Genomic DNA, 57,671 nt, shown 5'->3' on the forward strand with positions numbered 1-57,671 from the left:
TTACGGGTTGGCCAGGCGGAAAGCCCAATGCCGATGACACCAGTAGGCCAGAAAGGGCCGAACCTGCCAAAAAGCGTGTTATTATATTCAGTCCACACCCCGATGATGATGTTATTTCGATGGGCGGAACCTTCGATCGTTTGATCGAACAGGGTCACGATGTACATGTTGCCTATCAAACCTCTGGAAATATTGCCGTTTCTGACAAGGAAGCATTGAAATTTGCCGAAATAGCAAATACCATAACCCCTTCCAAAGAATCGGAAAGTATTATTGAAGCCATCTTAAACAAGGATGAGAATACTTTTGACGCCTTAGAGGTACGAACCTTGAAAGGAGCGATAAGAAGATCTGAATCCTATGCTGCCACGCGTTACTTAGGTCTTGATGATTCGCATGTGCATTTCTTGAATTTGCCATTTTATGAAACGGGAACCATCAAGAAAAACAACCTATCCAATGCGGATATTGATATTGTTGTGGACTTGATCAATGAGATTAAGCCCCATCAAATCTTTGCTGCAGGTGACTTGGCAGATCCCCATGGCACGCACAAAGTTTGTTTGGATGCGATTTTCGAAGCCCTGAAAAGACTAAAAGAGGAATCCTTTATGAAAGATTGCTGGTTGTGGTTATACAGAGGAGCTTGGCATGAGTGGGACATCAACGAGATTGAAATGGCAGTACCGATGAGTCCTGACCAAGTATTGAAAAAACGATATGCCATTTTCTGTCACCAATCCCAAAAAGATGGGGTTATGTTCCAAGGCGACGACTCCAGGGAGTTCTGGATGCGGGCAGAAGAAAGAAATAAGCATACAGCTGCCAAATACAAAGCCCTTGGTTTAGCGGATTATGCAGCCATCGAAGCTTTTGTTCGATATAAAATGGATTAAAATCATGTAATTAATAGCTCATAAAGGCCTATTTTAGTATAAATAGGCCTTTTTTTCAATCAAAATGATCAAAAAAATAAGCTTTCTCCTTTTTGTATTACTTGTCTCTTCATGTAGTATAATACAACCCATACCCCAACCAAAAACTGAATTCAGGGGTGCATGGGTAGCAACAGTGGTTAATATCGACTGGCCAAAAAATGGTGCGGATTCCATCGAAAAAAAGAAAAAAGACTTTCTGGAAATATTGGAATTCTATGATGCCATGAATTTCAATGCCATTATTGTTCAAGTGCGTGCCGCCGGGGATGCATTTTACGCTTCCGAATATGCCCCATGGTCCCGGTTTTTAACCTCAAAGGAAGGCACTCCCCCACCGAATGATTTCGACTATTTGGCCTGGATGATCAATGAATCGCACGAGCGGGGAATCGAATTCCACGCATGGTTGAATCCCTATAGGGCAACATTTGATTTGAAAACCGAAATACTGAGTCCAACCCATGATTTTAACCTGCATCCTGAATGGATGGTCAAATACGGCAAAAAATACTATTACAATCCTGGGCTTCCTGAGGTTCAAAAGAGAATGGTGGATGTTATGACCGAATTGGTTTCCAATTATGATATTGATGCCGTTCATTTTGACGATTACTTTTATCCATACAAAATCAAGGATGAAACATTGAAAGATTCAACCACCTATACCGCATATGCACTACCCCATCAATCCTTGGACGATTGGCGTCGGAGCAATATAGATTCGTTGGTCATGAAAGTACATAAATCAATAAAACAAACTAAACCTTGGGTACAATTCGGTATTAGTCCGTTTGGGGTATGGAAAAACAATTCCACAGACCCTCGTGGATCCGACACCAAGGCTGGACAAACGACTTATGAGGACCTTTATGCCGACCCACTCACCTGGATGGAGCAAGGTTGGATAGATTATTTAGTTCCCCAAGTATATTGGAGCATGGACCTCCCTGTAGCCTCACATTCCAAAATTGTCGATTGGTGGTCGAAAAATTCCAAAAACACCAATCTATATATTGGTAATGGGGCTTACAAAGTGCGAAATAATAGTGACAAGGCATGGGATAACATTAAAGAACTCCCCAATCAATTAAAACTGGCCCGGAAAACTTCCGCAGTTCAAGGCAATGTTTTCTTTAGTGCCAAAAGCCTAATGAACGATAATCATGATGTCGTAAACCTCCTCAAGAAAAAATTCTATCAATCCCCGGCCCTATCCCCTATTTCTCCCTTGGCCCCGAAAATGGAGGACAGCCCTATTCAATTCGAATCCATGGGAATTAAGAATGAAAGCTATGAACTGAATTTTGTAAATTCGGAGGATTATCGATATGCTATCGTATACCGCACAGGGAAAAAGAAAAAGGACTTCTATCCCATAAAAAAATTACTGATAAAAACCACCATTGAGCAAGGGAAAAGTGTCATCATCCCTAAAGAGAACCTCAAGGGCAAAAAAAGAATAGCTGTCACATTTATAGACAAATATGGACATGAAAGTATCCCAATGCTACTACATTTAAATTAAATACAATTAAGATAGATGATACAAAAAGACAAGTGGGCATGGGCATGGGTACCCATTCTCTATTTTACCCAAGGACTCCCCTATGTGCTGGTCGTGACCGTATCAGTAATCATGTATAAAAAATTAGGGGTCAGTAATGAGGATATCGGACTTTACACCAGTTTACTATACTTGCCATGGGTACTAAAACCCCTATGGAGCCCATTTGTTGACTTAAAAAGTACCAAGCGAAAATGGTTTTTGGTAATGCAGTTATTGATTTCCATAGCATTATTGGGCGTGGGATTGAGCTTACCTACCCAAATGTTCTTTATGACCACACTCGCCTGTTTCTGGATGGCCGCCTTTGCATCGGCCACCAACGATATTGCCTCCGATGGGTATTACATGATCGGGTTGACCGAAAAGAAACAATCATTCTTTGTAGGCATACGGAGTACCTTTTACCGCTTGGCCATGGTCACCGGGGAGGGACTCATTGTTATCTTGGCTGGTTTTTTAGAACAGAAGTATGGGGACAATACCAAAGCCTGGAGCATGACCATGATCGCCACGGCCTTTTTGATGTTGGCATTGACCCTATCCAACTTTTTCGTGACACCAAAATTTGAATCCTCTTTGGCAATTGCCAAGGACAAGCCCAAGGGTTTCTGGGAAGTATTCTCTTCTTTCTTCAATAAGCCGAATATTGGTATTGCCCTGACGTTTATTTTAACTTACCGACTAGGTGAATCACAACTGGTAAAAATGGTAGCCCCATTTTTATTGGATTCCCCAGATAAGGGTGGTTTAGGCTACTCGACAGAACAATTGGGAACCATTTTTGGAACCGTTGGGGTGATTTTTTTATCCTTAGGTGGTATTTTGGGTGGCATTTTAATATCCCGTGATGGTTTGAAAAAATGGATGTTGCCCATGGTTCTCTCCCTCAATATCCCGAATATACTCTATGCCCTACTTGCGTATACAAAAACCACGAATGTCGTGGCCGTAACAACAACCGTAATATTTGAAAAATTTGGATATGGTTTTGGGTTTGCTGCCTTTTTAATGTATTTGATCTATATCGCCGAAGGAAAATCAAAGACATCGCATTACGCCATTGCCACAGGTTTTATGGCCTTAGGAATGATGTTGCCCGGCATGATCAGTGGTTACATACAACAATGGTTGGGATACGGTGGCTTTTTCATCTGGGTCGTCCTAGCCTCACTCCCAGCCTTATTTTTACTGAAATTCATTACCTATCCTGCCGATTTTGGCAAAAAAACAAAAGATACCGATGCCTAAAATACTGTCATACCAAGAAGCATCCCTTCAGTTGACCCTTACTGAAAAAATAGGTCAATTATTTATGCCTGCCGCATTTATCAATGATTCGGAAGAAGAAATCCAGGCTCTGGAACAACTCATCTGTGAAAATCATGTAGGTGGACTTTGTTTTTTTCATAGTCGATCGAGTGCAGCAACGAATTTTGAAGGTAAAAAAAAGGTCATCTATAATAAGGAAAGTTTCAGAACGCTTCAAAATTTGATTGAACGCTATCAAAAAAAGGCAAAACATAGGCTTCTTATTGCCATTGATGCCGAATGGGGACTTGCCATGCGTATCGAAAACACACCCCAATACCCATACGCAATAACAATGGGAGCCATTCAGGACAATACGGATTTAGTGTTCCAAGTAGGGAAAAACATCGCACATGATTGCAAACAAGCAGGTATACATTATAACTTGGCTCCTGTCGTTGATATCAACAACAACTCCAAAAACCCTGTTATCGGGTATCGTTCCTTTGGTGAGGACAAGATAAATGTCACCACGAATTCGTTGGCATATCTTAAAGGGATGCAAAGTGAAGGTGTGATTGGGAGCATCAAACATTTCCCGGGTCATGGGGATACGGCCACTGATTCACACTTAGGATTACCCGTTATTGAAAAATCCAAAGAAGAATTATTGAACAATGAACTTCACCCATTTCGAAAACTCATTGAAGAAGGTGTTGATTCGGTAATGGTCGGACATCTATGTGTTCCTGCCTTATCCAAAGGAAAACAAATACCATCAAGTATTTCCAAAGACATGATCAAAGGTGTTTTAAGGCATGAACTTGGTTTTAAGGGTGTCGTTATTTCCGATGCGCTGAATATGCATGCCGTATCAAAAAACTATCCTGTACAGGGGGAATTGGAGTGGTTGGCCTTCGATGCCGGAAATGACATCCTATGTTTTGCCGAACAAATCGCCGCAGGGATCAAGATGATTTCGGAAAAGGCCACCCAAGCGCAAATCGAGGAAGCGTTTAAACGGGTTTGGTCTTTAAAGGAAAAAGCAATACGGGCCGAAGTTGGTTCCCATTCTGATCTTAGTGAGCCTGACCAGCTGAATACCGAAATAGCCAAAGCAAGCATTACCATGATCCAAGGGAATAAGGATGACATTGCCTCTTTCATGAAGAACGGTTTTATAGGCATCACAAATCATCCGGAAACAGAAAGATCGTTTTTGGGGATATTAGGTGACCATCATGATTTTCGTACATATTCATTAAAGGCTGTCATGGGTTCTTCCCTTGAGGATATCGAAAAGGAAGGGAACATTCTGCTATCGCTCGAACCTCCCCAAGTGAAACCCACCAATAATTTTGGATTCACAGAAGATGAAATCCATAAGATCAATGAACTGATAAACACCAAGAATGTAGTACTATACCTTTTTGGAAACCCCTATGCTCTACAACTTTTTGACTATCACAAAGCACATTCAACTGTTGTGGCCTATCAAAATCTCAAAGTGTTCCAAGAGGTGGCAGCGTCCCATTTTATGGGTAGTATTGCTGCAAAAGGCAAACTACCAGTGGAATTACAATAATACTTTTTATGCTATTCAGGGTTTAACACCAAATAAAAACCCCACACTATCCATTGAATAATGTGGGGCTTATTATTGTAATACTCCTTACTACAATTCCTTAATCTTGATATTTCGGAACCAAACATCATCACCGTGATCTTGCAATCCGATATATCCTTTAGCTGGGACTTCTGCCCAATCAGGATTTAGACCTGGGAATTTACTACCAGCGACCAATTCCTTCCATTCTGGGGTCCATAAATGATACTCAACTACATTTTCACCATTTTGGTTATGGATAACAGTACCTTTAAAGACCGTAAGTTCGATTTTGTTCCACTCACCGGCAGGTTTTGCATTCTGTGGTTTTGCTGGAATTAAATCATATAACGATCCAGCCATACGATTGCCATCCTTACCTAATTTGGCATCAGGATGTCTCTCGTTGTCCAATACCTGCATTTCAGGAGCGGTTTTCCAGATATAATCCAATTTTTCTTCTCCTAAGTAAAAGATTCCTGAATTACCTCCTTCAGAAATTTTCCATTCCAAACTAAGGGTGAAATTCTGGAATTTCTTATCAAAGATAATATCACCACCGTCTTTAGATCCAGCCTCACCCCTTCCAGAGCCGACCATATGTATGGTACCATCAACGATTTCCCAACCTTCAGGAAAATGGTCTTTTTTATATCCTCTCCAACCTTCAGATGTTTTTCCGTCGAAAAGCATAACCCAACCATCGGCTTTCTCTGCCTCGGAAAGTCCGTTCATAGGAGCTTCTTCCTTAGTTTCCTGTACTACTTCAGCTTCAGTGGATGATTCTTCTTTTTGTTCTGATTTTTTTTCCTTGCAACTATTAAGCATGGGAAGCATAATCAATCCGAAAACAAAAACTAAACTTATTTTTCTCATTGGTAACTATTTATTGGTTTTTAAAACAGAACCAGCCCCTTAGGGGATGGTTCTGCATATTTGATTATTGTTAATTACTATTCAACACTTAAGCTGGCATATCTGGCAAAGACCAACCTTCCCTATAGGTGTGTTTCACCAACTCTTCAGCATAAGCCATGGCATTCATTGGGTCGGTCCAATCCTTGTTAAAGGTTGGGTGACCATCATGAATCTTAAATCCATCCCTAATAACGGTTTTGATTTCCTCATTCGGGCCAATATTGGTGAATTTCATATTCTCACCATCCCATTCAAGTGTTTTGTTCAATGCCTGTAGGCGAACTGCCAATACACCCATTACGACCATTTCATTGAAAGGACCTGCCTCCGCAAAATCGGAAGTACAAGGTTTTCTGTTCTCAGCACTTTCCTTACATGCACGTACCCAATCCATTTCGTGGGCTCCTTTATTCCAAGCAAGACCCATTTCGTCCTCAACCCTACGTTCAGTTTTTGGTACTGATATTTTTTTACCGGACAACAATTCTGGTTCTACACCATAGCAACCTACGTGAAGAATGTCTTTTGTACCATAGAAGAAAGTCCCCCCTCCACTTTTATTGGGTTCTTTTCCTGCAGGCCAATTGTCTGGCAACATAGGTTTAATACCTCCATCATACCAACTTACATCAACTTCTCCCAATTTCATTCTTCCTTGTCTACCACCTCTAGATGGGAAAGTAAGCTTAACGGCTTGTGAAACAGGTGCGGAATCATTTAACAACAATGAAGAACTCGCTTGTACCTTGGAAGGATAACCTAATTTCAACCCTTCAAATACAGGATGAAGAATATGGCAGGCCATATCACCTAAGGCACCAGTACCATAATCCCACCATCCTCTCCAGTTCCATGGATGGTAAACCTCATTGAATGGACGCATTTTTGCTGGTCCTGTAAATAGGTCCCAGTTCAAAGTGTCGGGTACCCAATCCCCTTTTTCAGGAGTGTTCAATCCTTGTGGCCAAATAGGTCTGTCTGTAAATGACTCAACCTTGGTCACATCACCTATGGCGCCACTCCATAGGATTTCGCAAGTTTCCGCAACACCGGCACCAGAGGCACCTTGGTTCCCCATTTGGGTCGCAACTTTATATTTATCGGCTAATTTTGTCAATAATCTGGACTCATAAACGGAATGGGTCAATGGTTTTTGTAGGTACACATGTTTACCCATGGTAATTGCATTGGCTGCAATAACGGCATGTGCATGATCCGCAGTAGCGATAACCACACCATCAATCTCATCACCCATTTCATCGAACATCTTACGCCAATCCCAATACTTTTTGGCATTTGGATAACGATCGAAGGCCCCTTTGGCATACTTCCAATCCACATCACAAAGGCCAACAATATTTTGGCTTTCCAAATTCTTTAAATTAGCCAGTCCCATACCACCAACACCTATACCGGCAATATTTAATTTATCACTTGGAGCCACATGGCCAAGCCCACTTACGGCATACGATGGTACAATCGTAAAAGCAGCGGAGGCGGCCAAGGTTTTCCCAACGAAATCACGGCGGGTTAAAGTGTTCTCTTTCTTAATCTTACTCATATTGCATAACTTTAAAATTGGTTAAAAAAATAGTGAATCGGTTATAACCATGGTTCTACCGTATACCAAAGAATCATAAAACCCATCAAGAATTAGAATACTTCGATTTTCTGGTATAAACACGGAATAGCCTTTGGAAATTAATTGATTCTAAAATTAATCATTTTTGTTAAAATTTAATAGCAAAAAATGCTAGAATATTCAAATAAATACCATCGAATACCCAATATCACAAAAACAGGGAATTCCATGATTAAAAAAATCCAGGTTTAATTCCTTTTAAAACTGAAACTGACTATCTTTCAATGCTCCTTTTTTAAGCATAAAACAATGGAAAAAAATGAAAACATTTAAAGTCATCGGACTCATGTCTGGCACCTCTTTGGATGGTTTAGACCTCACATATTGCCATTTTACAAGAACTTTGGATCGCTGGGCATATCGAATTACAAAAACCCAAAGTATATCCTATTCAAAAAGCATGAAGGATAAATTGAAGAATTCAATATACCTTTCCGCCGATGAGCTCTTAATGTTCAACAACACCTACGGCCAATGGCTCGGTGAACAGGTAAAGTCGTTCATTAAAACCAATGCCTTAGAAGTGGATTTCATAGCAAGTCATGGACATACAACACATCACCAACCAGAAAATGGCCTCACCTACCAAATTGGATCAGGACAACATTTGGCCAATGCCTGTAAGCATAAGGTTGTTTGTGATTTTCGCACCAATGATGTTGCCTTGGGCGGACAGGGGGCCCCTCTCGTACCTATCGGGGATCGTTTGTTGTTCGGGGAATATGATTTTTGTTTGAATCTAGGAGGTATAAGTAATATCTCCTTCGAAAAAGACGGCCAACGTATAGCGTACGATATTGGATTGGCAAACATGATCTTGAATTATATTACCCAAAAAATCGATTTGAATTACGACAAAGGAGGTCAATTGGCAAAAAGCGGAACGGTTAATCAAAAAATGCTCGACGCTTTAAATGCCTTGGATTATTACAAATTACCTTTTCCAAAATCAACAGGCTTTGAATGGTTCGAGGACAAGGTTGTACCCATAGTCGATGCCACCGATGAAAGCATTGAAAATCTTTTGCACACCTCGATCCACCACCTATGCGAACAAATTGCCCTTCAGGTAAAAAGTAATACCACAAAACATAAATCAAATTTATTGGTAACAGGGGGTGGCGCCTTGAACGATTTTCTCATCGCTACGCTCAAAACCAAATTAGGGGAAGCGGTTGATGTTATCGTACCCTCCCAAGAATTGATTGAAAACAAGGAAGCCTTGGTGTTTGCCCTTATGGGTATTTTAAGGATAGAGCGGGAAATCAATGTGCTATGTTCGGTGACCGGAGCCAAAAGGGATTCTTCAAGTGGTGTGGTTTATTTACCCAATTGATACCGTATTGATTACCATAACCCCCTACGGTCCGAATTAAAAAGAAGATCTCCCAAATTCGGTTTTCGTTTTTTTGATAGATGGGAAACAACCTTTAAGAAAATCAAGGCTGTTAGCAAGGCATCCCCTGAAGCGGTATGTCGGTCATGTTTCTTCAAGTTGAAAACCGCACATAAACGGTCCAAGGAATAATGGTCATGTTTCTTTTCGCAGAGCGATGTTTTCTTAAAAAGAACACCGGTGTCCAACACCTTGTTTTTAAGTTTGGGTAACCCCATTCGGGCCAATCCCGCATTGATCATCGCAATATCAAACGCGGCATGATGGGCAACCAAAACCGCATTTTCCACATAATCCAAAAAACCCTTTATAGCCGCTGTCTCGGACAATTTATGAATACTCCCCTCTTTTAGGATGCCGTGGATACCTACGGTCCCTATATTGAAAACATCTTGTTTTACATACGTTTCCAGGGAATCGCCAACGTCTATCCTTAGATCAGCAATCGATATGGCCCCTATGGATAATATGCGATCCTCCACAATATCCAAACCTGTTGTCTCGGTATCGAATACGACAAAACGGACAGCGTTCAATTCCTGTGGCTGTTCATTTTTGAAATGACTCGTGTAATCCTTCCAAAATTCCGGTTTATGGCGATTAAAAATATCCTTGAACATTTACATTATTTGGGCTAGTTTAAAACGCACTTTAATCAATTCCTGAATATCCTTTATAGAACCAAAACAACCTTTCAATTTTAAACGGTTAGCCTTGCTGAGTGACTTTAGATCGATAAACCTACCCGAATCGTTGTGTTTTAAGCCCTCCACCGTTCTAAAGCGCAATAGGATCTTAAAGGCATCTATACAAGCATTGTACAAATCCTTGTTCTGAGGCTCTAACCCTGCAAGTACCTCGAACCTTTTAATGGTATTGTTATGCTCCTTGATACCATTTGAAAGCACCAAGAGTCTTGCTGCATCCACCAAGGGCATCATGGCCCTGGACTTAATATCGAAAAGATCCTTATGCTCTCCACTCGATTCGACCAGGAACTGCCTGAAAAAACTTAGTGGTGGTGGGTTCTTTATCGCATTCAAGGCCAGGAAATTCAAGAAAATCCCATAATTATCAATAGATTGGAATATACTACCCGACATTTGGTCAACCAAATTAGCATCGCCATACACCCTATCGTAGTCAAAGAAAATGGTTGAGAGCATTATCTTATCCTCATCGGGTTTGGTAATCCAATCATTGAACTGGTTTTTCCACTCGGTAAGTGACAAACACCATTTCGGATTGCTTGCCATCATTTGGGCCGGACAGAATTCAAATCCCACCACATTCAATTTTTCCGTTACCAACTGCGCGAATGCGAGAAAGTATGTTTTTGTTTTTTCTTGATGTTCAGGAGACACATCACCATAAACCAGTGCATTATCCTGATCGGTCAGTAGCAGTTGCTCACCCCTACCCTGGCTACCTAAAGAAAGCCATGAAAACACAGTGGGGGGCTGTTGGCCCATTTCATCAATACTCAACTCGATCACCTTTTGGCAAATAGCCTCATTGATGGCCGAAATGATCTTCGAAACCAAACTAACAGGTATATGTTGGTCCAGGTAACGTTGCATCAATCCCTGGGATTTTTGACGAACCTCATGCAATTTAGAGGCGGTTTCCGCTCTTTTGACCTCCTTGATCAAGTATGAGGGATTATTGCTTTGTGCTACAACAATATCATGTTCGGACATTACTCCGACCAAGACTGAATCATTTGTACCGTCCTTGGTTATACAGAGGTGTGTGATTTTATTTCGAAGCATTGTTATTTGTGCCTCGGCAATCGAAATGTTTTCAGGTATGGTAATAACAGGCGAACTCATAATCTGCGTGACCATATCGGAAATACTGGATTTCCCCGTGGCTATTTTTGTCCGTAAATCCTTGTCGGTGATTATCCCCCTAGGTTTGTCATTGTTTGTGATGATGATCGAACCGACTTTTTTTTCGGTCATTGTGGTTGCGGCAGTCTTTATATTGGTATCCTCGGGACAGGTAACCGGATTTTTTTTAAACCCCACATTCTGTAAGTAGGCCAAATGTCCTGTTTGTTGATTGAATTCACCTTCCAAGGAATATGGCCGTCCGATCTCCCTATCCAAATAAGGGTTCAGGGTATTCGATGCAAAACTGGCCATTATGAATTTATTCGCATCAATATTGCTCGTAATATAGGCTTCCAACAAATCCGAGGATATCGCATATACGATACTCTCCTCAATGGCCTTGGCACTTAATTGGTAAGCACTTTGTCGTATAAGTGCCCGAAGACCAAAAATATCCCCCTCATCACATTCATCCACAAGAACATCGCCTTCCCTGAAAATACCGACAGCACCATCTTTTACCACATAAAAAGCATCGTGTAAATCATCCTCTTTCTGAAAAACATAGTCCCCCAAGTCGTAATATCCAATTTTGACCTGTTCACAAATGGTCATTAATTGTCCTTCATCCAGCGCATTGAAAGGTGGAAAATCCTTTAGGAAATCATAAATACGTTCTGCTATCGTATTTTTCATAAGTTAAAGATAATCAATGAAATCGACTCGTAGCCCAAGACCTAGAATACAGGAAGGAACTAAGGAACAAACAATGATGTTCCGCTATAAAACACCCTATATATCATTCAATATTACATGAAATTATCAAACCATTTGGACCCATAATCATTATTTATTGCTAATTTGATATATTTATGCTAATTTTATATATATGAAAATTGATTGCTGCCCAAACTGTGGATCCGAACAATTCGTCAAGAGCGGAATCATCAACCAAAGACAACGTTACAAGTGCAAATCGTGCAACTATTTCTTCTCGGTCAATAAGATTGGTAAGAGTATTGACCAATACTATGTGAATAAAGCGTTGCAATTATATCTTGAGGGTTTGTCTTATCGTGAAATTGAACGCATCCTTGGCATTTCACATGTAAGCATCATGAACTGGGTAAAAAAATACAACATCAAAAGACCGTATAATCCCAACTACCACCCCACCTATAAGATCCTAAATGCAGGTGAATTGTCCAACTATTTCCAAAATACCGACAACCTATCTGGCGCAGGGGTGGTGGTTACCGAACTAGGGGATAAGTTTATGCTTATTAAATGGGAACGATTCCGTGATTAACTATATATAATTACCATTTATATATATCATTTTTTCATCGTGACTTTCTTTTAAGGAGTTTAGCAATGCACACAAAACCAATTTGTTACTAACTAAACCCTAAAAATCATGAAGAAACATGCTTTACTTCTGTTAGGCTTATTTTGTTCCTTTCAGATGTTGCATTCACAAGGGTCACCTGATTATAATGGTGGCCTTAAGGTGAAATTAGATGAAGAAGGCAATAAATACCTTCGTATTATTTCCTGGGCCCAAGTCCAAGGAACGTACAACAGTGATGTACCCGACAACACCAGTAGCACAAGTTTCAACTTAAGAAGAGCCCGTGTTCTGATGTTTACCCAAATCAACAAAAAGTTCTTGATCCTTACCCATTTTGGACTTAATAGTCTCAATAGTGGAACACTATCCCCCACAGGAAAGGGAGATGGATCCCAATTGTTCTTTCACGACGTATGGGCACAATACAATGTGGGTGATGACCATGTTGTCGGTGGTGGCCTGCACTACTTTAACGGCATCTCAAGATTGAACAATCAAAGTACCCTTAATTTCATGACACTGGACAACAATCGACAGTCGTGGTCTACTTTAGGATTAACCGACCAATTTGCGAGGCACATAGGTATATTTGCCAAAGGTAAGTTCGGTAAGTTACAATACAGGGTTGCCATCAATGACGCGATTACCAATGGCTTGGACACACGTACCCCCGAGCCTAATGGTGCAGCGGTGTACGCTGGTAAACGACTACTTGGCTCCAAAGATTCCGGTAAGGCCTATGCAGGTTATTTTGATTTTAATTTCTTGGATCAGGAGTCTAATTTCCTACCTTTTAAAGTAGGTTCTTATCTCGGTACCAAAAAGGTATTCAATATTGGTGCGGGGTTCTTTTTACATCCCGGGGGATCCGTAATCGCGGACGCCACTGGCAACCTAGAGAAAGAAGATGTAAGTATCTTCGGTATTGACGCTTTTTATGATACCCCATTGGGTGATGATGGAAGTGCCCTAACCGCATATGCCACGTATCAAAGTAACGATTACGGCACCGATTACCTGTATAGTGCCTATGGTACGGGAAGTATGATCTACTCCCATTTGGGTTATGTTTTTGCAGGGGATAAAACAAAGACCAGGTATCAACCCTATGTTTCCTTTGCTTCCAACAGTTATGATGTAGTTGATGACAATAGGAATATCTTCGGTTTGGGTGTAAATGCCTATCTCAATGGGCATAACTCCAAATTAACATTGGAGTACAAAAACCAAAAATTTGGGGATTCCGATTTGGGAACAGTGACACTACAAGCAATGATTTATTTATAAAAACCAACAATTATGAGTGAAAAACAAAAAAAGGCCACCGCGTATTGGAAGGAAAACCTGAAGTACCTGATCATTCTTCTTTCTATTTGGTTCCTGGTATCGTATGGCGCAGGAATACTATTCAGGGAAACTTTAAACGAGTTTCGGTTAGGCGGATTCAAACTAGGTTTTTGGTTTGCCCAACAAGGTTCTATTTATGTATTCGTGATCTTGATCTTCGTTTATGTACGATTAATGAACAAACTAGATAAAAAATACGGTTACGATGAGTAATCTAATAACTAACCAAAAAAATTAAAAATTATGAGTGTTCAATTATGGACTTGGATTTTAGTTGGGATTACGTTCTCCATTTATTTTGGAATTGCCATCTGGGCAAGAGCTGGTTCCACTAAGGAATTTTATGTAGCCGGTGGCGGGGTTTCCCCATTGGCCAACGGTATGGCAACAGCCGCCGATTGGATGAGTGCAGCATCATTCATCTCTATGGCCGGAATCATTTCTTTTGCAGGATATGATGGCTCGGTCTATCTCATGGGCTGGACCGGTGGATATGTGCTTCTTGCACTACTCCTAGCCCCATATCTTCGAAAATTCGGGAAATTTACAGTCCCTGATTTTATCGGGGATAGGTATTACTCCAACACGGCGAGGACAGTTGCCGTAATATGCGCATTGATCGTTTCATTCACATACGTGGCTGGACAAATGAGAGGCGTTGGGATCGTATTTTCACAATTCTTACAAGTCGATATTAATATTGGCGTCATTATCGGGATGGCCGTTGTTCTTGTATTTGCCTTTTTAGGCGGTATGAAAGGGATAACCTATACCCAAGTAGCCCAATATTGTGTATTGATTTTCGCCTTTATGGTGCCTGCTTTTTTCATCTCTATGCAAATGACCGGAAACCCTATTCCACAAATGGGAATGGGTGGAAAGGTTGAAGGCGGGACATTCCTATTGGATAAATTGGATGCATTGCATACCCAACTAGGCTTTAACGAATATACCAGCGGAACGAAATCAACTTGGGACGTTTTTGCTATTACACTTGCCTTAATGGCAGGTACTGCAGGATTACCCCATGTTATTGTGAGGTTCTTTACCGTACCCAAGGTCAAGGATGCCCGTAAATCGGCAGGTCTGGCTTTATTGTTCATTGCCATTCTCTATACCACGGCACCTGCTATCGCTGTTTTTGCCAGAACCAACCTCATCGAGACGGTTGACAATAAGTCGTATACCGAAATACCACAATGGTTCAAGAACTGGGAAGACACAGGCTTAATTGCTTGGGCAGACAAGAACAATGATGGGAAAATCCAATATGTCGCCGGTAACGCATTGGAAGGAAAAAAACCAGTATTCACCGATGCTCGTGGTGCCAATGGCGAACGATTGATCTCCAATGCAAATACTTCGTCCAATGAACTTTATGTCGATAGGGACATCATGGTATTGGCCAACCCTGAAATCGCCAATTTACCAAACTGGGTAATCGCATTGGTTGCAGCGGGTGGATTGGCTGCGGCTTTGTCAACAGCAGCAGGATTATTATTGGTGATTTCCACATCGATCTCCCATGATTTGATCAAGAAACAAATCAAACCGGATATTTCCGAAAAAGCGGAGTTAATGGCGGCCCGAATCGCTATTTTGGTTGCTATCATTATCGCAGGTATTTTTGGAATATATCCGCCGGGATTTGTGGCTGCGGTGGTTGCATTGGCCTTCGGCCTTGCTGCCGCATCATTCTTCCCTGCCATTATTTTGGGGATTTTTGACAAAAGAATGAATAGTAAGGGGGCCATCGCCGGTATGATCGTGGGAATCACATTAATGTTATTCTATATGATACGTTATAAAACGGGACTGATCGGTGTCATGGATGCCCGACCCGCCAGTGAATGGTGGTTTGGCACTTCACCTGAAGGTTTCGGAACGGTTGCCATGATCATTAATGTAATCGTCTCTGTAGTGGTTTCAAGAATGACCGCCCCTCCACCAGAGAATGTACAGGAAATGGTTGAAAGCATTAGAATACCAAGTAATGCAGGAGAAGCCAGTTCCCATTAAAATAGTTAGTTGATTATTGAAAAAAGCAGTGCTTCCTCTTGGAGTACTGCTTTTTTCATATATTTATAATTATAGCCCAAAACCATGAAAAAACGGCACGAACAGAAATTGATAATCCTATCGATAGGCATGCTACTGCTCTTCAATATTCCACTTTTATGGGTTTTTAATATTAATGGCGCCCTATTTGGCATCCCCTATTTCTATTTCTATTTATTTTCCGTCTGGCTCATATCCATAATAATTTCATATATCATCCTTAATAGATTCTATGAGTAATTATTTATTGGTCATTATTATTTTCTGCTATTTGGCGGTGCTATTTTACATTGCGTTCATTGCCGAAAAAAACGCCAAGAGCAAATGGGTGAACAACCCGTATATTTATACACTTTCCTTGGCTGTTTATTGCTCCGCCTGGACATATTATGGCAGTATTGGCACGGCTGCCAATTCCGGGGTCGACTTCCTTCCCATTTACCTTGGTCCTGCCATAGCCGTTCCGTTATGGATCATTTTGCTACGTAAGATCATACGGATCTCGAAACAGCATAAGATATCGTCGATTGCCGATTTCATTTCGCTTCGATATGGTAACAATCGTTTTTTAGGGGCCTTGATCACGGTTTTGTGCATTACGGCCACTGTACCCTATATTTCATTACAACTTAAGGCGGTTGCCGACACCTTTGCCATAATGACGAATGAACCCCATCCCATAGGTCTGGGTATGTTTGACGATTCTACCTTTTACATCGCTCTGATTTTGGCCATTTTCGCGACCTTCTTTGGTACCCAGGCTACTGATGCCTCTGAAAAGCACAAGGGCATTGTTACCACGGTAGCCTTTGAATCCCTATTGAAATTGACTTTCTTTTTGATCATTGGCGTATATGTGACCTATTACCTCTTTGATGGCACGGAGGATATTTACAACAAAATATCGGCAGAAGCCAATTTCGATTCCTTGAATAAATTACCCACCCTGGAAAGTGGGTTCAATTGGTTCTTTATGTTAATGCTCTCGTTCACGGCAATTTTTCTTTTACCCCGCCAATTCCAAATTTCAGTATTGGAAAATAGCAGGGAAAAACATCTTAAGAAAGCCATTTGGATGTTTCCACTTTATCTATTGCTTTTTAACATCTTTGTTATTTTCATTGCTTGGGCCGGCAAATTGACATTTGGGGAAAACGCCAATGCGGAATACTATACCCTATTACTCCCATTGAACAGTGGCCATACCTTTTTGGCCCTTTTGGTCTTTCTGGGAGGGTTTTCGGCTGTCATATCAATGGTAGTCGTTTCTACATTGGCCCTGTCGAAAATGATCAGTAACAATTTGATCATTCCATATGGCTTCCTTGACAAGTTCATAAAAGCGAAACCCGAGGAGAATGCCCTTTATATCAAGAACATTCGGCGAATATCCATATTTACCGTGATCATTCTTGCGTATTTCTTTTACAATAATTTCTCTATAGAACTCTCCTTATATTCCATTGGATTGATATCCTTTGTGATTGTGGCCCAATTGGCCCCTTCATTCTTTATCGGCCTTTTTTGGAACCGCGGCTCCTCCCTAGGCTCCATCCTAGGTATTATACTGGGTTTTGCGATTTCAACCTACACCTTGATACTCCCATTTACCATAGAGGCATTTACCGGGGGCAGTGAATTTACCGACTTAGGGCTTTTCGGGATTGCAGCGTTGAAGCCTTATGCGTTATTCGGTATTGACTTTCTAAGTCCACCCGCCCATGCATTTTTTTGGAGTTTGTCTGCCAACATATTATGTTATTTGACCATTTCCGTGGCATTTAAAGGGCATTATAGGGAGCGGAATTATGCTGAGATGTTCGTCGATAGCAAAAACTATTCCTCACTACAGGACAATGCCCTTGTATGGAAAGGGGAAGCTTATGTCGCTGATATCAAGAATGTCCTGACCAAATTTTTAGGGGAAGCTAGGACCCAGCGTGCTCTGCTACTATTCTTTAAAAAATACCACATCCCAAGTGACACCCAAATGGCAGATGCCCGATTGATCAATTTTTCAGAAAAACTATTGACAGGAAGTATCGGAGGCGCCTCGGCGAAAATCCTAATTGCAGGGGTTGTCAAGGAACAAGAGATCAGCTTGACCGAAGTATTGAAGATTTTGGAAGAATCAAAGGAAACCATAAGCAGCAACAAGGCATTACAGGAAAAATCAATCGAGCTCACCGATTTAACGGGTAAACTAAAAGAGGCCAATGAGGAATTGATCGTTAAGGACAAACAAAAGGATGAATTTTTGGATACCGTCGCCCATGAATTAAAAACCCCCATCACCGGTATCCGGGCCGCGTCAGAACTTTTGATGGATGAAAACGACGACATGCCCCCTGAAATCCGACAGACCTTCCTTAAGAATATCGTCAGTGATTCTGACCGTTTATCACGACTGATCAACAACATCCTTGATTTTGAAAAGCTTTCTACCGGCAGACAACAGTTGAACTTAAAAAAGCACAATATCCAAAAGACCTTAAAGAAAGCCATTGGTAACATTCAACATATCGCTGCCAAAAAAGAAATCAAAATAGTGAACCTCAATAGCTTTAATTTTGAATTACCCTATGATGAGGACAGGATACTCCAGGTATTGACGAATTTACTTTCAAATTCCCTAAAATTCTGTGAGCCCGAAAAGGGTGTTATTACCCTGGATTATAAATTAGGGAACAATTGTATCGAGGTTTATGTGAAGGATAACGGGAAAGGCATTCCCGATGAGGATATTAATTATATTTTTGATAAATTCTACCAATCAAAAAACCAAAATACGATTAAGCCCCAAGGAAGCGGACTAGGGCTAGCGATAAGCAAACAAATAATCGAAAAACACAACGGTAGGATTTGGCTGGAAAAAGGTGTCAAAGTTGGTTCAACCTTTGGATTTAAGCTACCTTTTAATTAAATTGTACACGCTATTGAAAATGAAAAAGATATTGATCGTCGATGACGAGCCAAATATTGTGATGACATTGGAATACGCTTTCAAGAAAAAAGACTTTGAAGTGTATATAGCCAGGGATGGTGGTGAAGCCATGCATATTCTGGAAACAAGCATTCCCGATGTGGTTCTGTTGGACATAATGATGCCGAACGTGGATGGTTACCAAACGTTGGAGCATATCAAAAAAAACGACGCCCTCAAGAACACAAAAGTGGTGTTCCTGACAGCAAAAAATAAAATTTCAGATATTGAAAAAGGTCTAAAACTTGGAGCTGACAAATATTTAACCAAGCCGTTTTCAATTAAAAAAATAGTTTCAGAGATACTTGGACTACTTAATTAACCATTGGTTTTGTGTGCAAACAACACCTATGTCTAATTAATGTAAGTTAAAATGAAATTACGTCTCAACCCTTTGGCATCGGATATCTTTATCTGTGTATATGCCATCGTATCCCTTTACCTGCGTTTTAAATATGAAAGTGAAACAACAATCAGTCCAATGAACTCCATTGTCATGGGCATTTGTTTTGTGGTTATACTGTGGGTATTGATCAAATTAAAGGTACTTAACCCAAATTGGTTTGGACTGTTCAACCCAAAAAAAACCAAGTCATGAATTATCAGGAATTCTACAAACAGAGCATTGGGAATCCAGAGTTATTCTGGAAAAACCAAGCCGAGAACCTTCATTGGTATCAGGCTCCCGAACACATACTTTCAAAGGATGACGATGGGTATCCGCAATGGTTCGCCGATGGCAAGTTGAATTTGAGTTATCTCTGCATAGACAAACATATCGAAGATGGATATGGACGCCAGAATGCCGTAATCTATGATTCACCGGTCACAAATACCAAAGAGATAATCACCTATAATCGTCTTCACAAGGAAGTTTCAAGACTCGCCGGAGCCTTAAAGGATTTAGGACTCGAAAAGGGGGATACCGCCATAATCTATATGCCCATGATACCCCAAGCCCTTTATGCCATGTTGGCTTGCGCAAGAATCGGTGTTATACATTCTGTGGTATTTGGTGGATTTGCCCCCCATGAATTGGCCATTAGAATAGATGATTGCACACCAAAGGTCATCATTACCGCCTCCAGTGGTATCGAAATCGACCGGATCATACCCTACAAACCTTATGTTGACGAAGCCATAGAGATGGCCGCGCACAAACCAGATAAGGTCATTCTTTTCCAAAGACATTTAGGGGCCGATACCCCAGGGAAACCCTATGATATCGACTATCTGGAGGCCGTTAAGAATGCCTCCCCAGCAGAACCCTTGGCGGTTGAGGCCACCCATCCCTCATATATTCTATACACCTCGGGCACCACAGGCAAACCCAAAGGAATCATTAGGGACACAGGAGGGTATGCGACTGCGCTCAAATTCTCAATGAAATATGTGTATGGGGTAGATCCCGGGGATGTGTTTTGGGCGGCCAGTGACGTGGGCTGGGTCGTAGGACATAGTTATATCGTTTATGGACCATTGATCAATAGGAACACCACCATTCTTTTTGAAGGTAAACCCATCAGGACCCCGGATGCCTCGACCTTTTGGAGGGTTATCAGTGAACATAGGGTAAAAGTAATGTTTACGGCACCCACCGCAATCAGGGCCATCAAGAAGGAAGATCCCAATGGGGAAATGATGGAAGGTTATGACCTTTCAAGCCTTAAGTTCCAATTTTTAGCTGGGGAACGCTGTGATGCATCCACCTTAAAATGGACGGAGGAAAAATTGAAGGTACCCGTCATCGACCATTGGTGGCAAACAGAATCCGGATGGCCCATGTTGGCAAATATGGCCGGGGTGGAATTGGCCAAGGTAAAACCAGGCTCCGCCACCTTTCCTGTCTGTGGATATAATATTCAAATATTGAATAATGACGGAGAAGTTCTAGGAGCAGGCTCAGAAGGTTTCGTGACAGTGAAATTGCCTTTACCACCAGGGAACCTGAAGAATATTTGGAAAAATCCGGAAAGATTCAAAGCAGGATATTTAGCACGTTTTCCCGGTTATTATTTTTCAGGTGATGGCGGTTATAGGGATGCGGATGGATATGTTTATATCACCGGAAGGGTCGATGATGTCATCAATGTGGCAGGACATCGGTTATCCACTGCTGAAATGGAAGAAATCGTCGCTTCCCATCCGGCTGTGGCCGAATGTGCCGTAATCGGGATCAATGATGACCTCAAAGGCCAGATTCCCTTAGCCTTGGCCGTGACCAAATCCGGAAATGAAATCGCTGAATCGGTCATCCAAAGTGAGGTCATCAAGGAAGTTAGAAATCAAATTGGACCGGTTGCCTCATTAAAACAAGTGATTTTGGTAAATCGATTGCCCAAAACACGTTCTGGAAAAATTCTACGTAAATTGTTACGTAGTATAGCGGACAATGACGACTATAAAATACCATCAACAATTGATGACCCAAAAATAATAGATGAAATAGAGAACGTTTACAAAACGCATAAAGTAGGATCAAACTAAAAACAAAGACTAATGAGTAATTATCACATTAAACACCTAGAGGAATATTATCAAGTTTATAGAAAATCCGTTCGTAACCCCGAGAGCTTTTGGGAAGAAATCGCAGAGGAACATTTCATCTGGCGTAAGAAATGGGACACCGTATTGGAATGGGATTTTTCCAAACCAGAGGTTAAATGGTTTCAAGGTGCACAATTGAATATTACCGATAACTGTATCGATCGGCATTTGGCTACCCGTAGAAACAAGACCGCCATCCTTTTTGAACCCAACAACCCTAAGGAAGAGGCACAGCATATCACCTACGGACAGTTACATGAAAGGGTTTGCAAATTGGCCAATGTACTCAAAGACAATGGTATAAAAAAAGGAGATCGTGTTTGTATTTACTTGCCCATGATCCCTGAACTCACCTATGCCGTTCTTGCCTGTGCCCGTATTGGGGCAATCCATTCCGTTGTCTTTGCAGGTTTCTCCTCAAATGCAATTGCTTCCAGGATCAATGATTCCGATTGTAAAATGGTGATAACATCGGACGGTTCTTATCGTGGAAACAAATCAATCGATCTTAAGGGAATCGTGGATAAAGCCTTGGAAGAATGCCCTGGTGTACAAACCGTATTAGTGGCCAAAAGAATCCAAAGTGACATTGAGATGGTTGAAGGCAGGGATAAATGGCTGGCCCCTTTGATGGATGGGGCCTATGGCGATTGCGAGGCAGAGACCATGAATGCCGAGGATCCGTTGTTCATTCTTTATACTTCAGGATCCACAGGAAAACCAAAGGGAATGGTTCATACCTGTGGGGGTTATATGGTTTATACCGCCTACACGTTTAAAAATATATTCCAATATCGCGAAGAAGATGTTTTCTGGTGTACGGCCGATATTGGTTGGATTACGGGACACTCGTATATCGTATACGGACCCTTGGCCAATGGTGCAACTTCAATAATGTTCGAAGGTGTTCCCTCCTACCCTGATTTTAGTCGTTTTTGGGAAGTGATCGAAAAACACAAGGTGAATCAGTTTTATACGGCACCTACCGCTATCCGGGCTTTGGCAAAGGAAAATTTGGATTATCTAGAAAAACATGACCTATCATCCTTAAAAGTCCTCGGTTCGGTGGGTGAACCCATTAATGAGGAAGCTTGGCACTGGTATAACAATAATGTTGGTAAGAAAAAGAGTCCGATTGTAGATACTTGGTGGCAAACTGAGACGGGAGGCATAATGATTTCCCCTATCCCCTATGTTACCCCAACCACACCAACTTTTGCCACCTTACCCTTTATCGGGGTACAACCCGCATTAATGGATGAGGAAGGCAATGAGATCAAAGGCAACCAGGTAGAAGGACGGCTGTGTATTAAATTCCCATGGCCATCAATCGCGAGGACCATTTGGGGCAACCATGAGCGTTATCGGGACACCTACTTTTCGGCATACAAAAACATGTACTTTACAGGTGATGGCGCCAATAGGGATGCCGTAGGGTATTACAGGATTACAGGCCGTGTCGATGATGTGATTATCGTATCTGGACATAACTTGGGAACTGCCCCTATTGAAGATGCCATCAACGAGCACCAGGCTGTGGCAGAATCGGCAATCGTTGGATTCCCACATGACGTTAAAGGAAATGCCCTATATGGATATGTTATCCTAAAGGAAACCGGTGAAAGTCGTGATAGGGATAACGTTCGCAAGGAAATCAATCAACAGATTACCGAACTTATTGGCCCTATAGCCAAATTGGATAAAATTCAATTTGTGTCCGGACTACCAAAAACAAGAAGCGGTAAGATCATGAGAAGGATTTTACGTAAAATCGCCAGTAAGGACACCTCCAACCTTGGGGATACCAGTACCTTATTGAATCCAGAAGTCGTTAAGGAAATCATGGATAACGTTCTATAGTACCCTTAACCGAAGATCGTAAAAACATGAAACCGTTCTTAAGGTATCCCTTAGGAACGGTTTCTTTTATTGTAAACCAACGCTAAACCAAAAGTTTTGCGCGCTTGGAGATCTTTCTTCGCATTAGCAGAAAAATGACGAGGGATACCAATCCGCAAATAGCCAAGCCCACAAACATCGGCAATACGCTTTTCTGTATAAAACTACCTACATAGGCGGCAATGGGAATCGAAAACAATGTGGAAACAAAACCAGTGATGGCTGCACCGATACCGGCAATATGCCCTATGGGTTCCATGGCAATGGATCTAAAATTACCCCACATAAAGCCCAAGCAAAAAAACTGGGCAGAAAGAAAGCTGACCAGTACCACTATATCCGGATTGTCCGCATTCCAAAACAATAGTACATACAATAGTGCAATACTACTGAACAACGAAAGGGCTGTCAATGACAATTTACGCATACCAAATTTCAACACCAAAGTACCATTCAAAAAGGTAGACAACCCTATGGAGACTGACAAACCTGCAAAAATAAAGGGAAAAGTATCCTTAAGTCCATAAATATCCTCGAATATATGCTGTGACGCACTGAGGTAAACCAGGAAAGAGCCCGTAATCAATCCAGAAATCATAGTGAATGCCATGGTCTCCTTATACTTGAGCAATTCCTTTAGACCATCAACAAAAATATGGCTCGAAAATGGAATTTTATATTCAGGATGAAGGGTTTCCGGTTGTCGTTTCCAAAACCATATACACACAACCAAAGCAAGGATCAATTGTAAATAGAAAATGGCTTTCCAGCCAAAAGCATCCATTACACCTTTTCCGATAGCTGGTGCCACAACGGGCACCATAATAAAAAAGGCTGTGACAAATGACATAACCTTGGCCATATAATCCCCCTTATAAGTGTCCCTGATAATCGCTACGCATATGGTTCTAGCCGCCGATAATCCTATGCCTTGGAATATCCTTCCCACAATCATCCATTCCAAGGAAGGGGCAAACAGGCATACAACACTGGCCAAGGCAAAAACCGAGAATCCCGAATAGACCATTGGCTTTCTGCCAAACGTATCCGATAAAGGTCCAAAAAACAATTGACCGATACCCAACCCTAAAAAAATCATGGTGATCAATAATTGATGATCGGTAGCATCGAAACTATTTATGGACACACCAATCTCGGAAAGTGCTGGTAACAAAGCATCAATGGCCAATGCCGCAATGGACATCAATGCCGCCATAAGGGCAACAAATTCAAAATTGGGTTTTACTTTCTCATTTTGCATCTGGCAAAGGTAGCCATATCCCCATTAATTGATTATTAATAAAAAATCAAATTCGCAAACGAAAAAACCCTCGATTGGGATATGAACCCGTAATGCATATGTCCAAACCGGTTATAAAGGTATGTTACCGTGTTTCCTATCGGGGCGGATTACCTCTTTTCCCTCTAACATGCTAAAGGTCTTGATCAATTTTCGCCTCGTGTTTTCAGGACGTATCACCTCATCGATAAAACCCCTTCTTGCCGCCCTGTAGGGGTGGGCAAACTTCTCGGCATATTCGGCTTCCTTTTCCGCCAACTTGGCCGTAGGATCATCGGCTTCCGTAATTTCCCTTTTAAAAATAATCTCACTGGCCCCTTTGGCTCCCATTACCGCAATTTCGGCGGAGGGCCAAGCGTAATTGAAATCGGCGCCTATATGTTTCGAATTCATTACGTCATAGGCCCCACCATAGGCTTTTCTTGTAATGACCGTAACCCGGGGTACGGTAGCTTCACTAAGCGCATATAATAATTTTGCCCCATGTACGATGATTCCATTCCATTCTTGATCGGTTCCCGGTAAGAAACCAGGTACATCGACCAAAACCAAAAGCGGAATATTGAACGCATCGCAAAAACGCGTGAAACGCGCTGCCTTAATAGAGCTTTTTACCCCTAAAACCCCGGCGAGAAACATGGGTTGGTTGGCGATTATGCCAATACTCCTACCCCCTAACCTTGCAAAACCCACAATGATGTTCTCTGCAAAATCCTTGTGGATCTCAAAGAAGGTATCCTCGTCAATAATCCCTTTTATGACCTCATGCATATCATAAGGTTTATTGGGGTTTTCAGGAATAATATCCTTTAGGACATCGCGAACCTCTTCCTTAAACTCAAATGGTAACTTTTGGCTGGTTTCCTTATTGTTCTGGGGAAGATAACCCAACAATTTTTTTAGGTCCTCCATACATTCAATATCGTTGGCCGAAGTACAATGGGCCACACCCGATTTTGAGGCATGGGTATTGGCCCCACCCAATTCTTCGGAAGTCACCTCTTCATTGGTCACCGTTTTTACCACATTCGGACCTGTAACGAACATATAACTTGTTTCTTCGACCATTAAAGTGAAATCGGTCATTGCGGGTGAATAAACGGCACCGCCGGCACATGGCCCCATGATCGCCGATAATTGGGGGATTACCCCGGAGGCCTGTACGTTTCTGTAAAAAATATCGGCATAACCGCCCAAGGAACGGACCCCTTCCTGAATTCGGGCTCCCCCGGAATCATTCAAACCGATTATGGGTGCCCCAACCTTTACTGCCAAATCCATCACCTTACATATCTTCTCTGCATGTGTCTCAGACAAGGCACCTCCAAAAATCGTAAAATCCTGGGCATATACATAAACCAATCGCCCATTAATGGTGCCATATCCTGTGACTACCCCATCCCCATAGTACATTTTCTTCTCCATGTTGAAATCGGTGGAGCGGTGTGTGACCAAAACCCCCATTTCCTCAAACGAACCTTCATCCAATAGATAATCGATTCTTTCCCTTGCGGTTAACTTCTTTTTGGCATGCTGTTTATCGATACGTCTTTTGCCTCCACCCTTATGGGCTAAAGCTACCCTTTCTTCTAATTTTTTCAATCTTGGATCCATAATTTATTGTCTTGGGGTTCTTAGGATTTTTTGGTCTTCCCTATATTTTTTCAAGGCGATGATCGCAGCTATTTTGGCCTCCTCATGGGTTTTTGCTTTGAGGACTTCGGGAGAATAATGATCCTTAACAAAATGGGTGTCAAATTTTCCTGTACGGAAAGCTTCATGCTCAAAAACGAATTTCCCAAAAGGCAAAGTCGTCTGGACCCCCCTAATGACATAATCGCTAATGGCTTTCAACATGATTTGAATCGCTTCATCCCGGGTTTCCCCATAAGCCACCAACTTAGAAAGCATGGGGTCGTAATAGATGGGCACATCCATCCCCTGTTCAAAACCATTATCAACACGAACCCCCTTGCCCGAAGGCAATTGATAGGTTTCCAATGTACCAATACTCGGTAAGAAATCATTCAAGGGATCTTCGGCATACACTCGAAGCTCAAGGGCATGTCCTTTTATTTTTAAATCTTCCTGCTTCATGGCCAACGCCTCTCCCCGGGCCACCCGTATCTGTAATTCCACCAAATCAACTCCGGAAATAAGCTCACTTACCGGGTGTTCTACCTGTAACCGAGTGTTCATTTCCAAGAAGTAGTAATTAAGGTCCGCATCCATCAGGAATTCAACGGTACCCGCCCCCAAATAATCACAGGCCTTGGCCACCTTGGTTGCCGCTACACCCATTTCTTCGCGAAGTTCAGGGGTTAAAATAGTCGAGGGAGCTTCCTCAATTACCTTTTGGTGTCTTCGTTGTACGCTACATTCCCGTTCAAAGAAGTGGAGAATATTACCGTGACTATCGGCCATTACCTGTATCTCTATATGCCTTGGGGAGGTCACATATTTTTCAATAAAAACAGAACCATCACCAAATGCTGAAGTGGCCTCACTAATAGCCCGTTTCATTTGCGCCTCAAGGTCTTTTTCCTTTTCCACCACCCGCATGCCCTTACCTCCTCCACCTGCAGAGGCCTTTATCAGCACAGGGAATCCGATTTCCTTAGCGATCTCCTTGGCCTTTTTAATATCGGTTATCGCTTCATCAATACCAGGGACCATCGGTATATTATACTTTTTAACAGCATCTTTCGCTGCCAATTTGCTTCCCATGATTCGGATAGCATTGGTTTTAGGACCAATGAATATCATTTTGTTCTTTTCGACTTCCTCTGCGAATTCGGCATTTTCACTCAAAAAACCGTAACCGGGATGTATGGCATCCACATGTAGCTTCTTAGCCACTTCGATGATCTTTGAAATTACAAGATAGGATTGGTTGGAAGGTGCTTCCCCGATGCAAGCCGCCTCATCGGCAAACTTCACATGGGGTGCGTTTCTATCTACCTTTGAATAAACCGCAACCGTTTTAATGCCCATTCGCTGAGCGGTTTTCATTACCCGTATGGCAATTTCCCCCCTATTGGCTATTAATATTTTTTTCATCTATTCCTTTTTCTATTTATTACCAGAAATAATTTGCCCTAGTGCTTACTGACAAAATTGTAGCATCATTGCACAACCTGTTTATTCAAACTCTATCAACAATTGTTTTTTCACAACGGCTTCCCCCTTATTTACAGAAATCGACTTTATGGTTCCCGTCCTAGGGGATGCAATGACATTTTCCATCTTCATGGCTTCCAATATCAATAAAGGCTCTTCCTCCTTTACCGTTTGCCCGATGGCCACATTAATCTCAAGAATAAGTCCGGGCATAGGGGCATATATTACGTCTATGTTCTTTGTAGAACCCAAGGAAAATCCCATTTCCTTGATCAAAAGATCCAAATCGTCGGAAATGACAGTCTCATAGGTACTGGTATTGACCTTTACGGTATATTTCTTTTTGTTAAAATCAGAAGCAAGGATCTCTGCTAAAAACGGTTTGTTCTCCTGTAAGATATGATAGGCTGTTTTTGAGGTTGGCAATGCATCCAAACTTGCAATATCCTGATCGGTAATATTGAAGGACAGGTCATGGTTTACATTTACCTTGAATTTTTTGTTCATGTATGGCATTGTTTAGAATTATCAGTATTGTTTTATCACTAAAGCTATCGATCCTAAAAACGTAATCGAGGGTTTCCGCTACCGATCCATATAGATAATTTCCTTTTCAGGGTACTGCCATTTATCCTAGGCTTGACTAAATCTATTTGGACTTCCAAAAATCATACATATTCCACAAGAACGAACCTAACAAGTATAAATATAAAAAAAGAAACAAAACATGAATTCTATCATTTTTTGATACTTAACGGCCTTATTTTTTTATGGAATACCAAAATGATCCCTAAAATTTTAAATTATCACAAATACAGTACCATCGAATCTGATAAATATGATTCTTAATTATGGTGCTTTTGGCTTTATGTTTACCTTTGCCCTTTCGATTTCACTAAGTTAAATCCTATTAAAAAATCCATCTTTTTTCATTAAAAAGAGCGGATTATTTATTTAAAATAAGTAGCTAATTTGATTTCATTCCACACTCCATGACAAACTACAAACCAAAGGGAAGATTAACGGCAAAAGAATATATTGATGGTATCTTAAAAGGGGACAGGGTTATCCTGTCGCGGGGAATTACCATCGTGGAAAGCAATCTTGAAAGTGATAAAATATTAGCCAAAGAGATCATCCAAGGCATTCTACCCCACTCGGGAAATTCGATACGGATCGGTATAACCGGTGTTCCTGGTGTTGGTAAGAGTACATTTATTGAAGCCTTTGGAATGTACCTTATCGGTAAAGGACATCGGGTAGGCATCTTATCGATTGACCCCAGTAGCCAACGATCAAAGGGCAGTATTCTTGGTGACAAAACACGGATGGAGGAATTGGCCAATAAGGAAGAGGCATTCATTCGTCCCTCAGCCACAGGGGATACCTTAGGCGGGGTGGCCAATAAAACAGGGGAATCCATGTTGTTGTGTGAAGCCGCCGGATACGATGTGATCTTGATTGAAACCGTAGGCGTTGGCCAATCTGAGACAGCAGTACATGGAATGACCGATTTCTTTTTACTTTTAATGTTATCCGGAGCAGGTGATGAACTGCAAGGAATTAAAAAAGGGATTATGGAAATGGCCGATATGGTGGTAATCAATAAAGCCGACGGTGACAACATTAAAAAAAGTGAAATTGCTAAGCGACAATACCAAAATGCCTTACATATATTCCCCATGGCCGATTCAGGTTGGAGTCCAGTCGTATCCACAGCATCTGCCGTAAAACATATTGGTATTGATAATGTATGGGAAGAAATTACAAAGTTTAAAAAACTAGTTGATGAAAATGGTTATTTTATTAAAAACCGAAACCACCAACAAATAAAATGGATGTACAACAATATCAATGAGGAATTGAAACAATTGTTCTATGGTTCCAAAAACATAGCCAATCAATTGGAAATTTTGGAGAAAGACATCATTTCTGCAAAAATTTCTCCGGTAAAGGCCGCACAAATCATTATTGAAGAGTTCAAAAAATCGTTATAATTACATTTCCAGGGTCGTGGGGCATTTGGAATTAAATAAGTTTTACTTTGAAGAAATCACTTCTTTTCCTTTTTTTAATCGTGGGTATACACATTCAATCTTATGGGCAATATACCCCAAAAGACCAAGCTGGGAAATTAATCCATTATCTAGACAACTGGTACAATGAGGATACCGGATTATGGGAAACCACTTCTTGGTGGAACGCGGCCAACATCCTAACTGCCCAAATAAACAACGCTAAGCTAACCCATGACCCCGACTTTAAAAAAAAGATCGCGGAAATTTTTGACAGGACCAAAGAATTCGAAGTTCCCGCCACGGAAAAAAAACCAGCCTGGATCTGTAAGAATTATATCAATGACTTCTATGACGATGAAGGTTGGTGGGCACTCGCCTGGTTGGATGCTTGGGAATATACGGGTGAACAACGGTATTTGGACATGGCCAATATCATTTTCGAGGACATCACAACCGGATGGAATGAAAACGGTGGCCTCTACTGGAAAAAAGGATTGGAGTTTAAAGGCTCTATTAGTAATGGACTCGCAATGACATTGGCCACTCGCTTACATTTGGCCGGTACCAAAACCGTCCATGGAAAGTCGGCCTTGTTATGGGCCACCTCCATTTGGGAATGGATGGTAGATTCCCGATTGATAAATTCAAATGGGAACATACAGGATGGGGTTCGTTTTAAAAACGGACAGGAATCCATTACGGAAAACGTATGGACCTATAATCAAGGTGTAGTGTTGACCGGCCTAGTCAATCTATATAAAATAACGGGGGAAAGCCACTATTTAAAAAGTGCCCATGACCTTGCTAAAGCAACGCTAAGGAACATGACGAATTCGAATATGGTCTTGGTGGAAAAGAGATGTGAACCCGATTCGTGTAGTTCGGATGCCAAACAATTCAAGGGTGTTTTTATGCGTCATCTCATGTACCTCAATGAAAATAGTCCCAAGAATACGTACAAAAAATTCATGTTAAAGAACACCTCGGCTATCTGGGATAAAAGTATGGCTGGGGGTACCAAGGCACCCGGAGTGGTGTGGAACATGCCTTCCGAAGCAAATGCGGCAACGGTTTCTTCCGCCCTTGACGCCTTTAATGCCACGCTATCACTAAAACAATCACCATAGGGGGCTTTTAGAAAGTCATTGACCTCTTATCATAATGTTATTAGTGAAGGGTTAAGAATCGTTTTACTGATTTAGTTTTTCAAGAAAAATAACAAATGTCAGTTTTGACAACCTATTTATAATTTACTTTTGTCACCCATTTTGAAATAAATCTCCATGTATTTTTTAGACACCACCTACCTCGTATTATTTATAATCATTTGTATTGGATTTATAATCGGTAACATAAAGATAAAGGGGATCTCGTTGGATATTTCCGCTATTATTTTTGTCGCCCTTCTTTTTGGCCATCTTGGGGTCTCCCTACCCAATATCCTACAGAAAATAGGACTGATTCTTTTTATTTATACCATAGGATTACAGGCGGGACCTGGATTTTTCGATTCATTTAGAAAAGATGGTAAAAATCTAATGATCATGGCCACAATCGTAATTATAACAGCTGCCTTATTGGCGCTAATTGCCATTATGTTTTTGGATATTGACAAATCAATTGCGATTGGTTTAATGGCCGGGGCGTTGACAAGTACACCAGGTTTGGCAACGGTGATCGATATTACACATTCGCCACTGGCATCAATCGGTTATGGTATTGCCTATCCATTTGGGGTCATCGGGGTTATTCTATTCGTGAAATTATTCCCTAAAATTTTAAGAATTAACCTTTCTAAGGAAGAAAAGGATTATGAAGCCAAAGCGCTTAGTCATTACGAACCGATAACAAGAGCCAACTTTTTGGTAGAACACGAAGGGGCAATCAACAAAACCATTGGGGAACTCAGGGTACGCTCAATGACCAAGGGTGTCATCTCAAGGGTTATGCATAAAGGAAAGGCTTTTACCCCTAAAAAAGACACCGTATTACATAAAGGTGATTTTGTACGGGTTGTGGGTACTGAAGAATCCCTAAGGCGGGCCGAATTACTAATAGGCCCTAAATCCGATGTTGAAATCGCATTTGGGGAACAATATGTGTCCCAATCGTATTTGATGACCCGAACTGAATTGGTGAATAAATCATTAGGGGAATTAAACCTAAGGGAAAATTTCAATGCAACCATAACACGAATCCGAAGAAGTGGTATTGACCTATCCCCAAACTCTACCCTAAAACTCCAGATTGGGGACAAATTGGTAATCTCTAGTGAAAAGGACAATGTTTCCCAAATATCGAAATTGATCGGTAATAACAAAAGTGAGCTTTCCGACACCAACTTTTTCCCTTTGGCATTGGGTATTGTTATCGGAATTTTGGTCGGAGGCGTATCCATCAATTTTGGTGACACCTTCAGTTTTAATCTGGGTCTTACCGGAGGGGTATTGATCGTTGCCATGGTTTTGGGCCGTATTGGTAAAACCGGTAATATATTATGGATGATGAGTGGAAATGCCAATCAGTTATTAAGGCAATTCGGCTTAATGCTTTTCTTGGCCGTAGTAGGTACGGAAGCGGGTGCCACCTTGGTGGAAACCTATTCGCAATATGGTATCAAACTGTTCTTGGTGGGCGGTGTAATGACTTTCCTACCCATGCTGATCGCCGCCATTATTGCCCGGTTGTTTTTTAAAATCAATGCCTTGACCTTATTGGGAACCTTAACTGGATCAATGACCAGTACACCTGGTTTGGCCGCAGTGGATACCATGACCACAACCGATGCCCCATCAATTGCATACGCTACGGTTTACCCCATAGCTATGGTTCTATTGATTATTTGTACACAGCTTTTGGGCTTGTTGTTTTAAGTAATGGGGATTGATTCCAAACACTGGGAATGGAAGTTCTATGATTAACAAAAAATGGGCATAAGGCGTAAGAACCCGTTCTAACGGATGGACCCCAATTTCGATGTAAAAAAGTCCACAGGAACAATATCACGACAACCAAGCATTAATATATCTATGGATTTTCAGCAGATACTTACCCCACAGGTATTATCGTCGTTTTTAGTTGCTATAAATATCTGGAAAGGTTACAAGCCCTTTGATTTACCTGCTAATTTATCGATTTTATCCTTTAAAAGGTTGTTATGGTATTCCGCCTTGACGGCCTGCATACAAGGGGCACAAAGACAATCGGAAAACTGTTCCCTCATATAAGTACGTTCTTCCTCATTGAGGGTTACCGTAGTACATTGGCATAATAATATAGAGCCTACTTTGCATTCGAAGACCGTATTACATCGTGGGCAATTCTTTTCCTCGTGTTTATTCATCTTTGTTTATCGGTAATAAATCACAGAACCAAAATCCGTTAGTTGTTTCCCCATTCTTATATTCCCTATACACTTTTTCCCCTATGGTAAATTGAACGGGCCGTTCAAAATAAGGAGCATCAAAACAAAAGGTATGGAATTCCCCATTTTCACCACAGGGATCCACCCCTTCAGGCAAATCGTTTATAAAATCCTCATCAATTATCCTTCCCGCAAAGGAAGCATCGAGTAAATCGGCATTGACACAAACCACAATAGTCTTAAAACCCTTATCCAAGAATTCGCGGATCAATTGGCCAGTGTCCTTTTTCCATAGTGGGAAAACGGTTTTTACCCCCACCTTATCCAACTGCTCTTCCCGATACGTCCTTAGGTCATCCAAAAAAATATCACCAAAGGCAGCATATTCAAAGCCATCGGTCTTCAATTGCCTTACCGTTCTTCCCATCAGCTCCTCATAATCATTGTTTGAAGGGGTTTCGGGTAATGCTACGACGCCATTGGCAATACCAATGACCTGTAGTTGTTGTTCCAATAAATCCCTTCTTAGCCCATGCATGCTTACACGATTGTAATGTCCGTTCACCGTAGTAAGTATGTATCCCACTTCATAATTGGGGTCCTCAAGTAAATAGTACAACGCCAAGGCAGCATCCTTACCACTACTCCAATTTAAATACGTTTTTTGTTTCAACATTAGTAATTGGACTTAAATTATTTAGTCATAAATATTGGGCCACAAGCGTTACCTTGAATTACAAAGCCACTACCCAATATAAAATTGAATAGTGGCGTGTAAAATATATGTCAGCTTCAATGTTTGTTATGGGCCAAAGAACGCCTAAACAAACCCTTGTTTTAAGAACAAATTTCTATTGTTCTAGATATTTCTCCATAATGGTAATGGCTGATTCAGAAATAACGGTACCAGGACCAAAAATGGCAGCTACCTTTCTTTCCAATAAATAGTTATAATCCTGTTCGGGAATCACACCACCAGCAAATACCATGATATCTGGTCGGCCCAGTTTTTCCAACTCACCGATCAACTGTGGAATCAATGTTTTATGACCTGCTGCCAAACTGGAAGCCCCTACAAAGTGAACATCATTCTCTACAGCCTGTTTCGCAACCTCCTCTGGAGTTTGAAACAAAGAGCCCATATCTACATCAAAACCTAAATCGGCAAAACTAGAGGCAACCACTTTGGCTCCCCTATCATGACCATCCTGACCCATTTTAGCGATCATCACCCTTGGGCGGCGACCTTCTATTTCGGCAAACTTATCGGCCAATTTTTGCGCTTTTGCAAAAGTACTATCGTTATCCACTTCTTTACTATATACACCACTGATTAATCTAGTATCCGCTTTATGACGACCAAAATGAGCCTCTAAAGCATCTGAAATCTCACCTAAAGTAGCAAAATTCTCGGCAGCTTCCACGGCCAATTCCAGTAAATTACCTTTACCTGTCTCAGCACATTTCGATAATGCAGCAAGATTTTTATCCACAACGGTTTGATCTCTATTGGCACGAAGCTTTTTAAGACGTTCAATCTGTGAATCGCGAACAACGGAATTGTCAACCTCAAGAATCTCGATATTCGATTTCTCTTTGGTCCTGAATTTATTGACACCAACCAAGATATCCTGACCGGAATCCAATCGGGCCTGCTTACGGGCCGAGGCTTCCTCGATACGCATTTTAGGCACCCCGGTTTCTATGGCTTTGGCCATTCCACCAAGTTCTTCAACCTCTTCTATCAATTTCCAAGCTTTTTTGGCAATCTCCTGGGTTAGGTACTCAACATAGTAAGAACCGGCCCAAGGATCGACTGCTTTGGTCATCTGCGTTTCATCCTGGATATAAATCTGGGTATTACGTGCAATACGTGCAGAGAAATCGGTAGGCAAAGCAATTGCTTCATCCAACGCATTGGTATGCAAGGATTGTGTTCCTCCCAAGCCAGCAGCCATAGCTTCGATACAAGTACGGGCTACGTTGTTGAAAGGATCTTGCTCACTTAAACTCCATCCCGAAGTCTGACTATGCGTACGCAATGCCATTGACTTTGGATTTGTGGGGTTGAATGATTTTATGATTTTTGCCCAAAGCATACGTGCGGCACGCATTTTGGCGATTTCCATAAAATGATTCATCCCTACGGCCCAGAAGAAAGATAAACGAGGAGCAAACTCATCGATTTTCAAACCGGATTTCAATCCAGTCCTAATGTACTCCATACCATCCGCCAAAGTGTAAGCCAACTCAATATCGGCAGTTGCACCTGCTTCCTGCATGTGGTAACCACTAATTGAAATGGAATTGAATTTAGGCATATTCTTAGTGGTGTAATCAAAGATATCACCAATGATCTTCATTGAAGGTAATGGTGGGTAAATATATGTATTACGCACCATAAACTCTTTTAAGATATCATTTTGGATCGTTCCTGAAAGTTTATCCAAAGAAACCCCTTGTTTTCTCGCCGCGGCAATATAAAAAGCCATGATAGGCAATACCGCACCGTTCATTGTCATGGATACCGACATCTTATCCAAAGGAATCTGATCGAACAGGATCTCCATATCCAAAATGGAATCTATGGCAACCCCGGCCTTACCAACATCACCGGTTACACGAGGGTGATCGGAATCGTACCCACGGTGTGTGGCCAAATCAAATGCCACCGAAAGTCCCTTTTGACCTGCGGCCAAGTTTCTTCTGTAGAATGCGTTGGATTCCTCAGCAGTGGAGAAACCAGCATACTGACGGATTGTCCAAGGACGCATGGCATACATGGCACTATAGGGCCCCCTTAAAAAGGGTGGTACACCCGCTGCATATTTTAAATGTTCCGCATCCTTAATATCTTCGGCCGTAAATTGTTTTTTTACCGGTATTCCTTCAGGAGTATTCCACACTTCATGATTCTCTGAAGTTGCTGCCGTTTGTTTAACAGCAGAATTTAATTTTATATCTGAAAAATCTGGTTTCATACTTCTTAAGATTTTAATGTTTTTTGAACTTTTTCCTGAATACTAGAAAGTGTCTTCAGAACATCAGTTCTCATATTTACAATTCCGTCTAAACCTGCTTCAGTCAATTCATCCAAATTTTTAGGGGCACCGGCCAATAATAACACCTTGCTGGTAGTAATAGCCCTAAATGCTTTTATAAAGTCAAGTGCCGTTTCATCATAATCCTGGTCAGAACTACAAATAACAACCACGTGGGAATCGGATTTAGCACTTTTTTCAGCAGCAACCGCAGCACTTTCAAAGCTTTCCTCTTGATGAACGTCAAAACCACTAACACCGATAAAATCGTAAGCAAAAGCAGCTCTAGCCTTACGCATGGTCAAATTCCCATAACTTGCCAACTGAACTATGGGTCGTACATTGGTTTCCGCAACCAATTCCTCTGTCTTCCTACGCATGGCTTCTATTTCCAATGAAGCCCGTCTTGGAGTCAACACTTTTGGATTGTCTGCGGAACCTTTTGATAGCAAATCGGCGGAAACCGTCTCCATTAGGTTAGGATATTTATTCACCCCGACCATTGGAAGTCTACGCTGACTGATCAATTTTAATTTTTGCAAACGGATTTCAGCGATTTGTTGTTGAATTGTTTCATTTTCAAACGCCTTATAAAAACCTCCTGCAGCTTCAATGGACTTAAATAATTCCAAAGCTTTTTCTGCAATTTTTGAAGTAACTTCCTCAACGTAGTAAGACCCATCAACCGGATTCGTTACTTTACCAAAATAAGATTCTTCCCTTAAAATTGTGGTAATGTTACCCGCTATTCTACTTGAAAAATCGGAAGGCTCTTTGAATTCCTTATCATAGGGATCAATTAAAACGCCATCCACATTTCCCAATATGGCGGACATGGCTTCGGTAGTGGCTCGCAACATATTCGTATTGGCATCGGTAATGGACTTACTCCAGATGGATGTTTTTGCCATAACCGTTTTAGAAACTTCAGCAACACCATATTTGGCGGCCACTTCAGCCAATAAACTGTTAAAGGCCCTAAACTTACCGATTTCAACAAAATACTCTAAACCAATCGCCAGTTTAAAGTTAAAGTTGTTGAATATGGCTTTTGCATCAATACCTTTCTCGGTCAACTTTTCTATAAGGAAAACCAAGGAATTCAAGGTATAAGCAATCTCTTGCACTTGGTTTGCACCGGAATCCAAATATTCAGTCCCAGAAATCGTAATGGCCTTGAAGTTAGGATAATCAGCGGTCATTTTCACCAATTCAGCGGCAACCTCAACTTGGTTCCCATCAAAAGAACCTGTGGTTACATAATTGGAGATTATTCCTGTGTCGATATATCCTTTTAGGTCTTTGCCTTTTGCAACCTTTATTACGTCAGCAGTAAAGGCAACGGCGTTATCAGCCAATTCAAAAGAAACCGAAATTTCATTTAAGTCGATTCCGTTTAACAAGGTAGCCGCCGAAACATTTTCCTTTATTTGGAAAATGATTCCGTTCATTCCTTCTTCAACCGCTTTTAAGGCTAGCTTATTACCGCTCTCGGCAGTTGCAACCACAATACTACGGTAATTGACCAATGACTGCGAATTCTCCCCCGTATTTTTAAGCTGCGTAATCTTGTTTTCAAAGTTATAACAAGGTTGGATGTTGATTCCTGAAAGATTCTTCCAAACAAGTTTTTTGTCAAAATCAGCTCCTTTTAAATCTGCAGTCACTCTTTCCATCCACTGCTCCGTAGTAACCGGAGGGAATTCAGAAAAAAGTGATTTATTCTTATCGTTCATAATATGTGCTATTATAGTAGTAAAATACTTATTTGCTAATTCTAGATTTAATTAAACCGAAAGGCTACTGCCGAATCTTTCAAAAATAGCTTTGTCCAACCCTTCCCTATCATCAGGGTGGGCAATATCCCTTAAAGCTTTTGCCCTTTGTTTTAAATTTTTACCAAATAATTCAGCAATACCAAATTCAGTGGCCACGTATCTGGCATGTGCCCTAGTGGTAACCACACCTGCACCCTGTTTTAACATAGGTACGATTTTGGAAACACCTTTTCCGGTTCTTGAAGTTATGGCAATGATCGGTTTACCACCTTCGGACAATGCCGATCCCCGCATAAAGTCCATCTGTCCCCCTACTCCTGAGAACATTCTTGTACCTATGGAATCCGCACATACTTGACCGGTAATATCTATCTCAATGGCCGAATTAATGGCGGTTGATTTTGGATTTTGTCGAATAACCGCCGTATCGTTGACATAGGCAATATCCTTCATTTCTATTTCTGGGTTGTCATCCATAAAGTCATACAAACGACGAGTACCCATTGCAAATCCGGAAACGATTTTATAAGGGTTCGTTTTTTTCTGTGACCCGTTAACAATTCCTTTCTCAACCAAATCGACGATACCTTCAGAGAACATTTCCGTATGCACCCCTAAGTTCTTGTGATTGTGCAAGAACGTTAAGACAGCATTTGGAATTCCACCAATACCCATTTGTAAGGTAGCGCCATCCTCTATAATTCCCGCTATGTTTTTACCAATTGCTTTTTCAGTTTCAGTGGGATCCACAAAACTCATTTCGTAGATTTCCTCCACAACATCGACACAAGCCGCAAAATTATTTACATGGATCAAGGCATCCCCAAAGGTTCTTGGCATCCGCGGATTGATCTGTGCAATTACTTTCTTACCTTGTTCTATGGCCGAAATCACAATATCAACGGAAACCCCTAAGGAACAAAAACCGTGCTTGTCCGGTGGTGAAACATTGACCAAAACAACATCGAGATCCATATATCCCTGGCGAAACAAACTTGGAATATCACTAAGAAAAATAGGAATATAATCCGCTGTGTCCCCTATTCTTTTACGAATATTACCGCCTATGAAAAAAGCATTGGTGTGGAAACTGTCCCTTAATGCAGGATCGGTATATCCACATTCCCCTTCGGTATGCAAGTGAACGATCTCAACATTTTTCAATTCGGGAGCTCTGGCGACCATGGCTTTTATCAAGGCCTGCGGTGTTGCAGACCCACCTTGTATCAATACCCTATTTCCTGATTCTATTAATTTAACAGCCTTATCAGCTGACATCAAATTTGGAATTTTCATTTCTTTAAATTTTTAAATCTCTAGTTATTTGGTTCTTCGATCTGAGTCCTTCCAATTACGCTAAGAAACTCAGCAAAATACCCGCTGCGATTGCCGACCCTATAACTCCCGAAACATTGGGCGCCATAGCGTGCATCAATAGATAATTATGCGGATCGGATTTAAGCGCCTCGGCATGTACAACCCTAGCACTATCCGGAACCGCCGAAACCCCTGAGGCTCCGATTAACGGATTGATCTTATTATCCCCTTTAAGGAATAGATTCATGAATTTAGCAAAAAGCAATCCTCCCATTGTCGCTATTACAAAAGAAACGGCACCTAATGTGAAAATCAACATGGAATCCTTGGTAATAAAAATATCGGCCTGTGTGGAAGCCCCTACGGTAACACCCAACAATATAGTAACTATATCAATAAGCTTGGTTCGTGCCGTATCCGCTAGTCGTTCTGTCCTACCTGATTCCTTCAATAAATTACCAAAGAACAACATTCCCAATAGTGGCAATGCACTAGGAGAAATAAAGGTAGTCAACAATAAGGCCACAACAGGGAAAATCATTTTTTCCTTTTGGGTAACCGCCCTTGGTGGTTTCATCCTGATTTTTCTATCCTCTTTGTTAACCAACAACCTCATAATAGGTGGTTGGATAACAGGAACCAAGGCCATGTACGAATACGCAGCAATTGCGATAGGGCCGATAAGGTTTTTAACGGTCGTTCCATCAGGTAGAATATTGATACCATTGGCCAATTTTGAGGATAGGAATATCGCTGTAGGACCATCTGCCCCACCAATAATACCGATAGCTCCCGCCTCTGGCAGACTGAATCCTAAATATAAGGCTCCCAAAAAGGTTCCGAAAACCCCTATTTGGGCGGCAGCACCCAACAACATCAATTTTGGGTTGGCGATCAATGATGAGAAATCGGTCATAGCACCAATACCCAAGAATATCAATGGGGGGTATACCCCTTTGACCACCCCAAAATAAAGGTAGTTCAATACAGACCCTGTTTCATAAATCCCTGTTTGGTTACCGGCAACAAAGGGGATATTCCCAATAATCACACCAATACCTATGGGTATCAACAAAAGAGGTTCGTAATCAAATTTTATACCTAAATAGATAAATACAATACCGATTAGGATCATAATGATATGTCCCCAAGTGGCATTTGCAAAACCGGTATAGTTATAAAACTGTTCTATACCATGGACGGCATTCGTAAAAACGCCATCTCCCTGGTCTACGTTTGGTTGTGCCTCTACGGTAGTAATCCCATCCTTTGGATTCGCATCACTGCTAAAACCTAATGCTGGTCGGATAAAGATCAAAAGTGATAGCACTCCGAATATTAAAAGTATTTTCTTCATTTTATGTTTTTTTGCTAGTATTAACGAGGTATCGATTGGTTTTAAGACCATATCAACACCCACTTTTACGAAATTTCTACTCTAGTTCAATCATTACTTCGTTTTGCAATACTTGCTGCCCCACGGTGACCTTTACCGCTGTAACTGTACCTGATTTTTCCGAGGCGATATTGTTTTCCATTTTCATGGCCTCCAATACCAACAACCGGTCTCCCAGTTTTATGGAATCCCCTACCTTCACATCAATTGAAAGTACAACCCCTGGTATGGGGGCCACGATCTTAGTTGTGGAAGAACTCGGATTGACCTTAAGGGGCTCTGCCGGTCTTTTTGAAGCGGCACGGACCAATTTAGGCGTTTTGGCCTTCTTGGTCTCTTCCTTCATTTTAACGGAATAGGAGGTTCCGTTGACTTCCATTTCAATGACGTTTCCTTCGTGCGAAAGAATTCTTACATTGTAATTATTATTCTGAATATTAAAATTAAAATTTTTCATTATTTTGGTTGTTTCTTGTTACCGGATCTGCTAAAAATTATACGGCAAACCAATATTTTTATTTTAGTTTTTGATGTGTGCCATAAATTTTGGAACTCCAAGGAGAATATAATTTTCTGGCTTGTTTTATTGTCAGTACGGCATTTTCGTCATCATGCTGTTCATTTAGGTATAAATGAATGGCTGTTGATATAGCCGCCGCGACCTCACCTGTAAAATTCTCATCGGCACTCATAGGGATATCCTTTATCTTCTTATCTCTTCCCTTGGTTATGATTCGATAGACATACAACATCAAAGGCAATCCAAATTGGAAGAACAATGATAGGATCAACAATGCACTGAAAACAATTAGAAGCCCTGTCAATAAAATAACATAACCTTCACCTACTTGATCTACTTGCAAACTCATATTCAATAACATCATAATGGTAAGTTTGAGTGTTTCTTAGGAGGATTGACCTCTTTTTTATTGGCAAGCAGCTCCAAGGCCCTAACGATTCTAAAACGAGTGTTTCGAGGCTCGATAACATCATCTATAAAACCATACTTGGCTGCTACATACGGATTGGCGAATTTCTCGGTATACTCATCTTCTTTCTTCGTAATGTACTTGCTTTTTTCATCGGCATCCTCGATTTTACGAATGTTACTTCCTTCGAGAACCTCAACGGCCCCCTTGGCGCCCATTACTGCAATTTCAGCGGTTGGCCATGCATAGTTCAAATCGCCACGCAATTGCTTACAACTCATCACATCGTGTGCGCCACCATATGATTTACGCAAGGTTATGGTAACTTTAGGAACAGTAGCCTCTCCATATGCGAACAACAATTTTGCCCCATGAAGTATAATTCCGCCATATTCCTGTCCTGTTCCAGGAAGGAAACCAGGCACATCGACCAAAGTAACGATAGGAATGTTAAAGGCATCACAGAAACGCACAAAACGGGCTGCTTTTCTTGAAGCTTCTATATCAAGAACCCCTGCGTAATATTTTGGTTGGTTGGCAACAATACCTACCGAATGACCATTGAATCGAGCAAATCCAACACAGATATTACGAGCATAGTTTCTATGTACTTCGGTAAATTCACCGTTATCCACAAGAATTGATATCACATCAACAATATCATAGGGTTGGTTTGGATTCTCAGGAATGATTTCATTCAAGGCATCTTCCAAACGATCAATTGGATCATCACAAACAATGGATGGTGGATCCTCAAGGTTATTTGAAGGCAAGTAGCTGATCAATTTTCGAATCAACATCAAGTTCTCCTCATCGGACTCAGCCAAGAAATGCGAAACACCTGATTTGGTGGAATGTATATTGGCACCACCCAATTGTTCAGCGGTAACCTCTTCTCCTGTAACTGTTTTCACAACCTTTGGTCCGGTTACGAACATATAACTGGTTTTATCGGTCATGATCGTGAAATCCGTTAACGCTGGCGAGTATACTGCCCCACCTGCACAAGGACCTAATATGGATGATATCTGAGGTATCACCCCTGAAGCCATAATGTTTCTTTGGAAAATCTCGGCATACCCTGCCAAGGATCTAACCCCTTCTTGAATACGAGCCCCACCACTATCATTGAGTCCGATTACAGGAACCCCGATTTTCATGGCCATATCCATGATTTTACAAATTTTCAAAGCGTAGGTTTCTGAGAGCGAACCCCCAAAAACGGTGAAATCCTGTGAAAACACATAAACGATTCTACCATCGATAGTACCATGACCGGTTACAACCCCATCAGAAAGATAACGTTGCTTATCCAAACCAAATGATTTGGTCCTGTGTGTCACGAACATATCAAACTCTTCAAAACTATCATCGTCCAACAATAGATCAATTCGTTCCCTAGCGGTTAATTTACCTTTAGCATGTTGGGAATCAATCCGTTTTTCACCACCACCTAATCTGGCTTCGGCCCTTTTCTCAATGAGTTCATTGATTTTTTCTTGATTTGCCATTCTTATTTATTTGGTTATTTGATTGCCAATATTATTTGTTTGTTCGCTTATTGTTTCTTAGAACATAGTTCTGTTAATACACCATGGGTAGACTTTGGATGCAAGAAACCGATATTCAAGCCTTCCGCACCTTTTCGAGAGACTTTGTCAATAAGTCTAACACCGCGTTCCTCAGCAGTCTTAAGCGCCTCATCGGTATCTTTCACTGCAAATGCCATGTGATGTATCCCTGGTCCTTTCTTTTCTATGAATTTGCCTATGGGGCCATCTGGTGACGTGCTTTCCAACAATTCAATTTTGGTAGAACCGACCATAAAAAAGGCCGTCTTCACTTTTTGATCGGCCACCTCTTCTATCGCATAGCATTTAAGTCCTAAGACCCCCTCATAATACTTGATCGACTCTTCTAAGTTATCAACTGCTATTCCTAAATGTTCAATATGGGAAATGTTCATGGTTGTAGAATTTTTCTTCTGTTTGTTATTGATTATTTTAAAATACTTCTTAAAATCCCTTTGTTTTGTAAATAAGCGACAAATTTACCGCCAAGTTCCGCCCAATTTTATGACAGATGTCATAAAATGATTATTTTAAAAAGTTTAATTCAGGGGCTTTGCCCATTTAAGCCCATGATTTTAAATACAAATGATTCGATTTTTTGCCCAGATAATCCTTTGTATGTTTATAAAGCTATTAAAAGTTAAGTACAAAAGCCAATTTCAACTTTAAAGGAAACATTAAATATTTAATTTGAAATTCTTTTCACCTCCTTCTTTTTTGATTATAACCCGTTCAACAGGGGGCTTGGTTCAAATACAGACCACCGATCAAATTCCATTGTTGATGACCAAAAAAAAACCAAGTTCAGGGAAGAAGTACATTTCGGAGTGGCGATTTCAACCCAAATCGCTATTTTTGACAAAAAAATCAGAACATGTTGATCATCGGGATTGCTGGAGGAACGGGCTGTGGAAAAACCACAGTAGTGAACCAAATAATCAATGAGCTACCAACCGATGAGGTCGGTGTAATTTCTCAGGATTCTTATTATAACGACCTTTCGCACTTACCGTTGGCAGAACGGAAAAAAACCAATTTCGATCATCCTAAGTCTATTGATTTCACCTTGTTGGAAGAGCATTTAATCGCCCTGAAATCCGGGCAATCGGTACAGCAACCGGTTTATTCGTTCATTGATTGCAACAGAACCGACGAGACCGTTGAAACCTATGCGAGAAAAGTAATGATCGTAGAAGGTATTCTGATTATGACAAATCCCAAAATCCGTGAAATGCTCGATATAAAAATTTATGTACATGCCGATTCTGACGAGCGATTGATCAGAAGGTTGAAAAGGGATGTCAATGAACGCGGATGGAATATGAATGAAACCTTGGACAAATACCAATCGACCCTTAAACCCATGCATTTGCAATTTATTGAACCGACCAAGGAATATGCCGATATTATAATACCGAACAACAAATACAACACCGTAGCCGTTGATATTGTACGAACCATCATCACAGAAAAATTGGTTTAATTAGGATATGGGTCTCAAAAATCTTAAAAAGAAAAAATGGTTCGCCATACTCACCAACATTTATGTTTTGGTACTGACCGTATTTGTCATTTGGATGCTGTTTTTCGACACCAACTCCTTGCTGATCCACAGGGAATTGAAAAAAGAGATCAAAAACCTTGAAAAAACCCAGCAGTTTTTACGCAGCGAAATTGAAAAGGACAAAAAGATCATCGATAAATTATCAGACACCAATGAACTGGAAAAATTCGCCAGGGAACAATATTTCCTAAAAAAGAAGGATGAGGAAATCTATTTGATCGAATACGAGGATAGTCTAAAACGTAAGAAAGCCAATGACCAGGACTGAATCGTACAACAATACCCCTTACTGTAACCCATCACAATCCACAAAAGCGAGCAAATCTTTCCATTTAGCCGTTTTACCCAATCAAATTCTTGAAAATCACGAATAGGCGACCATTACCGCTTGCCCCTCTTGTATCGATATCAAGCGTATTCCAACGAATTTACTAACACCCCCCCCGTAACGATACAAATAAGTGTTGGGTACATAGCAAACCCCAAGCCTTATAAATCAAGACAACACTTCAACGAACATGCAATACAATCAACTTTAACGCAATTTAACGACCTCAATCCACGTTATTCACGCCGTGTTAACAAAATTGATTTTTTAACGCCATAAATAATCGTATTTTTAACCCCTAACTTACTACGAATATGGGCAAGATTATTGCTATAGCAAATCAGAAGGGTGGAGTAGGTAAAACTACCACTACCGTAAACCTAGCTGCCTCGCTGGGTGTTCTGGAAAAAAAGGTATTACTTATTGATGCCGACCCCCAAGCCAATGCTACTTCAGGATTGGGTATTGATGTTGAGGAAATAGAAATAGGAACCTACCAATTGTTGGAGCATACAAAAAATGCCAAGGAAACGATTATTTCCACGGATTCCCCTAATTTGGATTTGATTCCCTCCCATATCGATCTCGTCGCCATTGAAATAGAATTGGTGGACAAGAATGAGCGTGAGTACATGATGAAGAAGGCCATTCTGGATCTTAAGGACGATTACGACTATATCCTCATTGATTGCGCCCCATCTTTGGGCCTTTTGACCTTGAATGCCCTCACGGCTGCAGACTCGGTTATCATCCCTATCCAATGTGAATACTTTGCCCTGGAAGGTTTGGGCAAATTACTGAACACCATTAAAAGCGTTCAAAAAATCCATAATCCAGAATTGGATATCGAAGGACTCCTATTGACAATGTTCGATTCTAGGTTAAGACTTTCGAACCAAGTGGTCGAAGAGGTACGCAAACATTTTTCCGACATGGTTTTCGATACCATTATCCAACGTAACGTACGGTTGAGCGAAGCACCCAGTTATGGTGAGAGTATTATTAAATATGATGCCAGTAGCAAGGGAGCCACCAACTACTTAAATTTGGCAAACGAATTATTGAAAAAAAACAAGGAAACCGTTTAAATGGCGAAGGCAACTAAAAAACAGGCATTGGGCCGAGGACTTTCCGCCCTGCTCAAAGACCCTGAAAACGATATAAAAACCGCTTCGGATAAAAATGCGGATAAAGTGGTGGGCAATATTGTGGAATTGGATATTGAGGCCATTGAGGTCAATCCTTTCCAACCCCGTTCCAGCTTTAACACCGAGGCTTTGGAAGAGCTTGCTTCCTCAATTCGGGAACTCGGCGTCATCCAACCTATTACCGTGCGAAAACTTGATTTCAACAAGTATCAATTGGTATCGGGTGAAAGACGTTTTCGAGCCTCGAAATTAATAGGCTTAGAGACCATTCCCGCATACATTCGAATTGCCAATGACCAAGAATCCTTGGAAATGGCCTTGGTCGAGAATATTCAAAGGCAAGATCTTGATCCCATTGAAATTGCATTATCCTACCAACGATTGATTGATGAGATTCAATTGACCCAGGAAAAATTGAGTGACCGCGTTGGCAAAAAAAGGTCTACAATCACCAATTACATGCGTCTTTTACGATTAGACCCAATTATCCAAACGGGGATTAGGGATGGATTCGTGAGTATGGGCCATGGTAGGGCATTGGTCAATATTGAGAAAAAAACCGACCAAATTGAGCTTTACGAGCGTATTATCGGTGAAAACCTATCCGTTCGCGATACTGAACGCGCCGTAAAGGCCTATCGTGAAGGGGGCGATTCTAAAAAAACCGTAAAGAAAAGCAGTTCAGCCCCTCCATTTGTAAAAAAAGCTTCCCAAGAAATCGGTAATCATTTAGCGACCAAGGTTTCTGTAAATGCTACTGAAAATGGTAAAGGTAAGATTACGATTCCATTCAACTCCGAAGAAGAATTCCAACGTATTAAAAAATTAATCGTCGGTGAATAAATTTATTCTCACTTCTTTATTCTTGGTATTGACTGTCCTGACACTATCCGCACAGGAAAATGATTCCATTCCCAAAGCAGCGGATTCCTTGGATATCGATTTAAAGGAAAAGGGCATCGTCGTTCAAGATGTCGTGGTAAAGAAAAGAAAGGTCATGAATCCCCTAGCCCCGAGTAAGGCCGCCTTTTATTCGGCGGTATTGCCAGGATTGGGACAAATCTATAACAAACGCTATTGGAAGGTCCCCATAGTCTATACGGTCTTAGGGGTAGGTATTTACTCCTACAAATTCAATGATGATTTCTACGATCGGTTTCGAACGGCATTCAAAAGAAGACAGGCCGGTTTTACCGACGATGAGTTTTACGACATCAATGGGGATAATGCCGAAGGTGCCGATCCTGATTTGGATGTGGACGATTTGGAACGACAACAGGAAAATTATCAGCGAGACCGTGATTTGGCCCTGGTCATTACCATAGCCATGTACGCCTTGAACATCATTGATGCCAATGTTGATGCACACCTAAAACAATTCAATGTTGATGAGGATTTAAGTTTCGACATAAAACCCTATCTGGATTTGAACCCGATTACCAAAGACCCCAATTATGGGGTTGCATTTACCATAAAATTCTAAGCTTATGAATATAGCCTTGTTCGGATACGGAAAAATGGGCAGGATGATAGAACAAATCGCTTTGAACAGAGGTCACCAGATTGTTGCAAAAATAGATGTGGACACCACTGAAATCGATTTTTCTAAAATGGATGTGGCCATAGATTTCAGTATGCCTAGTGCCGCATATGAAAATATCAAACAATGCATAGCCCATAAGGTCCCCATTATCTCAGGCACCACAGGGTGGCTCAAGGATTATGACAATGCGGTTGCCTATTGCAAAGAAAAAAAAGGAGCTTTTATCTATGCCTCGAATTACAGTTTGGGGGTGAATATATTTTTTGAATTGAATGCTTATCTTGCTAAAATGATGCAGCATTTGGACCAATATAAGGTCCGAATGGAAGAAACCCACCATACCCAAAAACTGGATGCCCCAAGTGGTACTGCAATTACATTGGCGGAAGGAATCCTAGCAAATTCAAAATATGAAAACTGGAGTCTTGACCAAGGCAATGACAATGAGCTTGTCATAACGGCAAAAAGGGAAAACGATGTACCCGGCACACACCTTGTGGAATACAATAGCAATGTAGATAGTATTGAAATCAAGCATACCGCACATAACCGGGAGGGATTTGCCCTTGGTGCCGTAATCGCCTCAGAGTGGATAATTGGCAAAACAGGCGTTTTTTCTATGCGGGATGTGTTAAACCTTGGTTAACACAAACAATAAACAAGACATAAAATCCGTAATTGCATAGCGGTTGGAACAAATTTAACAAGAACGGTATAATAGCCCATAATTTATAGATTACATGAACGGTACCCATTGGATTATTTTCATCTTGATTATTCAGGTCATTCATTTCCTAGGAACCTGGAAGTTATATGTAAAAGCAGGTAGAAAGGCTTGGGAAGCTGCCATCCCTATTTACAATGGCATCGTGTTGATGCAGATTATCAATAGGCCCAAATGGTGGGTGATCTTACTTTTCATACCCATCATCAATCTTTTGATGTTCCCCGTGGTTTGGGTTGAGACCATTCGTAGCTTTGGTAGGAAAAGTCTCATGGAATCCTGGCTTGTTGTTCTTACCCTTGGCTTTTATATTTATTATGTGAATTATACCTTGGATGTAAAATACATCGAAGATCGCAGTTTACATCCGACCACTGCATTGGGCGAATGGGTAAGTTCAATCGTGTTTGCCGTAGTGGCAGCCACTTTGGTACACACCTATTTTATACAACCTTATGTGATACCTACAGGATCATTGGAAAAAACACTTCGCATTGGCGATTTCTTGTTCGTCAGCAAGTTTCACTATGGCGCGCGCGTACCCATTACTACTATTGCCGCACCCATGGTACATGATACCATACCGGGATTGGGCATACGCTCTTACGTTGCCGATGTGGACCCAAAGACCTACAAAAACTCCATCTTGAACAAAACACACCTCCCCTACATGCGGTTACCCGGTGTTACCAAGATAGACCGAAATGATATTGTGGTCTTTAGCTGGCCTGCCGACACCGTATATCGTTTTTTTAGAAAAGAAAGGGGTGTAAAAAAACCGATTGACAAAAAATCGAATTATGTAAAACGCTGTGTGGGCATCCCTGGTGATTCCTTGGCTGTAATCGATGGTTATGTATACATTAATGGAAAACAAACCGTGTTACCCGACAGGGCCAAGCCCCAATACGACTATATGGCGTATTCTCAAAAAGGGGTTTCCTCGAAACTCTTAAAGGAACTCGGGGTCACGGATTTTAATCGTATCTATATATCCCCTCCACTCAACCAAAACCAGTTGAACCAGATTATACCGTACCTATTGGGTAGAAGGGAATCAAAAGCCCAAAATGCTGAAATACTGATCACGAATCATTTAGGTATCCCGACCAGTGTTATCCGTAAAGCGGGATTATCCTTAAAGGAACAAACCGATCGCCAACGTTTATTGACGATGACCGAAGATTTGGCCGAAAAATTAAAAAGTAACGCAGCGATTGATTCTGTTGTGAAAATCATTTCCCCAAAGGGAGAAAAAGGCTATAACATCTTTCCTCAGGATGATTCATATGCCTGGAACAATGATAATTTTGGTCCCATCTATCTTCCTGAAAAGGGCAAGACCGTGGCATTGGATCTGGAAGTACTCCCCCTTTATAAAAAAATAATCAAGGATTATGAGGGAAATACGCTATCGGTCGACGGCAATCAAATAAGCATCAATGGCAAAGTAACCGACACCTATACCTTTAAACAGGATTATTATTGGATGATGGGCGATAACCGCGACCATTCCGAAGATAGTCGAACTTGGGGATATGTACCTGAAGACCATATTGTGGGCACACCCATTTTCATCTGGATGAGTATTGATAATTTTAGGGATGGTTGGCGTAACTGGAGTATTCGTTGGGATCGCGTATTTACCACGGTAAATGGATCCGGAGAACCCGTTTCTTACTTTAAATACTTTATATTGGTGTTGGTCGGATGGTTTGTTTTCGACTTTTTCAGAAAACGAAGAAAGAAAGCCCAAGATTGATTTAAACGTTACGTTTGGATAGAATTCATCGTATACCAAATAAACCCTATTAGCTGAAATCTTAATCGGAATATTTACACATCAACAAATAATCCCTTGAAAACAATTCTGCATCCCACTTACTTCCCCAGTATAGTCACTGCTTCGATAATGGCTCAAAACGAAGTGGTCTGGGAAGTTGAGGATAATTACCAAAAACAGACCTATAGAAATCGTTGTAATATTTGTACCGATAGGGGACTTCATTCCTTAAGTATCCCCATAAAGCATGTTGGAGGCCTTCAGGGTAGACAAAAATACAAGGATGTACGATTGGACAACGACTACCATTGGCAACGGCAACATTGGCGTACGCTGCAAACAGCATACCGTACTTCTCCTTTTTTCGAATATTACGAGGATGAACTAGCGGTGTTATTTGACAAACCCCATAATTTTCTTCTCGATTTCAATTTTAAGGCCATTACTATTGTAAGTGAGTGTTTACAAATCGACCACAACAAAGAAAAAACAAGCTCCTATACAACTGAGCTACCGGATGATATCTTAGACGGGCGTTTTTTAGTGCAATGTAAAAACGAAAAGGAATTTGAACAAGAAGCCTATGTGCAAGTCTTTGGCGATAGGCATGGTTTTATAAAAAACGTAAGTGTTTTGGACCTCCTGTTCAACGAAGGGACCAATGCGAAGTCCTATTTAAACAGTTTTAAACTCGACTTTCTGAATGCTTAGGTTTTTACTGCATTACGGCATTCATTTTTTGGTTCCCATTTTTGTAGCCTTCTATTTTTTCAAAGGACAAAGTTTGAAAATAGCGATTGTTCTCTTGATGGGAATACTCATAGATGTTGACCACCTCTTCGCCAATCCAATTTTTGACCCCAACCGTTGTAGTATAGGATTTCACCCTTTACATAGTTATTGGGCAATTATAGCCTATACGACCTTCCTTTTTTTTAAGAAAACCCGCATTATCGGTATTGCTTTAATGATCCATATCTTAGCCGATACGGTAGATTGTATTATGTTAATCCTTCAATCGGAATGAGGCCATCACGGGAGTGTGATCAGACAATCGAACATCAAAATTTTTATGGGATTTAATTTCCAATTCTGGATCGGTCAAAATAAAATCGATACGAAAAGGCAAAAATTTAAAATTATAGGTATTCCCTAGACCAGCCCCCTTTTCTTGGAACGAATCTTTCATATCGCCCTTAATGGTATTGTACACACTGGAAAACTGGGTGTTATTGAAATCACCACAGATGATCTTTTTATACCCCACTTTGTTGGCATGTTCTTTTACCATATTTGCCTGTTGCTGTTGTTTTTGAAACGACTTGTTCAAACGATTGAACAATCGGTCTGGGGCTTCCCTTTTAAAAGATCCTGCCCGTACCATATGTGATTGTAAGTGCACGTTATAAACCCTCAAGGTATCTTCACCTATCAAAACATCAGCAAAAATTGTATTATTTGATGAATTTGGAAAGTTCAATGATCCTTTTGAAACTATTGGATATTTAGAATAAATGACTTGTAAACTTTTACCCATACCATCAGGGGTTATATATTTATAAGGCAAGGTATTGAAAGGCTTTTTCACATCCCGAGAATATTCTTGTAAGCATATAATATCAACATTCTGATGTTTTAAAAAGCTCTCTATATCTTTCTCTGCAATGGGATACCTAGACGATTTATACCCAAAGAATTCATACACATTAAAAGTCAATACTTTAATATCCTCTTTATCGGGGGTATTATTGGAATCAAAAATCCTTACGAATGAATCTTGGGTCAAGTAACCAAAAAGAAGTATTACTATAGATAATAGAATCTGATTTTTTCCCTTTAAAGCCCAATATCCCAGAAAAACAAAATTTGCCACTACCAAGTAAGGTAGTAATAGACTGGGAAAGGACAAGAAAGAGAATATCCCCCAACTTAAAAAACGTGAAATACATGCCAATAGCAGCAAAAAGGCTGCCAGCCAATTGAATAGAAATACCAATTTATTGAATCTGCCAAGACCTTTCCCCAAAATCAATCTTCTTTACCTGCTTTGAACAAAAAATCCTTTTCTGCTTTCGAAAGACTTTCATAACCAGACTTACTGATCTTGTCTAAAATAGCATCTATTTTGCGCTGGTGGCTTTCTTTATTGTAACTTACCTTAGTCCCTGAAGCTCCCTTTTTATTGCGATAAACCGTTTTCATCGGTGCCTTTTTCTCGGTCTTTTTAAAAAGGTTGGCGAAAGCATCGATCATTTTCGAAAAACCCTCCCCAATATCCTTACCGTTCAACAGTTGACGGGCATAGATATACCCCAATAACGCCCCGCCCAAATGTGCGAAATTACCTCCCGGATTTATACCCATGGATAATTGAACCAAGTCCATCACCACAATAAACGCACCTAAATACCAAAGTTTAAGATTGAAAAAAACCAAACGAACCTCTTGGTTGGGGATATAGGCACAGATAAAAATCAAAATGGCCCTTACCCCTGCAGATGCACCGATCAATGCCGCATTGACCTTGAAGAATGCAGGAAAAACATTGTATCCCACCATAAAGAACAAGCCCCCTAAAATAACCCCTAGAAAATAGACATTCAAAAAGCGTCTCCCATTGAACAGGTTCAAGAATATACGCCCCACGTAATAGAGTACCAACATGTTCCAAAAAATATGTCCAAATCCTGCATGGAAAAAGGAGTAAGTAACCAGCGACCATGGCTGCATCAAGAAATCAAAAAAGTCTTTGGGTAACTCAAACCACTGAACCAGCATGTCAGGATTTGTACGAAACAATAAGGTAATCAATCCGTTTACGATGAACACCAAAATGTTAACCACAATAAGCTTCTCCGCAATGGACAATCGAGCATATTGATATTTTAAATTTTCTGTTACCATATTTAATTCCAACGTTTATTGTTGAATTGATTCTTCTTCCAATACCACATCATAATGAATCCTGCAATGGCTCCCCCTACGTGTGCGAAATGGGCAATACCCCCTCCAAACAACGAATACCCTGTTACTCCTGAAAACAAATCGAGCCCTATCAACACCGGGATAAAATACTTGGCCTTAACAGGAATGGGTAAGAAAATAAGGAAGAGTTCACTATTGGGGTACGACATACCAAAGGCTACCAACACACCATAAATGGCACCTGAAGCACCTACCGCTGGAGTATTATAAGCTCCTAAGAAGTTATCAATGGTGCTTTTTGATGCAATATCATACCATGCCGGACTGTATTGTCCCCCAGAAATAATCTCCATGACCTGACCCTTGTCAATCCCGGAATTCACCAATGCCTGCATTCCTTCATTAAAGTAGTAATAGTTCACCCCTGTATGGATAAGTGCTGCACCGATTCCTGCAGAAAAATAAAAAAATAGGAATTTATTCCTGCCCCACATACGTTCCAAAGGCGTTCCAAAAGCCCATAAAGCATACATATTGAACCCAATATGGGCAAAACCACCATGCATGAACATATGGGTGATTATTTGCCATAGTCCGAAATTTTCATTTTTTGGAAACCAAAGTGAAAACCATTCATACATTTGTTCACCATAAAGTGAGGTGGCCACGAAAAAAAGAACATTTACAATCAATAAATGCTTAATAGCATCTGTTATCCTACCCATCTAAATAAATTTTTTATCAATATCACTCTCGGTTATGGTCACATATACAGGTTTATTAAACGGACTCCATCGAGATTCCTTACAAGCGAAAAGATCGTTAACCAAGGCCAACTGTGACGCATTGTTCAACACTTCCCCTGTCTTGACCGATAAGGTTTTTGCCAAGGTTTTTGCCAAGACGTCGGTCTGTGAAAAACTATCCTCGGTTATCTGCATTTGAAAATCTGAAATCAATTGATCCAAAACCATACCCACCTCACTTTCCGAAATCAAAGGAGGTACGCCTGTTATCCGTACTTCTTCCTTATCGATATTCGAAAATACAAAACCAATGCTTGTTAGACTTTCTTTGATCTCTTTTAAAATAGCAATATCGGCATTTGAGAAGGATAACTGCAAAGGAAACAACAATTGTTGGCTAATTGCCTGGTTCACTGTTATATTTTTCAAGAACTGCTCATATAACACCCTTTGATGGGCCCTACTTTGATCGATGACCACCATTCCCGATTTTATGGTCGTAACAATATATTTTCTTCTCAATTGAAAAGTGGTCGCAATCGATTCGAGATCCTCTTGGTGCCCCTCAAAAAAGGACCCTGTGTTCGATTCGGATTCGAACCTAACACTACTAAAATCATCATTCTGACCCACTTTGGACTCCAATCCCACATAAAGATTCTCCCAACCTTCGGTATTCTGCTTTTTATAGCTGCGACCAGCAGGCGATTTTTGACCTACTTCCTGAAAAGGGTTGAAGGCGCGATCAACGGTTACGTTAGGTTGCACCGCATTCTTATCTTTATAGTCATAAGGTGTTTCAAGGTTTTGATCTTGTTCAAAATCCAATGCGGGCACCACATTAAACTGCCCCAAACTATGCTTAATGGTTGATCTTAATATGGCATAGAGTGTATGCTCGTCATCAAATTTAACCTCTGTTTTTGTGGGATGTATATTTATGTCTATGGATGCGGGATCAACATCCAAATACAAAAAGTATCCTGGGTAGGCGTCTGATTTTATGAGTCCTTCAAAAGCCGCCAATACAGCATGATGCAAATACGGACTTTTAATAAACCGGTTGTTCACAAAGAAAAACTGCTCTCCCCTACTCTTTTTGGCGAACTCCGGCTTAATGATGAATCCAGCTATCTTGACTACCTGTGTCTCTTCATTGACAGGTACCAATTTTTCATTGGTCTTACTTCCAAAAATATGAACGATCCTTTGTCTTTGGTTCGCTTTCGGTAAATTGAACAATTCACTCCCGTTATTATAAAAATTAAAGGCTATACCGGGGTGTGCCAAAGCGACCCTATGGAATTCATCGGTAATATGCCGAAGTTCCACTTGGTTCGATTTAAGGAAATTACGTCTTGCGGGGATATTGAAAAAAAGGTTCTTTACAGACATCGATGTGCCTTTGGGCGCCACGCAAACTTCTTGGAACTTGATTTCGCTCCCTTCAATACGCAAATGGGTAGCCATTTCATCCTGTTCTGGTCTGGTCTGCAATTCAACATGGGCAATGGCCGCTATTGAAGCCAGTGCCTCACCCCGAAATCCTTTGGTATTCAAACTGAAGAGGTCTTCCGCCTTTTGTATTTTGGAAGTGGCATGTCGTTCAAAACCCATACGGGCATCTGTTGGCGTCATACCTATACCATCATCGATAACCTGAATAAGGACTTTACCTCCTTCCTTTATGATAAGTTTTATGGAAGCGGCCCCTGCATCAATGGCATTCTCCAATAGTTCCTTGACTACGGATGCAGGTCGTTGTACTACCTCACCTGCAGCTATTTGATTGGCAACATGGTCTGGCAAAAGTTTTATAATGTCCGCCATTATTACTTAAAGAATATTGAGATGTCAAAATCGATTATGTAAAGGAAAATAAGAATCAAAATTGCAAGAATTACGGCTAATCGAATCTTCAAGTTTCTATCGCCTTGGGTTTTCACATCGTCAATGGCTGAATTGAATTTACCCTTGATTCCTCTAGGTGAATTTACCGTGGAACGAAATTTATCGAATCTAGGTTCGATCTTATAAGGGTTACCCTTCCCCTTATCGTCATAAAAACGAGGCTTATAATCGAACTTTCTGTTCTTACCTATACGCGTAAATTTCTTCAGTATACTCACAACTCCCAAAGTTACTTAAAATCAAAAAATATGGCGTATACGTATTCCCAAAATTTGTTAACAGTACATTATTGGGAAAATATAGTGGAAAACAAAATCAACAAGGACACTATTTGGCCAAGTCTGCCATTTTTATGGCCGCAATAGCAGCTTCTGCCCCTTTATTACCATGCTTACCCCCACTGCGGTCGATGGCTTGTTGCAAGTTGTTATCCGTGAGCACACAAAAAATGACCGGCGTATCGTAAAGCACGTTCAAATCCTTGATTCCCTGAGCAGTGGCACTGCATACAAAATCGAAATGCTTGGTCTCTCCCTGAATAACACTACCTATGGCGATAACCGCATCAACCTTCTCGGCGGTAATCATTTTTTTTGAACCAAAGGTAAGTTCAAAACTACCAGGAACATTGCTTCGTATTATATTACTTTCGCTTGCACCACAGTCGATCAAAGCTTTGTAAGCTCCATCAAAAAGTCCTTCTGTAATTTCTGAATTCCATTCAGACACAACAATCCCAAACCGAAAATCCTTCGCGTTTGGGATTGTTGATTTATCGTACTCCGATAAATTCTTATTTGCTGTTGCCATTATTCCGCACTTTTGGCCATTCCAATAAATGCATCAATGGTATTCGCTTCATTGGAAGAAGGAAACTCATCCTTGATTCTTTGGAAATATTTTAAGGCCTTATCATTTTCTTTCAATTCAAGGGCGGTGACCCCTGACTTATATAGAAATTTAGGGGTAGTAAAGTCATTATTACTATGCTTAACCGCACTTTCATAATACCCTAATGCATCTTTCGGTTGATTCAACTGCATAAATGCATCTCCAAGTCCACCTTTGGCAAGGGCACCCAGAATATCATCATCCGACGAGAATTTTTCCAAATAATCGATGGCTCCCTGATAATTCTTCATGTCCAAATATGCCATTCCTGCAGAGTAGTTGGCCAAATTAGCCGCCTTGGTACCGGGATATTCTTCAATAATATCCAAGAAACCATATTTACCTTCTGCCCCGTTCAATGCCAAATTGTACAGTGAATCCTTAGCCGTGGTAGTATTCAAGGCCTGCTCAAAATACTGTTGTGGATATAAAAGCTCGTTGGTCGCTTCGGCGTCCTTTGGTTTTTGTACAAACTGATTGTACGCCAAAGAACCTAAAACCGCTACAGCAATAACTCCAATGACCCCTAGGATATAATTCTGGTTTTTGGAAACCCATTCCTCTGTTTTCGAAGCACTTTCATCCAAGGTACTGAATACCTCAGCCGTTGTACTTTCCTGCTCATCGAACTTTTGCTCTTCAAGTTTGTTTTTTGGTTTAAAACCCCGCTTTTTATATGTTGCCATTGGTAATTTTATTAATCGCGCAAAAATAAAGTTTTTATTGAAATCCGAAGCGGTATTTATTCGTTATTTTTGATAATTCGCAAGATATCCTTATTTCAATATTCAAAAAATAGAGGTTCCCACAATGTTTCTCAAGAGATTATCACTGATAAATTATAAAAATTTCGATTCACAGACCTTTGAGTTCGATGGCAAGATCAATTGCTTTGTCGGTCCCAATGGAATTGGCAAGACCAATGCATTGGATGCTATT

General features: G+C 40.9%; 52 protein-coding genes (2 of these 52 cut by a window edge). 27 read left to right on the forward strand and 25 right to left on the reverse strand.

The features are described 5' to 3' along the window. From nagB to LX92_RS16340, 4 genes are all read left to right on the forward strand, one after another. A protein-coding gene (nagB, locus tag LX92_RS16325; RefSeq protein ID WP_109652971.1) for a glucosamine-6-phosphate deaminase crosses the window boundary here: on the forward strand, positions 1-896 show its 3' end. 1,033 nt of this gene lie to the left of the window's left edge; only the last 896 of its 1,929 coding nucleotides appear in the window; its start codon lies beyond the left edge, outside the window; its stop codon occupies positions 894-896. Between the two features lie 64 nt (positions 897-960). Then, on the forward strand, positions 961-2,463 hold the full coding sequence (locus LX92_RS16330; protein ID WP_109652973.1) for a glycoside hydrolase family 10 protein: 1,503 nt from the start codon (positions 961-963) through the stop codon (positions 2,461-2,463). Positions 2,464-2,478: 15 nt separating this feature from the next. Then, positions 2,479-3,753, forward strand: a complete 1,275-nt coding sequence (locus LX92_RS16335) for an MFS transporter (RefSeq protein ID WP_109652975.1) — start codon at positions 2,479-2,481, stop codon at positions 3,751-3,753. Further along, on the forward strand, positions 3,746-5,338 hold the full coding sequence (locus LX92_RS16340) for a glycoside hydrolase family 3 protein (RefSeq protein ID WP_109652977.1): 1,593 nt from the start codon (positions 3,746-3,748) through the stop codon (positions 5,336-5,338). The genes LX92_RS16335 and LX92_RS16340 overlap by 8 nt, the downstream gene beginning before the upstream one ends. 90 nt (positions 5,339-5,428) lie before the next feature. On the opposite strand, the gene LX92_RS16345 is transcribed toward LX92_RS16340, so the two are convergent. Both LX92_RS16345 and LX92_RS16350 read right to left on the reverse strand, forming a co-directional pair. Continuing rightward, the gene (locus LX92_RS16345) at positions 5,429-6,235 is read right to left on the reverse strand and encodes a 3-keto-disaccharide hydrolase (protein WP_109652979.1); all 807 of its coding nucleotides are present in this window, start codon (positions 6,233-6,235) and stop codon (positions 5,429-5,431) included. A gap of 88 nt (positions 6,236-6,323) precedes the next feature. Continuing rightward, complete coding sequence (locus LX92_RS16350) at positions 6,324-7,838, reverse strand: Gfo/Idh/MocA family protein (protein WP_109652981.1); 1,515 nt, start codon at positions 7,836-7,838, stop codon at positions 6,324-6,326. A gap of 340 nt (positions 7,839-8,178) precedes the next feature. On the opposite strand from LX92_RS16350, the gene LX92_RS16355 reads away from it, so the two are divergent. Next, positions 8,179-9,255: an anhydro-N-acetylmuramic acid kinase gene (locus LX92_RS16355; RefSeq protein WP_109652983.1), complete on the forward strand. Its 1,077-nt coding sequence runs from the start codon at positions 8,179-8,181 to the stop codon at positions 9,253-9,255. An 11-nt stretch (positions 9,256-9,266) separates the two neighbouring features. Here the strand turns inward: LX92_RS16355 and LX92_RS16360 are convergent, their stop codons facing one another. Together LX92_RS16360 and LX92_RS16365 are read right to left on the reverse strand one after the other, a co-directional pair. Continuing rightward, positions 9,267-9,935, reverse strand: coding sequence for a 3'-5' exonuclease (locus LX92_RS16360; RefSeq protein ID WP_109652985.1), 669 nt, complete (start codon positions 9,933-9,935; stop codon positions 9,267-9,269). Next, a complete protein-coding gene (locus LX92_RS16365; RefSeq protein WP_109652987.1) occupies positions 9,936-11,846 on the reverse strand; it encodes a DUF294 nucleotidyltransferase-like domain-containing protein in 1,911 nt (636 codons plus the stop codon). A gap of 193 nt (positions 11,847-12,039) precedes the next feature. Here LX92_RS16365 and LX92_RS16370 point away from each other — a divergent pair, with 193 nt between their 5' ends. The 9 genes from LX92_RS16370 (at position 12,040) to acs (ending at position 23,296) form a co-directional block, all read left to right on the forward strand. Then, the gene (locus tag LX92_RS16370) at positions 12,040-12,459 is read left to right on the forward strand and encodes an IS1/IS1595 family N-terminal zinc-binding domain-containing protein (RefSeq protein ID WP_109652989.1); all 420 of its coding nucleotides are present in this window, start codon (positions 12,040-12,042) and stop codon (positions 12,457-12,459) included. A 108-nt stretch (positions 12,460-12,567) separates the two neighbouring features. Beyond that, positions 12,568-13,788: a hypothetical protein gene (locus tag LX92_RS16375; RefSeq protein WP_109652991.1), complete on the forward strand. Its 1,221-nt coding sequence runs from the start codon at positions 12,568-12,570 to the stop codon at positions 13,786-13,788. A gap of 12 nt (positions 13,789-13,800) precedes the next feature. After that, positions 13,801-14,061, forward strand: a complete 261-nt coding sequence (locus LX92_RS16380; RefSeq protein WP_109652993.1) for a DUF4212 domain-containing protein — start codon at positions 13,801-13,803, stop codon at positions 14,059-14,061. A gap of 30 nt (positions 14,062-14,091) precedes the next feature. Next, complete coding sequence (locus tag LX92_RS16385) at positions 14,092-15,867, forward strand: sodium:solute symporter family protein (RefSeq protein ID WP_109652996.1); 1,776 nt, start codon at positions 14,092-14,094, stop codon at positions 15,865-15,867. A gap of 271 nt (positions 15,868-16,138) precedes the next feature. Next, entirely contained in the window at positions 16,139-18,829 is a 2,691-nt protein-coding gene (locus tag LX92_RS16395) for a sensor histidine kinase (protein WP_109653000.1), read from the forward strand. 19 nt (positions 18,830-18,848) lie between these two features. Further along, positions 18,849-19,211 carry a response regulator transcription factor gene (locus LX92_RS16400; protein WP_109653002.1) on the forward strand — a complete coding sequence of 121 codons (363 nt, stop codon included), beginning with the start codon at positions 18,849-18,851 and terminating at the stop codon, positions 19,209-19,211. 51 nt (positions 19,212-19,262) lie between these two features. Continuing rightward, positions 19,263-19,487, forward strand: a complete 225-nt coding sequence (locus tag LX92_RS16405; protein ID WP_109653004.1) for a hypothetical protein — start codon at positions 19,263-19,265, stop codon at positions 19,485-19,487. Next, entirely contained in the window at positions 19,484-21,376 is a 1,893-nt protein-coding gene (locus LX92_RS16410) for an acetate--CoA ligase (RefSeq protein ID WP_109653006.1), read from the forward strand. Before LX92_RS16405 ends, LX92_RS16410 begins: the two co-directional genes overlap by 4 nt. Before the next feature lie 12 nt (positions 21,377-21,388). After that, positions 21,389-23,296, forward strand: coding sequence for an acetate--CoA ligase (acs, locus tag LX92_RS16415; protein ID WP_109653007.1), 1,908 nt, complete (start codon positions 21,389-21,391; stop codon positions 23,294-23,296). A gap of 82 nt (positions 23,297-23,378) precedes the next feature. Here acs and LX92_RS16420 read toward each other — a convergent pair whose 3' ends face one another. The 4 genes from LX92_RS16420 to LX92_RS16435 all read right to left on the reverse strand — a co-directional run bounded on the left by LX92_RS16420 (position 23,379) and on the right by LX92_RS16435 (position 28,262). Further along, positions 23,379-24,596, reverse strand: coding sequence for a multidrug effflux MFS transporter (locus LX92_RS16420; protein ID WP_109653009.1), 1,218 nt, complete (start codon positions 24,594-24,596; stop codon positions 23,379-23,381). A 111-nt stretch (positions 24,597-24,707) separates the two neighbouring features. Further along, positions 24,708-26,249 (reverse strand): acyl-CoA carboxylase subunit beta, encoded by a 1,542-nt coding sequence (locus LX92_RS16425; RefSeq protein WP_109653011.1) that lies wholly within the window; start codon positions 26,247-26,249, stop codon positions 24,708-24,710. 3 nt (positions 26,250-26,252) lie between these two features. Next, entirely contained in the window at positions 26,253-27,695 is a 1,443-nt protein-coding gene (gene accC / locus LX92_RS16430) for an acetyl-CoA carboxylase biotin carboxylase subunit (RefSeq protein ID WP_109653013.1), read from the reverse strand. 81 nt (positions 27,696-27,776) lie between these two features. Continuing rightward, the gene (locus LX92_RS16435; RefSeq protein WP_109653211.1) at positions 27,777-28,262 is read right to left on the reverse strand and encodes an acetyl-CoA carboxylase biotin carboxyl carrier protein subunit; all 486 of its coding nucleotides are present in this window, start codon (positions 28,260-28,262) and stop codon (positions 27,777-27,779) included. A gap of 485 nt (positions 28,263-28,747) precedes the next feature. Here LX92_RS16435 and meaB point away from each other — a divergent pair, with 485 nt between their 5' ends. From meaB to LX92_RS16450, 3 genes are all read left to right on the forward strand, one after another. After that, entirely contained in the window at positions 28,748-29,752 is a 1,005-nt protein-coding gene (gene meaB, locus LX92_RS16440; RefSeq protein WP_109653015.1) for a methylmalonyl Co-A mutase-associated GTPase MeaB, read from the forward strand. Positions 29,753-29,799: 47 nt separating this feature from the next. Then, positions 29,800-30,900, forward strand: a complete 1,101-nt coding sequence (locus tag LX92_RS16445) for a glycoside hydrolase family 76 protein (RefSeq protein ID WP_170117877.1) — start codon at positions 29,800-29,802, stop codon at positions 30,898-30,900. Between the two features lie 156 nt (positions 30,901-31,056). Then, a complete protein-coding gene (locus tag LX92_RS16450) occupies positions 31,057-32,646 on the forward strand; it encodes an aspartate:alanine exchanger family transporter (protein WP_109653019.1) in 1,590 nt (529 codons plus the stop codon). A 227-nt stretch (positions 32,647-32,873) separates the two neighbouring features. On the opposite strand, the gene LX92_RS16455 is transcribed toward LX92_RS16450, so the two are convergent. From LX92_RS16455 to mce, 10 genes are all read right to left on the reverse strand, one after another. Continuing rightward, entirely contained in the window at positions 32,874-33,116 is a 243-nt protein-coding gene (locus tag LX92_RS16455) for a cysteine-rich CWC family protein (protein ID WP_109653021.1), read from the reverse strand. Continuing rightward, positions 33,109-33,813 carry a Dph6-related ATP pyrophosphatase gene (locus LX92_RS16460; protein WP_109653023.1) on the reverse strand — a complete coding sequence of 235 codons (705 nt, stop codon included), beginning with the start codon at positions 33,811-33,813 and terminating at the stop codon, positions 33,109-33,111. Before LX92_RS16460 ends, LX92_RS16455 begins: the two co-directional genes overlap by 8 nt. Positions 33,814-33,988: 175 nt before the next feature. Continuing rightward, a complete protein-coding gene (gene scpA / locus LX92_RS16465; protein WP_109653025.1) occupies positions 33,989-36,118 on the reverse strand; it encodes a methylmalonyl-CoA mutase in 2,130 nt (709 codons plus the stop codon). A 5-nt stretch (positions 36,119-36,123) separates the two neighbouring features. Further along, positions 36,124-37,914 carry a methylmalonyl-CoA mutase family protein gene (locus LX92_RS16470; RefSeq protein WP_109653027.1) on the reverse strand — a complete coding sequence of 597 codons (1,791 nt, stop codon included), beginning with the start codon at positions 37,912-37,914 and terminating at the stop codon, positions 36,124-36,126. Positions 37,915-37,965: 51 nt separating this feature from the next. Beyond that, the gene (locus tag LX92_RS16475; protein ID WP_109653029.1) at positions 37,966-39,252 is read right to left on the reverse strand and encodes an acetyl-CoA hydrolase/transferase family protein; all 1,287 of its coding nucleotides are present in this window, start codon (positions 39,250-39,252) and stop codon (positions 37,966-37,968) included. Positions 39,253-39,307: 55 nt separating this feature from the next. Further along, entirely contained in the window at positions 39,308-40,630 is a 1,323-nt protein-coding gene (locus LX92_RS16480) for a sodium ion-translocating decarboxylase subunit beta (protein WP_109653213.1), read from the reverse strand. A 76-nt stretch (positions 40,631-40,706) separates the two neighbouring features. After that, entirely contained in the window at positions 40,707-41,126 is a 420-nt protein-coding gene (locus LX92_RS16485; RefSeq protein WP_109653031.1) for a biotin/lipoyl-containing protein, read from the reverse strand. A 58-nt stretch (positions 41,127-41,184) separates the two neighbouring features. Next, the gene (locus LX92_RS16490; protein ID WP_211315887.1) at positions 41,185-41,553 is read right to left on the reverse strand and encodes an OadG family protein; all 369 of its coding nucleotides are present in this window, start codon (positions 41,551-41,553) and stop codon (positions 41,185-41,187) included. Beyond that, a complete protein-coding gene (locus tag LX92_RS16495) occupies positions 41,550-43,109 on the reverse strand; it encodes an acyl-CoA carboxylase subunit beta (protein WP_109653033.1) in 1,560 nt (519 codons plus the stop codon). Before LX92_RS16495 ends, LX92_RS16490 begins: the two co-directional genes overlap by 4 nt. Positions 43,110-43,156: 47 nt before the next feature. Next, complete coding sequence (gene mce, locus LX92_RS16500) at positions 43,157-43,564, reverse strand: methylmalonyl-CoA epimerase (protein ID WP_109653035.1); 408 nt, start codon at positions 43,562-43,564, stop codon at positions 43,157-43,159. 479 nt (positions 43,565-44,043) lie between these two features. On the opposite strand from mce, the gene udk reads away from it, so the two are divergent. From udk to LX92_RS22775, 9 genes are all read left to right on the forward strand, one after another. Next, on the forward strand, positions 44,044-44,652 hold the full coding sequence (udk, locus tag LX92_RS16505) for a uridine kinase (protein ID WP_109653037.1): 609 nt from the start codon (positions 44,044-44,046) through the stop codon (positions 44,650-44,652). A 7-nt stretch (positions 44,653-44,659) separates the two neighbouring features. After that, entirely contained in the window at positions 44,660-45,001 is a 342-nt protein-coding gene (locus LX92_RS16510) for an FtsB family cell division protein (protein WP_109653039.1), read from the forward strand. Between the two features lie 374 nt (positions 45,002-45,375). Beyond that, positions 45,376-46,149 (forward strand): ParA family protein, encoded by a 774-nt coding sequence (locus LX92_RS16515; RefSeq protein ID WP_109653041.1) that lies wholly within the window; start codon positions 45,376-45,378, stop codon positions 46,147-46,149. Next, complete coding sequence (locus tag LX92_RS16520; protein ID WP_109653043.1) at positions 46,150-47,052, forward strand: ParB/RepB/Spo0J family partition protein; 903 nt, start codon at positions 46,150-46,152, stop codon at positions 47,050-47,052. Continuing rightward, positions 47,045-47,692 carry a DUF5683 domain-containing protein gene (locus tag LX92_RS16525; protein ID WP_244915941.1) on the forward strand — a complete coding sequence of 216 codons (648 nt, stop codon included), beginning with the start codon at positions 47,045-47,047 and terminating at the stop codon, positions 47,690-47,692. Before LX92_RS16520 ends, LX92_RS16525 begins: the two co-directional genes overlap by 8 nt. A gap of 4 nt (positions 47,693-47,696) precedes the next feature. Beyond that, positions 47,697-48,398, forward strand: a complete 702-nt coding sequence (dapB, locus tag LX92_RS16530; protein WP_109653045.1) for a 4-hydroxy-tetrahydrodipicolinate reductase — start codon at positions 47,697-47,699, stop codon at positions 48,396-48,398. A gap of 94 nt (positions 48,399-48,492) precedes the next feature. After that, positions 48,493-50,238, forward strand: coding sequence for a signal peptidase I (gene lepB / locus LX92_RS16535; RefSeq protein ID WP_109653047.1), 1,746 nt, complete (start codon positions 48,493-48,495; stop codon positions 50,236-50,238). 96 nt (positions 50,239-50,334) lie between these two features. Continuing rightward, positions 50,335-50,970, forward strand: a complete 636-nt coding sequence (locus LX92_RS16540; RefSeq protein ID WP_109653049.1) for a WbqC family protein — start codon at positions 50,335-50,337, stop codon at positions 50,968-50,970. Continuing rightward, on the forward strand, positions 50,963-51,286 hold the full coding sequence (locus tag LX92_RS22775) for a DUF6122 family protein (protein WP_109653051.1): 324 nt from the start codon (positions 50,963-50,965) through the stop codon (positions 51,284-51,286). Before LX92_RS16540 ends, LX92_RS22775 begins: the two co-directional genes overlap by 8 nt. On the opposite strand, the gene LX92_RS16550 is transcribed toward LX92_RS22775, so the two are convergent. The 7 genes from LX92_RS16550 to LX92_RS16580 form a co-directional block, all read right to left on the reverse strand. After that, on the reverse strand, positions 51,266-52,285 hold the full coding sequence (locus LX92_RS16550; RefSeq protein ID WP_170117879.1) for an endonuclease/exonuclease/phosphatase family protein: 1,020 nt from the start codon (positions 52,283-52,285) through the stop codon (positions 51,266-51,268). The two genes, LX92_RS22775 and LX92_RS16550, sit on opposite strands and share 21 nt — an antisense overlap. Positions 52,286-52,287: 2 nt before the next feature. Next, positions 52,288-53,163: a rhomboid family intramembrane serine protease gene (locus LX92_RS16555; protein ID WP_109653219.1), complete on the reverse strand. Its 876-nt coding sequence runs from the start codon at positions 53,161-53,163 to the stop codon at positions 52,288-52,290. 2 nt (positions 53,164-53,165) lie between these two features. Next, positions 53,166-53,909, reverse strand: a complete 744-nt coding sequence (locus LX92_RS16560) for a rhomboid family intramembrane serine protease (RefSeq protein WP_109653055.1) — start codon at positions 53,907-53,909, stop codon at positions 53,166-53,168. Beyond that, the gene (mutL, locus tag LX92_RS16565) at positions 53,910-55,760 is read right to left on the reverse strand and encodes a DNA mismatch repair endonuclease MutL (protein WP_109653057.1); all 1,851 of its coding nucleotides are present in this window, start codon (positions 55,758-55,760) and stop codon (positions 53,910-53,912) included. It lies immediately after the preceding gene. 2 nt (positions 55,761-55,762) lie between these two features. Further along, positions 55,763-56,059 (reverse strand): riboflavin synthase subunit beta, encoded by a 297-nt coding sequence (locus tag LX92_RS16570; RefSeq protein ID WP_109653059.1) that lies wholly within the window; start codon positions 56,057-56,059, stop codon positions 55,763-55,765. 109 nt (positions 56,060-56,168) lie between these two features. Next, positions 56,169-56,651: a 6,7-dimethyl-8-ribityllumazine synthase gene (ribH, locus tag LX92_RS16575; RefSeq protein WP_109653060.1), complete on the reverse strand. Its 483-nt coding sequence runs from the start codon at positions 56,649-56,651 to the stop codon at positions 56,169-56,171. Beyond that, positions 56,651-57,418, reverse strand: a complete 768-nt coding sequence (locus LX92_RS16580; RefSeq protein ID WP_109653062.1) for a tetratricopeptide repeat protein — start codon at positions 57,416-57,418, stop codon at positions 56,651-56,653. Before LX92_RS16580 ends, ribH begins: the two co-directional genes overlap by 1 nt. A 124-nt stretch (positions 57,419-57,542) precedes the next feature. On the opposite strand from LX92_RS16580, the gene recF reads away from it, so the two are divergent. After that, positions 57,543-57,671, forward strand: the start of a protein-coding gene (gene recF, locus LX92_RS16585) for a DNA replication/repair protein RecF (RefSeq protein WP_109653064.1). Its footprint extends 951 nt past the window's final position; only the first 129 of its 1,080 coding nucleotides appear in the window; its start codon is at positions 57,543-57,545; its stop codon lies off the right edge, out of view.

Origin of the sequence: Maribacter polysiphoniae (genome assembly GCF_003148665.1) — a bacterium.
Classification (GTDB): domain Bacteria; phylum Bacteroidota; class Bacteroidia; order Flavobacteriales; family Flavobacteriaceae; genus Maribacter_A; species Maribacter_A polysiphoniae.

Coding starts and splice junctions, on each gene's coding strand:
- LX92_RS16385 (WP_109652996.1), top strand. CDS start 14,092: ATGAGTGTTCAATTATGGACTTGGATTTTAGTTGGGATTACGTTCTCC.
- LX92_RS16515 (WP_109653041.1), top strand. CDS start 45,376: ATGGGCAAGATTATTGCTATAGCAAATCAGAAGGGTGGAGTAGGTAAA.
- LX92_RS16470 (WP_109653027.1), bottom strand. CDS start 37,914: ATGAACGATAAGAATAAATCACTTTTTTCTGAATTCCCTCCGGTTACT.
- scpA (WP_109653025.1), bottom strand. CDS start 36,118: ATGAAACCAGATTTTTCAGATATAAAATTAAATTCTGCTGTTAAACAA.
- udk (WP_109653037.1), top strand. CDS start 44,044: ATGTTGATCATCGGGATTGCTGGAGGAACGGGCTGTGGAAAAACCACA.
- LX92_RS16405 (WP_109653004.1), top strand. CDS start 19,263: ATGAAATTACGTCTCAACCCTTTGGCATCGGATATCTTTATCTGTGTA.
- lepB (WP_109653047.1), top strand. CDS start 48,493: ATGAACGGTACCCATTGGATTATTTTCATCTTGATTATTCAGGTCATT.
- LX92_RS16370 (WP_109652989.1), top strand. CDS start 12,040: ATGAAAATTGATTGCTGCCCAAACTGTGGATCCGAACAATTCGTCAAG.
- LX92_RS16340 (WP_109652977.1), top strand. CDS start 3,746: ATGCCTAAAATACTGTCATACCAAGAAGCATCCCTTCAGTTGACCCTT.
- LX92_RS16495 (WP_109653033.1), bottom strand. CDS start 43,109: ATGGCAAATCAAGAAAAAATCAATGAACTCATTGAGAAAAGGGCCGAA.
- LX92_RS16580 (WP_109653062.1), bottom strand. CDS start 57,418: ATGGCAACATATAAAAAGCGGGGTTTTAAACCAAAAAACAAACTTGAA.
- LX92_RS22775 (WP_109653051.1), top strand. CDS start 50,963: ATGCTTAGGTTTTTACTGCATTACGGCATTCATTTTTTGGTTCCCATT.
- LX92_RS16335 (WP_109652975.1), top strand. CDS start 2,479: ATGATACAAAAAGACAAGTGGGCATGGGCATGGGTACCCATTCTCTAT.
- LX92_RS16480 (WP_109653213.1), bottom strand. CDS start 40,630: ATGAAGAAAATACTTTTAATATTCGGAGTGCTATCACTTTTGATCTTT.
- LX92_RS16520 (WP_109653043.1), top strand. CDS start 46,150: ATGGCGAAGGCAACTAAAAAACAGGCATTGGGCCGAGGACTTTCCGCC.
- LX92_RS16380 (WP_109652993.1), top strand. CDS start 13,801: ATGAGTGAAAAACAAAAAAAGGCCACCGCGTATTGGAAGGAAAACCTG.
- mce (WP_109653035.1), bottom strand. CDS start 43,564: ATGAACATTTCCCATATTGAACATTTAGGAATAGCAGTTGATAACTTA.
- mutL (WP_109653057.1), bottom strand. CDS start 55,760: ATGGCGGACATTATAAAACTTTTGCCAGACCATGTTGCCAATCAAATA.
- LX92_RS16485 (WP_109653031.1), bottom strand. CDS start 41,126: ATGAAAAATTTTAATTTTAATATTCAGAATAATAATTACAATGTAAGA.
- LX92_RS16330 (WP_109652973.1), top strand. CDS start 961: ATGATCAAAAAAATAAGCTTTCTCCTTTTTGTATTACTTGTCTCTTCA.
- LX92_RS16510 (WP_109653039.1), top strand. CDS start 44,660: ATGGGTCTCAAAAATCTTAAAAAGAAAAAATGGTTCGCCATACTCACC.
- LX92_RS16435 (WP_109653211.1), bottom strand. CDS start 28,262: ATGAACAAAAAATTCAAGGTAAATGTAAACCATGACCTGTCCTTCAAT.
- LX92_RS16400 (WP_109653002.1), top strand. CDS start 18,849: ATGAAAAAGATATTGATCGTCGATGACGAGCCAAATATTGTGATGACA.
- LX92_RS16395 (WP_109653000.1), top strand. CDS start 16,139: ATGAGTAATTATTTATTGGTCATTATTATTTTCTGCTATTTGGCGGTG.
- LX92_RS16555 (WP_109653219.1), bottom strand. CDS start 53,163: ATGGTAACAGAAAATTTAAAATATCAATATGCTCGATTGTCCATTGCG.
- accC (WP_109653013.1), bottom strand. CDS start 27,695: ATGAAAAAAATATTAATAGCCAATAGGGGGGAAATTGCCATACGGGTA.
- LX92_RS16490 (WP_211315887.1), bottom strand. CDS start 41,553: ATGATGTTATTGAATATGAGTTTGCAAGTAGATCAAGTAGGTGAAGGT.
- LX92_RS16375 (WP_109652991.1), top strand. CDS start 12,568: ATGAAGAAACATGCTTTACTTCTGTTAGGCTTATTTTGTTCCTTTCAG.
- LX92_RS16450 (WP_109653019.1), top strand. CDS start 31,057: ATGTATTTTTTAGACACCACCTACCTCGTATTATTTATAATCATTTGT.
- LX92_RS16455 (WP_109653021.1), bottom strand. CDS start 33,116: ATGAATAAACACGAGGAAAAGAATTGCCCACGATGTAATACGGTCTTC.
- dapB (WP_109653045.1), top strand. CDS start 47,697: ATGAATATAGCCTTGTTCGGATACGGAAAAATGGGCAGGATGATAGAA.
- LX92_RS16365 (WP_109652987.1), bottom strand. CDS start 11,846: ATGAAAAATACGATAGCAGAACGTATTTATGATTTCCTAAAGGATTTT.
- LX92_RS16355 (WP_109652983.1), top strand. CDS start 8,179: ATGAAAACATTTAAAGTCATCGGACTCATGTCTGGCACCTCTTTGGAT.
- LX92_RS16425 (WP_109653011.1), bottom strand. CDS start 26,249: ATGGATCCAAGATTGAAAAAATTAGAAGAAAGGGTAGCTTTAGCCCAT.
- ribH (WP_109653060.1), bottom strand. CDS start 56,651: ATGGCAACAGCAAATAAGAATTTATCGGAGTACGATAAATCAACAATC.
- LX92_RS16475 (WP_109653029.1), bottom strand. CDS start 39,252: ATGAAAATTCCAAATTTGATGTCAGCTGATAAGGCTGTTAAATTAATA.
- LX92_RS16410 (WP_109653006.1), top strand. CDS start 19,484: ATGAATTATCAGGAATTCTACAAACAGAGCATTGGGAATCCAGAGTTA.
- acs (WP_109653007.1), top strand. CDS start 21,389: ATGAGTAATTATCACATTAAACACCTAGAGGAATATTATCAAGTTTAT.
- LX92_RS16560 (WP_109653055.1), bottom strand. CDS start 53,909: ATGGGTAGGATAACAGATGCTATTAAGCATTTATTGATTGTAAATGTT.
- LX92_RS16360 (WP_109652985.1), bottom strand. CDS start 9,935: ATGTTCAAGGATATTTTTAATCGCCATAAACCGGAATTTTGGAAGGAT.
- LX92_RS16345 (WP_109652979.1), bottom strand. CDS start 6,235: ATGAGAAAAATAAGTTTAGTTTTTGTTTTCGGATTGATTATGCTTCCC.
- LX92_RS16420 (WP_109653009.1), bottom strand. CDS start 24,596: ATGCAAAATGAGAAAGTAAAACCCAATTTTGAATTTGTTGCCCTTATG.
- LX92_RS16460 (WP_109653023.1), bottom strand. CDS start 33,813: ATGTTGAAACAAAAAACGTATTTAAATTGGAGTAGTGGTAAGGATGCT.
- meaB (WP_109653015.1), top strand. CDS start 28,748: ATGACAAACTACAAACCAAAGGGAAGATTAACGGCAAAAGAATATATT.
- LX92_RS16350 (WP_109652981.1), bottom strand. CDS start 7,838: ATGAGTAAGATTAAGAAAGAGAACACTTTAACCCGCCGTGATTTCGTT.